64 protein-coding genes and 4 tRNA genes (2 of these 68 only partly in view) are annotated in these 53567 nt (G+C 63.9%); 35 read left to right on the top strand and 33 right to left on the bottom strand.

Features of this window, described 5'->3' with window-relative positions; translation table 11 throughout:
• The 3 genes in view from B5G43_RS03035 to B5G43_RS03025 are tightly spaced (at most 56 nt apart) and all read left to right on the top strand, a layout consistent with a single transcriptional unit that may run on beyond the window.
• Nucleotides 1-1002: the 3' portion of a DEAD/DEAH box helicase gene (locus tag B5G43_RS03035; RefSeq protein WP_087258966.1), read on the top strand. 384 nt of this gene lie to the left of the window's left edge; the window shows 1002 of its 1386 coding nt (coding positions 385-1386); its start codon lies off the left edge, out of view; its stop codon occupies nucleotides 1000-1002.
• A gap of 56 nt (nucleotides 1003-1058) precedes the next feature.
• Complete coding sequence (locus B5G43_RS03030; RefSeq protein WP_143382826.1) at nucleotides 1059-1589, top strand: hypothetical protein; 531 nt, start codon at nucleotides 1059-1061, stop codon at nucleotides 1587-1589.
• Between the two features lie 51 nt (nucleotides 1590-1640).
• Entirely contained in the window at nucleotides 1641-1862 is a 222-nt protein-coding gene (locus B5G43_RS03025) for a hypothetical protein (RefSeq protein ID WP_087258962.1), read from the top strand.
• A 353-nt stretch (nucleotides 1863-2215) separates the two neighbouring features.
• Here the strand turns inward: B5G43_RS03025 and B5G43_RS03020 are convergent, their stop codons facing one another.
• Nucleotides 2216-2626 carry a hypothetical protein gene (locus B5G43_RS03020; protein WP_087258960.1) on the bottom strand — a complete coding sequence of 137 codons (411 nt, stop codon included), beginning with the start codon at nucleotides 2624-2626 and terminating at the stop codon, nucleotides 2216-2218.
• A gap of 124 nt (nucleotides 2627-2750) precedes the next feature.
• Nucleotides 2751-3296, bottom strand: a complete 546-nt coding sequence (locus B5G43_RS17655) for a hypothetical protein (protein WP_143382825.1) — start codon at nucleotides 3294-3296, stop codon at nucleotides 2751-2753.
• Between the two features lie 331 nt (nucleotides 3297-3627).
• On the opposite strand from B5G43_RS17655, the gene B5G43_RS03010 reads away from it, so the two are divergent.
• From B5G43_RS03010 to B5G43_RS02880, 29 genes are all read left to right on the top strand, one after another.
• On the top strand, nucleotides 3628-3879 hold the full coding sequence (locus B5G43_RS03010; RefSeq protein ID WP_143382824.1) for a hypothetical protein: 252 nt from the start codon (nucleotides 3628-3630) through the stop codon (nucleotides 3877-3879).
• On the top strand, nucleotides 3872-4420 hold the full coding sequence (locus tag B5G43_RS03005; protein ID WP_087258956.1) for a hypothetical protein: 549 nt from the start codon (nucleotides 3872-3874) through the stop codon (nucleotides 4418-4420). Before B5G43_RS03010 ends, B5G43_RS03005 begins: the two co-directional genes overlap by 8 nt.
• Nucleotides 4421-4490: 70 nt before the next feature.
• Nucleotides 4491-6110: a phage terminase large subunit gene (gene terL, locus B5G43_RS03000; protein WP_158097341.1), complete on the top strand. Its 1620-nt coding sequence runs from the start codon at nucleotides 4491-4493 to the stop codon at nucleotides 6108-6110.
• A 70-nt stretch (nucleotides 6111-6180) separates the two neighbouring features.
• The gene (locus tag B5G43_RS17245; protein WP_158097340.1) at nucleotides 6181-6330 is read left to right on the top strand and encodes a hypothetical protein; all 150 of its coding nucleotides are present in this window, start codon (nucleotides 6181-6183) and stop codon (nucleotides 6328-6330) included.
• A gap of 6 nt (nucleotides 6331-6336) precedes the next feature.
• Nucleotides 6337-6413: transfer RNA gene (locus B5G43_RS02995), tRNA-Ser, on the top strand.
• An 11-nt stretch (nucleotides 6414-6424) separates the two neighbouring features.
• Nucleotides 6425-6512: transfer RNA gene (locus B5G43_RS02990), tRNA-Ser, on the top strand.
• A gap of 3 nt (nucleotides 6513-6515) precedes the next feature.
• Nucleotides 6516-6603, top strand: a tRNA-Ser gene (locus B5G43_RS02985).
• Nucleotides 6604-6711: 108 nt separating this feature from the next.
• A complete protein-coding gene (locus B5G43_RS02980; protein WP_087258952.1) occupies nucleotides 6712-8211 on the top strand; it encodes a phage portal protein in 1500 nt (499 codons plus the stop codon).
• 12 nt (nucleotides 8212-8223) lie between these two features.
• On the top strand, nucleotides 8224-8688 hold the full coding sequence (locus tag B5G43_RS02975) for a DUF2829 domain-containing protein (protein ID WP_087258950.1): 465 nt from the start codon (nucleotides 8224-8226) through the stop codon (nucleotides 8686-8688).
• Nucleotides 8689-8870: 182 nt separating this feature from the next.
• Complete coding sequence (locus tag B5G43_RS02970) at nucleotides 8871-9419, top strand: hypothetical protein (RefSeq protein WP_087258948.1); 549 nt, start codon at nucleotides 8871-8873, stop codon at nucleotides 9417-9419.
• A 5-nt stretch (nucleotides 9420-9424) separates the two neighbouring features.
• Complete coding sequence (locus tag B5G43_RS02965) at nucleotides 9425-10330, top strand: hypothetical protein (RefSeq protein WP_087258946.1); 906 nt, start codon at nucleotides 9425-9427, stop codon at nucleotides 10328-10330.
• A gap of 121 nt (nucleotides 10331-10451) precedes the next feature.
• Complete coding sequence (locus B5G43_RS17240; protein ID WP_158097339.1) at nucleotides 10452-10616, top strand: hypothetical protein; 165 nt, start codon at nucleotides 10452-10454, stop codon at nucleotides 10614-10616.
• A 20-nt stretch (nucleotides 10617-10636) separates the two neighbouring features.
• Nucleotides 10637-10951: a phage head-tail connector protein gene (locus tag B5G43_RS02960; protein ID WP_087258944.1), complete on the top strand. Its 315-nt coding sequence runs from the start codon at nucleotides 10637-10639 to the stop codon at nucleotides 10949-10951.
• Nucleotides 10951-11319 carry a hypothetical protein gene (locus B5G43_RS02955; protein ID WP_087258942.1) on the top strand — a complete coding sequence of 123 codons (369 nt, stop codon included), beginning with the start codon at nucleotides 10951-10953 and terminating at the stop codon, nucleotides 11317-11319. Before B5G43_RS02960 ends, B5G43_RS02955 begins: the two co-directional genes overlap by 1 nt.
• The gene (locus B5G43_RS02950) at nucleotides 11312-11815 is read left to right on the top strand and encodes a hypothetical protein (RefSeq protein WP_087258940.1); all 504 of its coding nucleotides are present in this window, start codon (nucleotides 11312-11314) and stop codon (nucleotides 11813-11815) included. Before B5G43_RS02955 ends, B5G43_RS02950 begins: the two co-directional genes overlap by 8 nt.
• On the top strand, nucleotides 11808-12209 hold the full coding sequence (locus tag B5G43_RS02945; protein WP_087258938.1) for a hypothetical protein: 402 nt from the start codon (nucleotides 11808-11810) through the stop codon (nucleotides 12207-12209). Before B5G43_RS02950 ends, B5G43_RS02945 begins: the two co-directional genes overlap by 8 nt.
• Before the next feature lie 57 nt (nucleotides 12210-12266).
• Nucleotides 12267-12740, top strand: coding sequence for a hypothetical protein (locus tag B5G43_RS02940; RefSeq protein WP_087258936.1), 474 nt, complete (start codon nucleotides 12267-12269; stop codon nucleotides 12738-12740).
• 11 nt (nucleotides 12741-12751) lie between these two features.
• Nucleotides 12752-13099 carry a DUF5055 domain-containing protein gene (locus B5G43_RS02935; RefSeq protein WP_087258934.1) on the top strand — a complete coding sequence of 116 codons (348 nt, stop codon included), beginning with the start codon at nucleotides 12752-12754 and terminating at the stop codon, nucleotides 13097-13099.
• Between the two features lie 62 nt (nucleotides 13100-13161).
• Nucleotides 13162-13488, top strand: a complete 327-nt coding sequence (locus tag B5G43_RS02930) for a hypothetical protein (protein WP_087258932.1) — start codon at nucleotides 13162-13164, stop codon at nucleotides 13486-13488.
• Nucleotides 13489-13506: 18 nt separating this feature from the next.
• Complete coding sequence (locus B5G43_RS02925; protein WP_087258930.1) at nucleotides 13507-17088, top strand: hypothetical protein; 3582 nt, start codon at nucleotides 13507-13509, stop codon at nucleotides 17086-17088.
• A complete protein-coding gene (locus tag B5G43_RS02920) occupies nucleotides 17088-17465 on the top strand; it encodes a DUF6711 family protein (protein ID WP_087258928.1) in 378 nt (125 codons plus the stop codon). The genes B5G43_RS02925 and B5G43_RS02920 overlap by 1 nt, the downstream gene beginning before the upstream one ends.
• Nucleotides 17466-17468: 3 nt before the next feature.
• Nucleotides 17469-19016: a hypothetical protein gene (locus B5G43_RS02915; RefSeq protein ID WP_087258926.1), complete on the top strand. Its 1548-nt coding sequence runs from the start codon at nucleotides 17469-17471 to the stop codon at nucleotides 19014-19016.
• Nucleotides 19013-19519: a hypothetical protein gene (locus B5G43_RS02910; RefSeq protein WP_087258924.1), complete on the top strand. Its 507-nt coding sequence runs from the start codon at nucleotides 19013-19015 to the stop codon at nucleotides 19517-19519. The genes B5G43_RS02915 and B5G43_RS02910 overlap by 4 nt, the downstream gene beginning before the upstream one ends.
• Nucleotides 19512-20933: a DUF6273 domain-containing protein gene (locus tag B5G43_RS02905; RefSeq protein ID WP_087380159.1), complete on the top strand. Its 1422-nt coding sequence runs from the start codon at nucleotides 19512-19514 to the stop codon at nucleotides 20931-20933. The genes B5G43_RS02910 and B5G43_RS02905 overlap by 8 nt, the downstream gene beginning before the upstream one ends.
• A gap of 14 nt (nucleotides 20934-20947) precedes the next feature.
• Entirely contained in the window at nucleotides 20948-21565 is a 618-nt protein-coding gene (locus tag B5G43_RS02900) for a DUF4376 domain-containing protein (protein ID WP_087258920.1), read from the top strand.
• On the top strand, nucleotides 21549-21995 hold the full coding sequence (locus B5G43_RS02895) for a hypothetical protein (RefSeq protein WP_087258919.1): 447 nt from the start codon (nucleotides 21549-21551) through the stop codon (nucleotides 21993-21995). The genes B5G43_RS02900 and B5G43_RS02895 overlap by 17 nt, the downstream gene beginning before the upstream one ends.
• A 1-nt stretch (nucleotide 21996) precedes the next feature.
• Entirely contained in the window at nucleotides 21997-23316 is a 1320-nt protein-coding gene (locus tag B5G43_RS02890) for an N-acetylmuramoyl-L-alanine amidase (protein ID WP_087258917.1), read from the top strand.
• Nucleotides 23317-23334: 18 nt separating this feature from the next.
• Nucleotides 23335-23580: a phage holin gene (locus B5G43_RS02885; RefSeq protein ID WP_087258915.1), complete on the top strand. Its 246-nt coding sequence runs from the start codon at nucleotides 23335-23337 to the stop codon at nucleotides 23578-23580.
• Nucleotides 23580-23897 carry a hypothetical protein gene (locus B5G43_RS02880; protein ID WP_087258913.1) on the top strand — a complete coding sequence of 106 codons (318 nt, stop codon included), beginning with the start codon at nucleotides 23580-23582 and terminating at the stop codon, nucleotides 23895-23897. The genes B5G43_RS02885 and B5G43_RS02880 overlap by 1 nt, the downstream gene beginning before the upstream one ends.
• 132 nt (nucleotides 23898-24029) lie before the next feature.
• Here the strand turns inward: B5G43_RS02880 and B5G43_RS02875 are convergent.
• Together B5G43_RS02875 and B5G43_RS02870 are read right to left on the bottom strand one after the other, a co-directional pair.
• Nucleotides 24030-24106: transfer RNA gene (locus tag B5G43_RS02875), tRNA-Arg, on the bottom strand.
• Nucleotides 24107-24179: 73 nt separating this feature from the next.
• Nucleotides 24180-24671 carry an NAD(P)H-dependent oxidoreductase gene (locus tag B5G43_RS02870; protein WP_087258911.1) on the bottom strand — a complete coding sequence of 164 codons (492 nt, stop codon included), beginning with the start codon at nucleotides 24669-24671 and terminating at the stop codon, nucleotides 24180-24182.
• Between the two features lie 141 nt (nucleotides 24672-24812).
• Here B5G43_RS02870 and B5G43_RS02865 point away from each other — a divergent pair, with 141 nt between their 5' ends.
• Nucleotides 24813-28004, top strand: coding sequence for a UvrD-helicase domain-containing protein (locus B5G43_RS02865; RefSeq protein WP_087258909.1), 3192 nt, complete (start codon nucleotides 24813-24815; stop codon nucleotides 28002-28004).
• 51 nt (nucleotides 28005-28055) lie between these two features.
• Here the strand turns inward: B5G43_RS02865 and B5G43_RS02860 are convergent, their stop codons facing one another.
• From B5G43_RS02860 to B5G43_RS02835, 6 genes are all read right to left on the bottom strand, one after another.
• Complete coding sequence (locus B5G43_RS02860; RefSeq protein WP_087258907.1) at nucleotides 28056-29705, bottom strand: ABC transporter ATP-binding protein; 1650 nt, start codon at nucleotides 29703-29705, stop codon at nucleotides 28056-28058.
• Nucleotides 29692-31410: an ABC transporter ATP-binding protein gene (locus tag B5G43_RS02855; RefSeq protein WP_087258905.1), complete on the bottom strand. Its 1719-nt coding sequence runs from the start codon at nucleotides 31408-31410 to the stop codon at nucleotides 29692-29694. The genes B5G43_RS02860 and B5G43_RS02855 overlap by 14 nt, the downstream gene beginning before the upstream one ends.
• Nucleotides 31407-31880 (bottom strand): MarR family transcriptional regulator, encoded by a 474-nt coding sequence (locus B5G43_RS02850; protein ID WP_087258903.1) that lies wholly within the window; start codon nucleotides 31878-31880, stop codon nucleotides 31407-31409. Before B5G43_RS02850 ends, B5G43_RS02855 begins: the two co-directional genes overlap by 4 nt.
• Nucleotides 31881-32026: 146 nt before the next feature.
• Entirely contained in the window at nucleotides 32027-34312 is a 2286-nt protein-coding gene (locus tag B5G43_RS02845; protein WP_087258901.1) for a molybdopterin cofactor-binding domain-containing protein, read from the bottom strand.
• 7 nt (nucleotides 34313-34319) lie between these two features.
• The gene (locus B5G43_RS02840; RefSeq protein ID WP_087258899.1) at nucleotides 34320-34793 is read right to left on the bottom strand and encodes a (2Fe-2S)-binding protein; all 474 of its coding nucleotides are present in this window, start codon (nucleotides 34791-34793) and stop codon (nucleotides 34320-34322) included.
• Nucleotides 34794-34810: 17 nt separating this feature from the next.
• A complete protein-coding gene (locus B5G43_RS02835) occupies nucleotides 34811-35668 on the bottom strand; it encodes an FAD binding domain-containing protein (RefSeq protein WP_087258897.1) in 858 nt (285 codons plus the stop codon).
• Between the two features lie 333 nt (nucleotides 35669-36001).
• Here B5G43_RS02835 and B5G43_RS02830 point away from each other — a divergent pair, with 333 nt between their 5' ends.
• On the top strand, nucleotides 36002-36349 hold the full coding sequence (locus B5G43_RS02830; RefSeq protein ID WP_087258895.1) for a LysR family transcriptional regulator: 348 nt from the start codon (nucleotides 36002-36004) through the stop codon (nucleotides 36347-36349).
• A 45-nt stretch (nucleotides 36350-36394) separates the two neighbouring features.
• Here the strand turns inward: B5G43_RS02830 and B5G43_RS02825 are convergent, their stop codons facing one another.
• From B5G43_RS02825 to B5G43_RS02725, 21 genes are all read right to left on the bottom strand, one after another.
• Nucleotides 36395-36856: a carbohydrate-binding protein gene (locus B5G43_RS02825; protein WP_143382823.1), complete on the bottom strand. Its 462-nt coding sequence runs from the start codon at nucleotides 36854-36856 to the stop codon at nucleotides 36395-36397.
• Nucleotides 36853-37428, bottom strand: a complete 576-nt coding sequence (locus tag B5G43_RS02820) for a DUF2313 domain-containing protein (RefSeq protein ID WP_087258891.1) — start codon at nucleotides 37426-37428, stop codon at nucleotides 36853-36855. Before B5G43_RS02820 ends, B5G43_RS02825 begins: the two co-directional genes overlap by 4 nt.
• Nucleotides 37425-38459, bottom strand: a complete 1035-nt coding sequence (locus B5G43_RS02815; protein WP_087258889.1) for a baseplate J/gp47 family protein — start codon at nucleotides 38457-38459, stop codon at nucleotides 37425-37427. The genes B5G43_RS02820 and B5G43_RS02815 overlap by 4 nt, the downstream gene beginning before the upstream one ends.
• 42 nt (nucleotides 38460-38501) lie before the next feature.
• A complete protein-coding gene (locus tag B5G43_RS02810) occupies nucleotides 38502-38846 on the bottom strand; it encodes a hypothetical protein (protein WP_087258887.1) in 345 nt (114 codons plus the stop codon).
• Nucleotide 38847: 1 nt separating this feature from the next.
• Nucleotides 38848-39207, bottom strand: coding sequence for a hypothetical protein (locus tag B5G43_RS02805; protein ID WP_087258884.1), 360 nt, complete (start codon nucleotides 39205-39207; stop codon nucleotides 38848-38850).
• A 17-nt stretch (nucleotides 39208-39224) separates the two neighbouring features.
• Nucleotides 39225-40166, bottom strand: coding sequence for a hypothetical protein (locus B5G43_RS02800; RefSeq protein ID WP_087258882.1), 942 nt, complete (start codon nucleotides 40164-40166; stop codon nucleotides 39225-39227).
• A complete protein-coding gene (locus B5G43_RS02795; protein WP_242960431.1) occupies nucleotides 40166-40756 on the bottom strand; it encodes a LysM peptidoglycan-binding domain-containing protein in 591 nt (196 codons plus the stop codon). The genes B5G43_RS02800 and B5G43_RS02795 overlap by 1 nt, the downstream gene beginning before the upstream one ends.
• Nucleotides 40757-40762: 6 nt before the next feature.
• Complete coding sequence (locus tag B5G43_RS02790; RefSeq protein WP_087258880.1) at nucleotides 40763-41332, bottom strand: hypothetical protein; 570 nt, start codon at nucleotides 41330-41332, stop codon at nucleotides 40763-40765.
• Nucleotides 41329-41964 (bottom strand): zinc ribbon domain-containing protein, encoded by a 636-nt coding sequence (locus B5G43_RS17650; protein WP_242960430.1) that lies wholly within the window; start codon nucleotides 41962-41964, stop codon nucleotides 41329-41331. Before B5G43_RS17650 ends, B5G43_RS02790 begins: the two co-directional genes overlap by 4 nt.
• On the bottom strand, nucleotides 41961-42350 hold the full coding sequence (locus tag B5G43_RS02780) for a hypothetical protein (protein ID WP_087258878.1): 390 nt from the start codon (nucleotides 42348-42350) through the stop codon (nucleotides 41961-41963). The genes B5G43_RS17650 and B5G43_RS02780 overlap by 4 nt, the downstream gene beginning before the upstream one ends.
• A gap of 12 nt (nucleotides 42351-42362) precedes the next feature.
• Nucleotides 42363-43394 (bottom strand): phage tail sheath subtilisin-like domain-containing protein, encoded by a 1032-nt coding sequence (locus B5G43_RS02775; protein WP_087258876.1) that lies wholly within the window; start codon nucleotides 43392-43394, stop codon nucleotides 42363-42365.
• Nucleotides 43395-43399: 5 nt separating this feature from the next.
• Complete coding sequence (locus B5G43_RS02770; RefSeq protein ID WP_087258874.1) at nucleotides 43400-43906, bottom strand: hypothetical protein; 507 nt, start codon at nucleotides 43904-43906, stop codon at nucleotides 43400-43402.
• Entirely contained in the window at nucleotides 43903-44238 is a 336-nt protein-coding gene (locus tag B5G43_RS02765; protein ID WP_087258872.1) for a hypothetical protein, read from the bottom strand. Before B5G43_RS02765 ends, B5G43_RS02770 begins: the two co-directional genes overlap by 4 nt.
• Nucleotides 44235-44576 carry a hypothetical protein gene (locus B5G43_RS02760; protein WP_242960429.1) on the bottom strand — a complete coding sequence of 114 codons (342 nt, stop codon included), beginning with the start codon at nucleotides 44574-44576 and terminating at the stop codon, nucleotides 44235-44237. The genes B5G43_RS02765 and B5G43_RS02760 overlap by 4 nt, the downstream gene beginning before the upstream one ends.
• 3 nt (nucleotides 44577-44579) lie before the next feature.
• A complete protein-coding gene (locus B5G43_RS02755) occupies nucleotides 44580-45617 on the bottom strand; it encodes a phage major capsid protein (RefSeq protein ID WP_087258869.1) in 1038 nt (345 codons plus the stop codon).
• 18 nt (nucleotides 45618-45635) lie between these two features.
• Nucleotides 45636-45971: a hypothetical protein gene (locus B5G43_RS02750; protein ID WP_087258867.1), complete on the bottom strand. Its 336-nt coding sequence runs from the start codon at nucleotides 45969-45971 to the stop codon at nucleotides 45636-45638.
• An 18-nt stretch (nucleotides 45972-45989) separates the two neighbouring features.
• Nucleotides 45990-46913 (bottom strand): hypothetical protein, encoded by a 924-nt coding sequence (locus B5G43_RS02745; RefSeq protein WP_087258865.1) that lies wholly within the window; start codon nucleotides 46911-46913, stop codon nucleotides 45990-45992.
• Nucleotides 46910-48067, bottom strand: a complete 1158-nt coding sequence (locus B5G43_RS02740; RefSeq protein ID WP_087258862.1) for a serine/threonine protein phosphatase — start codon at nucleotides 48065-48067, stop codon at nucleotides 46910-46912. The genes B5G43_RS02745 and B5G43_RS02740 overlap by 4 nt, the downstream gene beginning before the upstream one ends.
• A 17-nt stretch (nucleotides 48068-48084) precedes the next feature.
• Complete coding sequence (locus B5G43_RS02735) at nucleotides 48085-49338, bottom strand: PBSX family phage terminase large subunit (RefSeq protein ID WP_087258860.1); 1254 nt, start codon at nucleotides 49336-49338, stop codon at nucleotides 48085-48087.
• Nucleotides 49328-49648 (bottom strand): hypothetical protein, encoded by a 321-nt coding sequence (locus B5G43_RS02730; RefSeq protein WP_087258858.1) that lies wholly within the window; start codon nucleotides 49646-49648, stop codon nucleotides 49328-49330. Before B5G43_RS02730 ends, B5G43_RS02735 begins: the two co-directional genes overlap by 11 nt.
• A gap of 134 nt (nucleotides 49649-49782) precedes the next feature.
• Nucleotides 49783-50868, bottom strand: coding sequence for an AAA family ATPase (locus B5G43_RS02725; protein WP_158097338.1), 1086 nt, complete (start codon nucleotides 50866-50868; stop codon nucleotides 49783-49785).
• A 145-nt stretch (nucleotides 50869-51013) separates the two neighbouring features.
• Between B5G43_RS02725 and cysK the strand changes: the two genes are divergently transcribed.
• On the top strand, nucleotides 51014-51934 hold the full coding sequence (gene cysK / locus B5G43_RS02720) for a cysteine synthase A (RefSeq protein WP_087258856.1): 921 nt from the start codon (nucleotides 51014-51016) through the stop codon (nucleotides 51932-51934).
• A 69-nt stretch (nucleotides 51935-52003) separates the two neighbouring features.
• Here cysK and B5G43_RS02715 read toward each other — a convergent pair whose 3' ends face one another.
• Together B5G43_RS02715 and B5G43_RS02710 are read right to left on the bottom strand one after the other, a co-directional pair.
• Nucleotides 52004-53536 (bottom strand): O-antigen ligase family protein, encoded by a 1533-nt coding sequence (locus B5G43_RS02715; protein WP_087258854.1) that lies wholly within the window; start codon nucleotides 53534-53536, stop codon nucleotides 52004-52006.
• A gap of 9 nt (nucleotides 53537-53545) precedes the next feature.
• Nucleotides 53546-53567, bottom strand: the 3' portion of a protein-coding gene (locus B5G43_RS02710; RefSeq protein WP_087258852.1) for a glycosyltransferase. It continues 1082 nt past the right edge of the window; 22 of the gene's 1104 nt are visible here — the last part of the coding sequence; its start codon lies off the right edge, out of view — the gene reads right to left on this strand; its stop codon occupies nucleotides 53546-53548.

The following is a 53567-nucleotide window of genomic DNA, read 5'->3' as shown; positions in this document are numbered from 1 at the left end:
TCCTCCAGCTTCAAGAATCCGCAGAGCAAGCGGTTTAAGGCCCTGAAGAAGGTGCTGGGCCGGATTCAATGGCTTGTGGAGCTGACGGGTACCCCCGCCCCCAATGGGCTGGAGGACCTGTGGGCTCAGATTTATCTACTGGACGAGGGGGCCCGGCTTGGCCGAACGATCTCCAGTTTCCGGGACGCCTTTTTCGTGCAGGACAAGTCCTATCCGGGGCAGCAGTACCGGACCTATACGCCACAGCCCGGAGCCGACAAGCGGATCGAGGACGCCATTTCGGATATTTGCGTGTCAATGAAAGCCGAGGACTATCTGGAGCTGCCGGAGTACGTGGAGGACATCGTACCCGTGGAGCTGGACGCCCCTGCGAAGAGGGCCTACAAGAAGCTGGAACGGGAGATGCTTCTGGAGATCGACGGAGCGACTATTACGGCAGGGACCGCCGCCGTGCTGAACGGGAAATTGCTTCAGCTGTGCAGTGGCGCCGTGTATGACACGGATGGGAACCCGCAGGAGGTGCATGGGTGTAAGGTCGAGGCTTTTGTGGAGGTCGTGGAGCAACTGGGTGGGCAGCATGCCTTGGTGTTCTACTGGTATAAGCATGAGGTGGACCGACTATTGGACGCGCTGGCCACTAAGTTCCCCGGACTTCGCGTCCGGGTGTACTGCGGTGACGATGATGCAGAGGCGTGGAACCGCGGAGAGGTCGATGTGCTTCTGGCCCACCCGGCCAGCTGCGGCTATGGACTTAACCTCCAGAAGGGCGGCCATCACATGATCTGGTTCGGATTTCCAAATTGGGCCTTGGAAATATATCAGCAAGCGTGCAAGCGCCTGCACAGACAGGGGCAGCAGTTCCCGGTGGTGTCCCACCTGCTGGTGGTGCAGGGCGGCATGGATCAGGCCGTCGTGGCGGCCTTACAGGAAAAGGGCGACGCCCAGGAAGCGTTGATGCAGGCGCTGAAGGCGCGTATCGCCGAAGTGAAGAAAGGAGCATAGGAGTGGCGACTAGAAAGACTAAGAAGGCCGAGGCCGATACCGCGGCCGTAGAGCCCGTGAAGAAGGAACGGCCGCTTCGGGGCCGCGGCGGTACGGCCAATTTCCCCAGCGTGATCTCGGGGGCCAAGAGCGAGGACATCTCGCGGTGCCTGCGCAATTGCCTGACGTTCTACGGGCTCCCCATCGTGCGGGACGACGAGGAGTGCCGGGAGCGGCTGTACTGGTTCTTTGACACCTGCGAGAAAACGGGGCAATTGCCCACCGTCGAGAAGATGGTAATGGCCCTTGGGACCATTAAGCAGACGGTGTGGAACTGGGAACAGGGCATCGGATGTAGTCAAGTCCGCATGGACTTGATTAAAAAAGCTAAGGGATTTATTGCCAGTTTTGAGAGCGAAATGGTAACTGAAGGCAAGATAAACCCCGTGGTTTACATTTTCCGGGCCAAGAACTATTTCGGCATGAAGGACCAGCAGGACGTTGTGCTGAAGCCCGAAAGCCCGCTCGGTGACAAAGTGGACCAGGCGCGCCTGGAATCGACTATTGTCCAGGAGCTGCCGGATCCTGGCGACTATGGGGCCGACTAAGGCCCCAGCGACTATCGACTATCGACTATCGACTATGAGGAGGTACCGACTATGGACCAGAAGAAGGCTTGCCCGCTGTTGTTGGCGGCGGATGTTTCCGGGCGCGAGCTTTCGTCCTATCAGCTGGAGGCAGCCGTGCACAACCTGTTGGAGCCGGGGTGCTACGGGGACGCCGCCCGGCGTGCCGTGGCCTGCCCGGGCCCCTCTTGCGCCTGGTATGACGCGGCCCGGGAATGCTGCGCCCTGGTATCAATCGCGCGGCGCGCCGTGTGAGACCGTAGGCAGCGCGTAGGGCGCGTTTTGTGGCCCTGGGTATGTAGGGATATAGGCCGGCCATAAAAGCCGCTTACAGGCCCACCAGATGCCGCACAGGCGCAAGTGAAAAATTGCGCGGATATAGCGAGAGCCCCCAGAGGCCATAGGCGGCCTCTGGGGGCTCTTTTGTCGCGGGTATGTAGGGATATAGGCAGGGTGCATTTATGGCGGCACGCGGCGCCCTACGGCCTCACAGGCCAGGGCGCAAAGAGGCCCCCGGCGGAACGGGTCTACCGGGGGCCTCTGGTTTCAAGACCTACGCGCGCACTCCAGGATAATTAGGACCGGGAGCGTCAGGATGATGAGAGCTATCAAACGGGTGCATCTTCCTCTCGGGCCAGGTCCCGCGCGGCCGTGAGAATCCGCCGGGAGGCCTGACGCAGCGCGCGGGCCTGCGTGTCAAGCCATTCCTCTTCCCGGTTGGGGCGCCGCTCGCCGTTGCGAGTCTTTCGCAGTTCGGACGGGGTACAGAGGCGGGCGGCAATATCGCCGTTGTAAATGAGGGAGCATCCGCCCCACGAATACTCATACCAGTTAGGCGCCCCGTTGAGAAGGGCCCGTTCCAGGATATTAGGGGCGGCCAGGTCCTCCTCCCAGAAATACCCTCCGGCAATGGCCTCTTCCAGCTCCGCTAAAAGCTCACAGGCGTAGGCGGTTACGCCACGGTTCCAGGCGCTACGGTACGGGATTTCTACCCGATTGCGGATTTCTTGCACGGTCATTTGTGTACCTCCTTGTCATTGGAGGCGGCCCGTGATATACTGGGGCCGCCCTAGTTCGTTCGGTTCGTTCTGGGGTTCTACCCGGCCCCCGCCCTACGTTGCAGCGTTTGGCGGGGGCGTTGCGTTATCTGAAGCACTTATCCCCAACAAAGACGGCGGAAAAAGTGATCTCGGGGGCGTATTGGGTCCGGCCCCTAAGTACCATGACGTTGTTGTACCCTTTCAGCTTATCCGGGTCAACCGAATTGGCCTTAAAAACGCGCCCGCGTACTTGTACCCCGTCAATGGTGAACGTGGCCCGATAGTCGTCGTAATAGCCCGTCATAGCGTGGAGGAGGGCGTCCCACTTAATGCGGCGCTTGCGGCCTGCGGGCTTGCGGGTCTCCTGGGTCTCCTGGGTCTCCTGGGTCTCCCGGGTCTCCTGGGTCTCCCGGGTCTCCTGGGTCTCCTGGGTCTCCTGGGTCTCTTTGGGGCCGATGATGGACGCAAGGTCCATCATAGGATTGTTCGTGCTGTTTTCCTCACGCACGGTGCCGAACTCCGCCCCGGTATCCGGGTTCCTGAAGATCTGGGACCAATAGCAGTCGTCGGTTTTCTGGAATCCGGCGCTGCGAGCGGCAGATTCTAATTTCCACAGCTGCTGGTTGTCACGGTATTCTATGTTTTCCATGTGTTGCGCTCCTTTCTGCTCGGGCTGCCCCGGGCCTTCTTTTATGGTTCCAGTATACACTCACAATTGTAGGTTGTCAAGAGGAATTGTACACATTTGCAAGTTTTTCAATGCGCATTTGTGTATTTTGGACTCCACAAAATAAGTATTTTGTTGAGTTCGCGCCCGGATCCACCCCCGGGGGATAGGGGCTGCGGGCCCAGGCGCCAATAAACACCCCATGGCCCGAAAATTCTAAAAAGCTCTTGACAACCTACGAATGTAGGTGTACACTAAGGCCATACTGAAAACCTACAAAAAGGAGTTGGCCGCAATGATGATGAACCTGCCCTTGGGCCTCGCGATCAAAGAGATCATCCACCAGTGCCGCACCACCCAGATGGCGCTGGCGGAGAAGGCTGGGTACAAATACGTCAGTGCCGTTACGGCCCCCATCGCCCGGAATGACATGCATGTGTCGTCCCTGGTGCGGATGGCCGAGGCGCTTGGGTATGATCTGGTGCTCGTGAAGAGGGAGAACGCGGAGGGCCACCCGAGCATCCGTATCGCCTCCGCCGGGAAAGGAGATAAGCTGAATGAGTAAGAAGAAACTGACGGCCAGGGAGACCATGCTGTACATCCTCGCGGGTGTGCTGATTGGCCTCGGCGTGATCGGGGCGGTCGGCCTTATGGCGACCAGGGATAATGGCCCTGGGACAAGCGCCACCAGCTCCCCCGCTGCGGAGCCCACGGCGGAGGCCAGCTCCACCCCGGCCGCCGACGACGTCCAGGTACTGGTCGAGGACGATCTGGTCCGTATCAGCTACAAGGGCTCTGGCACCGTGGAAGGCGTGGCAGGGACGGCATACGTGTATTTCGAGGTCGAGAATCTGTCCGACCAGGCCTACACGGTGTACCCGATGAACTCGTCGGTCAATGACACGGTGGTCCTGTTGACCTCTGGCGTTCCGGCCTCCGTGGCGCCGGGCAAGACCTATACCTATCCCTGGTCGGTCTACTACCAGGGCGTGGGCATCCAGGAGTATGCAGACCTGAAAAGCCTGGAGACCGAGTTCCAGCTTATGGCAGAGGATGGCACCGTGCTGGAGACCGTCGGGCCGTTCGCTGTTGAGTTCACGCAGTAATCGAATACAGTGCCAAGTGCCGGAGTGCCAAGTGCCTTTTATCCACCAGGATAGGGGGCACTTTTTTTTTATGGACACAAGAGAGCTTGTAAAACTGGCGCTGAAGCGAGACCTGACGGACTGGGGCGCTGCTAGGGACGCCTTCGAGGCGGTTCGGCTGCTGGAGGAGACAGACTTCGACCTTGCGCACCACGTCAATAAGACCATCCGGTCGGTCTCGGCCAGACAAGCCGCGGCCACTGGAGACCCTGATTTTTTCGCGCTGAACAAAAAGGCGCTGCTGTTTGACGCGCCGTATGATTTTGACGCGCACTGCCGGTACATCGAGTGGAACCGGGACCCGGACAAGCGGTTTTATCTGCCCCGGCGCTCCCGGCTGCTCCCCGTCGCGCAGAAGCTCCAGAAATTGGCAGATGGAAAGCTGAAGCTGCTAGCGATCTCCCTGCCGCCCGGAGTGGGCAAAACCACGCTGGCCATTTTCTTTCTGACATGGCTGGCCGGGCGCGAGCCGGACAAGCCGATTCTGGGCGGCTCGCACTCCAACAGCTTTCTCCGGGGCGTGTATGACGAGTGCCTTCGGATCATGGACCCGCAGGGCGAATACCTGTGGAACGATGTGTTTCCCCATGTCTGCGTAACCAGCACCAACGCCCAGGACATGAAGATTGACCTCGGCTCTCCCAAGCGATTCACGACCCTGGAGTTCAGCTCCGTGGGCTCCGGCAACGCTGGTAAGGTGCGCGCGGAGCAGCTGCTGTATTGCGATGACCTGGTTGACGGCATCGAGGCGGCGCTTTCCATTGACCGGATGGACAAGCTGTGGAACCTGTACGCCACAGACCTGCGGCAGCGTAAGATCGGCGATTGCCGCGAGCTGCACATCGCCACCCGCTGGTCCGTCCATGACGTCATCGGCCGCCTGGAGGAGAAGTACGGCGACGACCCCGAGGCCGAGTTCATCCGATTCCCGGCGCTCAATGAAAACGACGAGAGCAATTTTGACTACGGGAACCATGCGGGCTTTACCACCCAGTTCTACCATGAGCAGCGGGACACCATGGACGATGCCTCCTGGCGGGCTCTCTACATGAACGAGCCCATCGAGCGGGAGGGCCAGCTGTACGCCGATAGCGAGCTGCGGAAGTATTTCGAGCTCCCGGACCGGGCGCCGGACGCAGTGCTCGCGGTGTGCGATACCAAGACCACCGGCTCGGACTACGCCTTCCTGCCGATTTTGTACCAGTACGGACAGGACTACTATCTGGAGGCCTGTATCTGCGACAACGGCAAGGAGGAGATCGTGGAGGACCGGATCATAAAGGCGCTTCTGGACCACAAGGTCCACATGGCCCGCTTCGAGTCCAATTCAGCCGGTGGGACCATCGCCCGGAACGTGCAGAAGGCGGTGAAGGCCGAGGGCGGACGGTGCCACATCACGACAAAGTACACGACGGAGAACAAGCAGACAAAGATCATCGTCAACAGCCCTTGGGTCAAAGAGCATGTGCTGTTCAACGAGGAAAAGGCCAAGAAGGACAAGGAGTACCGCCGGATGTACCAGTTCCTCACCAGCTACACCATGGCCGGCAAGAATAAGCACGACGACGTGCCAGACGGGATGGCATGTTTTGCCATTTATGCCCAGGAGCTCTCGGCCGGTACAGTTTCCGTGTGGCAGCGAAAGTTCTAATTGTGGGTTGAATGTTTCCACGGCGGTGATAAACTGGTATGTGAAATCAGCAAGACGGGGGGGTGCCGGAGTGAGAGTGGAAGTGTTTTGCCCCACCTGTGCAGCTGCCGGCATCCGCCGCAAGCTGATGGAGGTGGACAGCGGGGCCAAGGGTGTTGTGTACCCCTATTGCAAGGGGTGCAAAAAGAACGTCAAGATCGAGCTGCCGCTGAAAAAGTGAATACGCGCCCTGGGTAGCTCAGATGGCAAGAGCGCCATCCATGAAAGGTGGGAGCGCGCCGGTTCGAGTCCGGCCCCGGGGCGTGTATCAATATGCCAACGTACGCCAATGGTAGGCGCCCGGTCCAGAAAACCGAGAGGTACGGAAACGTCGTGGAGGTTCGAGTCCTTCCGTTGGCGCCATATGGAGTGTTGCCCGAGTGGGAAGGGGCCGGTTTGCTAACCCGAGGCTAGCGGAGACGCTGCGGTGGTTCGATCCCATCACACTCCGCCATAAGTTAATTTGTGCCAAGTGCCTGCCCGGCGCTACGGGCCTAAGAGTGCCAAGTGCTGATGATCCTACGGGATTGTCAGCACTTTTTTGCTTTTCAGGAGGTGCCAAATGGCGCAGACGACCACGACAACTGAACAGACCCAGGTGAACAGCGCCGGGGAGTACATTGGGCGTCGTAGGATCTACTGCACCACGGACGACATCAACGCCGAAAACGTCGTTGAGATCGTGAACATGCTGCTGCCCATGCACACCCTGAACAGCATGGAGGAGGAGTACCTGTATTGGTACCGGCGCGGCGTGCAGCCCATCCTGAACCGCACGAAGCTGGTCCGGCCGGAGATTAACAACCGCGTGGTTGAAAATCACGCAGCCGAAATCGTGGCCTTCAAGAATGGGTATTTCCTCACGCAGCCCGCTTTCTACGTAGCCCGCCGGGACGAGGAGAACGTGAACGACCGGGTGAAGGTCCTCAATGAGATGCTGTACCTTTCGGGTAAGCAGACAGCCGATAACGAGGTCACGGATTGGTTTCACACGGTCGGCGTGGGGGCCCTGTACGTGGAACCCTATCAGGACTCGGAGTGCCCGGTCCGGGTGTACGCCCTGGATCCGCGTTCGGCCTTTGTGGCGTATTCGCGCCGCCCGGGGAATGAACCGGTCATCGGCGTCAATATGGTTATTTCTGGAAAAACAGATACGACCACCGAGCTTACCTTCGATGTGTACACCAAGGACCGGTATTTTCGGCTCAAAGGCGGCATGACCGGTATGGTCATCACGGGCGACCCGATTGTGGGCACCGCGTATGAGCTGCTGGAAGAGGACGTGAATCGCCTCGGTGAAATTCCGATCATTGAATACCAGTATGAAAACAGCCGTATGGGCGCCTTCGAGGCCGTTATCCCCCTTCTGAACGACCTTAACACCATCGAGAGCAACCGGATGGACGGCTTGGAGCAGTTTATCCAGTCGCTTATGATCTTCTACAACTGTCAGCTCGGCGACGACGACGAAGGGAACCCCATCACGCCGCAGTATATCCGGCAGGCGGGAGCAATTTTCCTGAAGTCTATCGGCCAGGATAAGGCAGATCTGAAGATCCTGTCTGAACAGCTGGACCAGACGCAGACGCAGGTGCAGGTGGATTACATCTACCAGCAGATTCTCACGATCTGTGGCATGCCTTCTACCACAAAGGGCGGCACATCCACAAGCGATACCGGCGCGGCGGTACTTTATCGAGACGGATGGTACCAGGCTGACACGTATGCCCGGAACACCGAGGACCTTTTCAAGGTGGCGAACCGGCGGTTCGACCGCATTTTCACGAAGATCCTCCGCATGAAGGGCGTCGTTGACATCGGCCTGGCCGATTTTGAGCTTCAGTTCACCCGGAACGAGACCGCGAACCTGCTGGTAAAGACCCAGGCGGCTCTGAACCTGAAGAATCTGGGCTTCAGCCCGGAGCTGGCCTTCGGAAAATCCGGTGTGTCCAGCGACCCCGTGGCCGATGTGGCCCTATGCCGGGAGTACATCGACCGCGCGTGGGGCACCGCCCAGCAGCCGGAGCAGATCGACGAGACCAGGACCGACATCCTGGAGTAAGTGGAGGACGACATGGAAAAGTACATCGGCACCAAGATCATCGAGGCGGAGCCCGCCTTTTATTGCAAGGACGGGGGCGGCAATACCGCCGTTGCTCTTACCCGTGATGCCGCGGATACGTACCCGGATGTGCGGGAGGGTTACCGCGTCCGCTACCAGGACGGCTACGAGAGCTGGAGCCCCAAGGACGTTTTCGAGGCGGCCTACCGCCGCACCGACAGCATGAGCTTCGGCCTTGCCATCGAGGCGGCCAAAGCGGGCCACAAGATCCAGCGCGAGGGCTGGAATGGCAAGGGCCAGTACGTTGAGCTGGCCACCTGCATTAGCTACAAGAACGCCTCTGGTGAAGTGGTGAACGTCAACCATGACGCCATCGGCAACGCCGCGTTGGCGTTCGTCGGCACTTCCGGCGTTCAGCTCGGCTGGCTGGCCTCTCAGGCCGACATGCTGGCCGACGATTGGCGTATCGTCGAGTAAAATCGCATATTTTTGTGCCAAGTGCTTAATTGCCGAGTGCCACTGACCCGTAAAAGCGGGCCTGTGGCACTTTTTTTTCGTATTTTACGGCATTTCGCCGCTGAAATCCCGGAGGGAACCGGGTTACCAAACGCGCAGGGTGAAGGAACACCACCAAAAAATGCAGTTCGGAGGCAGCAAACATGAAAATCGACACTACCAAGATCGAGGGCTACGCGAACATGAGCCCCGAGGAGAAGCTGGCGGCCCTGGAAGGCTACGACATGCCTGAGCCGACCCAGGACTCCGGCGAAATCCAGCGGCTCAAAGACGCTGTGAGCCGGGCGAACAGTGAGGCCGCCGATTACAAGCGGCAGCTTCGGGCGAAGCAGACCGATGACGAGGCCAAGGCCGCCGAGGATGCCAAGGCCCGGGAGGCAATGCAGCAGGAGCTGGAAAGCCTTCGCCGTGACAAGGCTGTTGGTGCGTATCAGGCCAAGTTCTTGGAGCTCGGCTACGACGCTACCGCCGCGGCCGACGCCGCCAAGGCCCTCCAGGCCGGGGAGTTCGACAAGGTTTTTGCTGCCCAGGCCGCTTTCATCGACGCCACGAAGAAGGCCGCCGCGGCTGGTGCTCTGGATAAGCAGCCCGGCCTGTCTCACGGCGACCCCGTTGGCGCAGAAGCCAAGAAACAGGCGGAGATCGCCGCCCTTCGGCGGTACATGGGTCTCCCGCCCGAAAAGAAAGGATGATTTGAATGGCTATCGAGAATAGCTTCACCCTTGCGCAGGTGTACCTGCCCCTTATCGACGAGGTGTACAAGCGCGAGTCTCTGACCTCCCGTTTCGATTACACCAGCGACCGCGTGCGGTTTATCGGTGGCAACACCGTCCAGGTCTACAAGGCCACTATGGACGGCCTGGCTGACTATGGCCGCAATACCGGTTTTGTTCAGGGCTCCGTCAACGGCTCCTGGGAGACCATGACCCTCGGTGAGGACCGCGGTGTGTCCCTGACTGTCGATGTCCTGGACAACGACGAGACCATGGGCATGGCCTTCGGCACCCTGCTGTCTCAGTTCCTGCGCACCCAGGTCGTCCCCGAGCTGGACGCCTACCGCTTCTCTCAGATGGCGAGCTTTACCGGTATCGGCAAGGCAGACGCTACCGACATCACCGTCGGCACTACCGATGTCGCTGAGATGCTGGACACCGCAGAGCAGGTCATGGGCGACGCCGAGGTCCCCCTGGACGGCCGTATCTGCTTCATGTCTGAGACCTGCTACGCAGCGTTCAAGGAGAACATCGCCCGCTACCTGGGCAATGACAGCCGCGTGAGCCGCGACGTGACCAACTACAACGGCATGCCCATCGTGCGCGTGCCCAAGAACCGCTTCAACACCGCCATCACTCTGAACGATGGCTCCTCTGAGTTCGGCTACACCATCCCCGCCAGCACCAGCTATCCCATTAACTTCATGATCGTTCAGCCCGATTCCATCGTGCAGATCGTGAAGCATGTGGTGCCCCGGATTTTCAGCCCCCAGGTGAACCAGACCATGGACGCCTGGAAGCTGGACTACCGGATCTACCACGACATCTTCCAGTACGAGAACAAGCAGGCCGGCATCTACCTGAGCGCCGCTGCTACCGCCAACAGCTGATCCTGGGGAGGGTTTGAGTATGGCCAAGAGTTCCTGCGGCAATTCCAAGTCGGGCTCCAAGTCCGGCATGACCAAGAAGTCGGGCTCCACCAAGAAGCCCAAGATGTAAGGAGGCGCCAAAATGGCCAAGGTTAAAGTCCCGGGCGGCCACATGGTCGGCGTTATCCCGGAGGGCTTCGATCCCAACGCGCCGAAGCTCGATACCAAGAAGCCCCGCGGCCGGGGCAAAAAGCAGGCTGGGGACGCTCCCGCTGAGGAAACCGAAGCCCCGCAGGCCGATACCTAACGACGGAGGGAGGGTCAGGTATGACTGAGGATGAAAAGGTCCAGCTGGTTGAGCAGCTTATTACGGACGTGGCCGTAACTACGGCAATGATTGAGTCCTACCTGGCCCTCGCTGCCGACCGTATCTTGCGCAGGGTGTGGCCCTTCGGCGGGGCCCCCGCGGAATGGCCGACGCAGTACGACATGGTCCAGGTTCAACTTACTGTTAGGATGATCGCCCGAAGGGGTGGCGAGGGCGAAATCTCGCACTCTGAGAACGGCGTGAGCCGAACCTATAAAAGCGTAGACGACGAGGACATCTTGGGTCAGCTGACCCCATATGTGGGGGTGGTCTGATGCAGAATTTGGCCAGAAACATGTCCACCGTGTGGTATCAGGTCTACACGGGGCAGACCGAGATTCTGGATGCCGACGGCAACAAGACCGGGTCTTTCCAGGACACGTATGGCCCCCTCCAGTCGGCGCCTCTTATGGTATCCCCGAACAAAGGGGATGCTACGCTGGAGCTTTTCGGCACGCTGTTGGACTATGACCGCACTATGGCAACTGCGGACACGACTCTTCCTATCGACGAACAGACGATCCTGTGGCTCGATGGGGCTGATACATCTGGCCCCTACACCCACTACGTTAAGCAGAGGGCCCCCTGGAAAAATAGCCTGGTGTTTGCTGTGAAGCAGGTGGAGGTGACGCAGGGTGGCTAAACGTGTGCTGACCGTACAGCTCAATTCCAAGTCAATCAGTTCGGCGCTGAAGGAAGTACGGGCCTATAAAGCCTGGGTGGACCGGAAAACGAAGGAGCTGGCGCGAAAGCTGGCCCGTATTGGGGCAGCGGAGACCCGAGTTAGATTCGCCGGCGCCCAGTACGATGGCGTTAAAGACGCCTCGGTCTCTGTGGAGCGGATCCAGGACGGCTACAAAATTGTGGCGTCTGGAGGGTCTGTGTTCTTCCTCGAATTCGGCGCCGGCGTGTACTACAACGGCGCCGAACCGTACCCAGAGCCCAGACCAGCAGGAGTGGTTGGCATTGGCCAGTACGGCAAGGGCAAGGGTAAGCAGAAGGCGTGGGGCTTCTATGACGACCGGGGGGAGCTAGTAGTTACCCACGGCACCCCGGCGGCAATGCCGATGCTTCACGCAGGCCGCGAGATGCGGCAGCAGATCGAGCAGGTAGCCCGGGAGGTGTTTGCGCATGATTGATATTGAGGCCGTGGTTTTCAACCGGGTGGCAAACGCTTTCGATGCTGCCTATCCACACGGATCGCGATACGGGGAGCAGACTACCTCGCCGCCTCGGTTTCCGTGCCTGACTCTGGAGCAGGTGGACAACTACACCTACCAAAAGTCTCTGGACGCCGAGCACCAGGAGCACGACGCCTGGGTCGTCTTTGAGGTGAATGTCTACTCCAATCTCACCAGCGGAGCCAAGCAACAGTGCAAGGCCATCATGCAGCTGGTGGATCAGCAGCTCCAGGGGCTGAACTTCACCCGCATGTTCTGTAACCCGGCGAAAAACGCCGATAAACGGTACTTTCGCATGACCGCCCGTTATCAGGCCGTCGTGAGCGAGGACTACATCATTTACCGACAGTAAAACCATCGGTGCCAAGTGCCTCTGTGCCAAGTGCCACACTTGATAGGAGGTATCACTATGGCAATCGACCTGTCTACCGCCGGCGTCAGCGTGAACTGGGCCGTCGAGACCAGTGCCGGTAAGATGCCCACCACGGGCTTCACCAAGCTCACCGGTATCAAGGCCATCCCCGACATCAACCCTGAGCCTTCCAGCCTGGAAACCACCACTCTGGATGCTACCAAGTGGAAAACCTACATTCCCGGCCTGAAGGACCCCGGCGGCGCCCTGGCCTTCACCGCCAACAACACCGAGCAGTTTCAGACTGAGTGGGCCGCTCTGGTGGAGGCCGCCAGCACGGGCCGGGAGTCCGGCCTGGCCACCTGGTACGTCGTCATCATCCCTGGCCTGACCAAGGCCTTCCTGTTCAGCGGCGATCCCTCTCCTCTCGGCCTGTCTGCCATTGAGGTAGATGCCGTCCTGGAGGTTGACGCCTACATTACCCCCACCGCTATCAGCGGCTGGGGCGCCGCCCCCACCGTGGGCGAGTAAGGAGGAAAATCATGGCAAAGACCGAGAGACCCAACCCCATCAAGATCACTGACCCCGACACCCAGGAGGTCTACACCCTGGACTTCGACCGCGAGTCCGTCAAGTTCGCGGAACGCCGCGGCTTCAAGATCATGGAGTTCCAGAACACCCCCGACACTGGTGTTTCCGACCTCTTCTTCTACGCCTTCCGCAAGAACCACAAGAACGTGGCCCGGGACAAGACCGACAAGCTGCTGGACGACATGGAGGGCCTGCTGCCCGAGGAGGTCAATCGCCTTCAGGAGCTGTACTCTGCCTCCATCTCTTCTCTGAATGTGGAGGGCGGCAGAAAAAACTCCCGGATCAAGGTGGAGCTGTAATCCCCGAGGAGGGGTGCTCCGCCTTCTTCGACGAGGTTTTTCCGTACTACCTGTCCATCGGAATGACCTACGACCAGTTCTGGTATGGGGATGTCTGGCTTGCCGCGGATTACTACCGCGCGAACCAGCTCTCCATCCAGAGACGGTCTGAAGAGATGTGGCTTCAGGGCCTTTATAATTTTGCGGCCGTATCTATTGCGGTCGGAAATGCTATGCGGAAAAAGGGCGCGAAAGCCCGAAATTATCCGCAGAAACCGCTTCGGCTTATTCCGTACACGGAGGCCGAAAAGGCGGCCCTGGCCGAACAGGAACGGCAGAGAACCATCGCGTATTTTACCAAAATGCAAAAGAAATGGGAGCGTGCCAAGTGCCGGAGTGCCAAGTGCTGAAAGGAGGCCTTGGCGTAAATGGCAGAACTAGACAGCCTCGAAATTAGAATCCAGTCGGAGTCTCAGTCCGCGGCGTCGGGGCTCGATAAGCTGACAACCGCCCTTACCCGGATGAAGTCCGCAGCGAAGGGCGGCTCCGGTCTTACTACGTTGGCCAACGGCTTGACGAAGCTGAACACGGCTCTGTCTCAGCTCAATGTCAATAAGAAGGCCTTGGGCGATTTGAAGTCGGGTCTGAACGGCTTGACGAATATCAAGACCAACCTGACGACGACGGCCAATCAGATCACCAAGATCAACGATGCCATCTCTTCGCTCAATGTTGACGAAGCGAAGCTCCAGCACCTTGCCACTGCGCTGAACAGCTTGGGCAGCGTGCAGAAGGCCGCCGGCCTCAGCTCTACCATTACCACGCTCGGGAAAATCCCAAAGATCACCCAAGAGCTCAAAGCCATGGACATGGACGAGTTCGCGCGGCAGATCCAGCGGGCGGCGGATGCCCTGGCCCCGCTGGCTACCGCGATGGAGAAGGTCTCGCGCGGATTCGCGGCTTTCCCGTCCAGGATCCAGAAGCTCATAAAGGCAAATGAGAAGCTGAGTTCGTCCAGCAAGAAAGCGGCCAGCAGCCTATCCCAGCTGGCCAGTCCCATTACGGTTTTGGCCACCAAGCTGGCCTCGTACAGCTATATTCTGGGCCGCGTGGTGGACGTTCTGGCTACCTGCGTCACGTCTATCAACGAGTACGTGGAGAATGTAAATCTCTTCCAAGTCTCGATGGGCGAGTTCTACGACGAGGCCTTCGCCTACGCCCAGCTGGTCAGCGACAAACTTGGCGTGGACCCCTCGCAGTGGATGCGCACACAGGGCGTTTTCATGTCCATGGCGCGAGGCTTTGGTGTTACCGCCGATCAGGCATACGCGCTGTCTGAAGGCCTGACTGAGCTATCCTACGACCTGTCGTCTCTCTATAACGAGGACATCGAGAGCTCGGCTCTTCGGCTCCAGTCGGCCCTTGCCGGCGAAATTGAGCCCATCCGGCGGCTCGGTATCTCTATTTCCGAGGCCACCCTGAAAGAGTACGCGCTTTCTCTCGGCATTGACGAGAGCGTAGAGAGCATGACCGAGCAGGAGAAGGCGTTGCTCCGAACCATGAAACTCATGGAGGGCGCGTCCAATCTCGGCGCCATCGGTGACTTCGCACGCACTCTGGAGAGCCCTGCAAATGCGCTCCGTGTCCTGAAGCAGCAGATCGTGCAGCTCGGTCGGTCTATCGGCTCTGTGCTGCTCCCCATCATTGTGCAGATTCTCCCGTACGTGCAGGCGTTCGTGGAGCTGCTTACCGACGCCATTTCGGCGCTGGCTTCTTTGGTCGGCTTTGAGATGCCCACCTGGGACGCGAGCGACTGGGGGTCCGGTATTTCTGCGGGCGCCACCGAGGCCGAGGATGCTATTGATGGTACTACCGAAGCCGCCGAGAAGCTGAAGGACGCCACCCTTGGCCTGGACGAGCTGAATATCATCTCGCCCAACAGTGGTTCCTCCGGGGCCGGGGGCGCCGGCGGCGGCCTTGGATCTGACTGGGCCGCCGGCCTGGAAATCCCTGACATCTGGGACAAGTTCGATCTGTCTCAAATTACCTCTAAAGCTGACAAGATCAAGCAGGTCATCGAGGATAACATCGGCGAGATCCTGACGGTTATCGCGGGTGCCCAGCTCGTGATTGGCGCCATCCTGGCGCTTACCGGCGTGAATATCCCGGTCGGCCTCGCGCTTATGGCGTCCGGCGCCGCCACGCTCGGCGCAGTTATCGCCGTGAACTGGGGCGGCCTGACAAGCGAACTGGCCGGAGTTCTGGCTACTATGCTCGGCATGATTTCTGGATTCGCGTTGGTCATCGGCGCGGTGCTCGCCTTCTCCGGTGTCAATATTCCTCTCGGTATCGGGCTTATGGTAGCGGGCGCAGTAGGCCTCGCAGCTGCGGTAGCCGTTACGTGGAAGGGCATGGAGAACAAGATCGCCGGGGTGCTGTCGATCATTGCCGGTATTGTTGGCGGCGCGCTCATTGCCTTGGGCGCAGTGCTCGCCTTCTCCGGCGCGAACCTGCCTCTCGGTATTGGCCTCATGGCCGCCGGTGCGGTGTCTATCGCCGCGGTAGTGGCTGTTAACTGGAGTTCCATGGACCCCAACATCTCGGGCGCGGTATCCCGGATCACGGCTATTATGTCCGGAGCGGCGCTTGCTGTGGGCGCGGTGCTCGCCTTCTCCGGTGTCAATATTCCGTTGGGCATCGGACTCATGGCCGCCGGCGCTGCTACCCTGGCCGCCGTGACCGCCCTGAACTGGAATAACATGGACGCACAGCTGCGGTCCATCATCACCACTATCACCGGGCTGCTGGGCGGCGCTCTCCTCGTGATCGGCGCGATTTTCACATTCTCCGGCACAAATCTGCCGCTGGGCATTGGGTTGATGCTGGCCGGCGCGGTAAGTCTTGGAACAGCCGTTGCGCTGAACTGGGACGCGGTCCTGACCAAGGTCACCACGGCTCTGAAGGATGTCGGCATTGCCGTCGGCGCCTCCCTTCTGGCCATCGGCGCCATTCTTACTCTGTCCGGCGTTGCGCTCCCGCTTGGTATTGGCCTCCTGGCCGCCGGCGGTGTGTCTCTGGCTTCTGGTGTGGCGCTGAACTGGGATTCGATTGTCACCTCCGTAAAGACCACGCTCGGCAACATTGGAAAGGCCTTCGGCGATTTTGTCAGCGAGTGGCTGTCCATTGAGAAATGGCAGCAGCTCGGTCAGCAGGCCATCGACGGCCTTTTCAAGGGACTTTCCAATATCTGGAGCAATGTGCAGTCCTGGGGCGAAGGCTTGCTGAATGACGTGAAGGATGTTCTGGGCATCCACTCGCCCTCTGTGGAATTTGAGTCCCTGGGAGAATATTCCGTGGCGGGCTTGGCCAATGGCTTTGACCATCTGGACATCGTGACTGAGAAGTTCAAGGCGGAGCTGGCCACCATGCAGGAGCACGCCGATCTCTTCGCCGAAGCTACGCAGCTCCTTGTGGACGCGGGTCTGGACAAGTTCACGGCGGCTATGGACTTCATGCAGGCCAAGACCACGTCCACGCTGGCTGACATGACCGAGCGGTATCAGGACATGGCCCGCCAGAGCAATCTGGCCATCCAGTCCATCATCGACCAGCTGAACGCTATTCCGCGAAACATCACCACCGTCCACACGATTATCACGGAGTCTGTGAGCGGCGGGTCCTCTAAGAGCACCACGAAGGCGTACGCCTCCGGTGGATTCCCGGACCAGGGACAGCTCTTCATCGCGAACGAAGCGGGCCCGGAGCTGGTCGGAACCATCGGCGGCCAGACCGCGGTGGCAAATGCCCAGCAGATCGTGCAGGGCGTTGCATCTGGTGTGGCTGAGGCCAATGCCCAGCAGAACGCCCTCCTGCGCGAGCAGAACGAGCTCCTGCGCGCCATTTTGGCCAAGGAGGGCGCCACGTACCTGGACGGCAAGCGCCTGTACCGGGCCGTTGAGAACGCCTCTCGCAACACCGGCGTGATGATTATGTCTGGGGGTATGGTGTAATGACGCCACTCGTTTCCATCGGGGGCTATGCGGTGCCGGCCCCATCTACATACTCGGCCACCACGGCCACGCTGGTTGACTCCGGCCGAAATGTACAGGGTTATGTGATTGGCGCCGTTATCCGAAATGACATCGCCAAAATCGAGATGTCGTGGAACTTCATCTCCGCCGCGGACTGGGCCGCACTGCTGTCCCAGTTCAGCCCGGCCCGCGGCGGCTCTTTTTACAACGACGTTACCTTTTTCTGTCAGGACTCCAATTCCTGGGAGACCCGGCAGATGTATGTGTCGGACCGTACGGCCAGCCTGTATCTCCGAAATGAGGACGGTTCGGTCCGAGGGTACACCGGCGCTTCTCTATCTTTGGTGGAGGTGTAAGCGATGCAAGCGGTATCTCAGGCGTGGTTTGACGCCCAGCAGCAGACCCTAGTGCCTGAAAGCTACGTTGAGGTGTCGCTTACTGTGGGCGACCCTGACGCGCAGGCCGACGCGACCGCGAGCAGCAACGGAGAACAAACGTTCTCTGGCGCCGCCGCGGTTGTGGGGGACGCAGAGCAGTCGCCCACGCTCTTTGGGACGACTGAGCTCAATATCTGGGGGCTCAATTCAACGGCTGAGATACTGCCGGACGCGCCGCCGTATGGTGACAACGGGTACATCGGAAATGTTCTATCTGGGGCCGACGGCTCCTTCACGGGCGCTATCCCGACCATCACGCTGTCGTTTTCCCAGACCTTTTCGGCCATCATCCCGGGCATCACAATCGTGTGGTCTGAGACCTACGGCGAGTGGGCCTTAGATTTTCGTGTCACGGCGTATAACGGTGGCGCCCAGGTTTTCCAGACGACCATCTCCGACAATGCCAACGTCCAGTCCGTCGTCTCGGCCGACATTCAGAACTACGACAAAATCGTCGTCGAGGTGCTGAAGTGGTCCCTCCCGCAGCATTGGGCCCGAATTGAGCAAATCACTCTCGGCATAGTGCAGGTGTACAACAAAACAGACCTCATGTCGTACCAGCACACGATGACCGTGGATCCTCTGAGCGCAGAGCTCCCGACCACCGAGATTTCCTTCGAGGTGTCGAACCTGAACGGGCAGTATAACCCGGACAACCCGCAGGGCGTTGAGAAATACCTGATGGAGCGCCAGGAGATCACCACGCGATACGGGTATCTCCTGAACGGCGCCATTGAGTGGATCGCGGCCGGAACCTTCTTTGTGTCGGAGTGGAACTGCCCGCAGAACGGCATCACGGCCAGCTTTAAGGCCCGGGACGCCCAGGAGTACATGACCGACACGTATTCCGGTCCGTCCAGTGGTACGCTTATGGCCATCGCGACCGCCGCCTTCCAGCAGGCAGACATGCCCGCGCTGTCGGATGGCAGCGACCGATGGGTCATTGACAGCAGCTTGGGCAACATTGCGGCGGCCACAGGCGCAGACCTGTCTACCAACACCATCAAAGAGGTTCTTCAGCTCTGCGCGAACGCGGCCTGTTGCGTACTGTATCAGGATCGCGCTGGCGTGTTTCACATCGAGCCGCTGGCCGCCGGCACCACAGATTACGCGATCAATCAGTTCAACAGCTATCAGAACTCCGAAATCTCGCTGTCTAAGCAGCTCCGGGCTGTTGACATCAACAGCGGCCAGTACACCCTGAGCGTGGCCCAGGTAGGAGACACGCAGCAGATAAGCAATCCGCTCATTTCGGACTCACAGGCCCCCGTAGTGGCCCAGTGGGTAGCCAACCTGCTGACGAACCGCCGGACCCTGTCTGGCGAATTTCGGGCCGACCCGCGTCTGGATCCGCTGGACCGAGTCGTGAACACCAACAACTTCGCCACCAGCACGGTGCTGGTAACCAGTATCACCTACTCCTACGGCGGCGCCTTCCGTGGGTCGTATGAAGGGAGGGCCGGCGCATGAGCATCATCGACACGCTTGTAACGGACCGCTCCCTGGCTGATGTCCAGCTGTGGCAGACCCTGAAGGCTCTGGGCTGGGGCGCTATGACCCCAGACCAGCAGGCGCTGTGGAGCTCTGGCGCTATGAAGGGTGCCTACAATGCCTCTGACCTGAACCGGGTCATCGAGGCCGTGAACTATTTGACCGGAGTGTTTCAGAGCTATGGGTATGCCCCTGGCGTAAGCCAGCAGACTGCCGATTGGTCCGTGGGACAGACCCCGACGCAAAGCCAGATGCAGGTGTATCTGGGCAATGTCCAGGCGCTTATGGATGCACTGGCCGAGGTCCAGTTTTCGGCCGAGCTTCCGCAGAGCATGGCGCTCCTGTCATATGCGGGCGCGAATAACATCGAGCAGATTCTGGTGGAGCTTGATGCCTACCTGACCGCTATGGGCGGCGTATTCATCCGGGCCGGGATGCCCTGGGCCTATGCCGGAAATGAGGTGTATGTAGCCAATGATTAGTGTTGAAAACCGAGTGCCTAACCCGGGCCAGGAAGGCCGTGTGCTCATTACCCCGGAGAGTGGATCGCCCTTCTACGCCACGCTGGCTATGGCCGACGGCGCAACGCAGCCCGGAACTCCGTGGAACCGGAATACCGGTAATCTGCTGCAAGCCGACATTCGTAACTACCCCATCGCCAGCGGCCAGACCGTGACCGCCGGGCAGGTGGTGGATGTGACGAGCGACGTACCCCCGACCGTGGGCCAGTATGTCCCTGGTTCTATCCAGGTGCAGAACGTCCCCGTTGGCAGCTTCATCACCCGCACTGAGAACGGCGTACCTCAGTATTACCTTGTGGTTCACCAGGGGCTTCCGTCCGAAATGTACGACGCTTCGTGCAACGGAACCTGGGTCCTGCGGCTCAACATTTACGAAAATGGTGCGTGGGACGCGGGGAACTCCAATGTGCTCCCCGGCGCTGATATTTTCACTACTATGGCTGGTATGCTGACCTTGTTCGACGCAGAGACACAAGCGGCCATCAAAACCATCAAAATCCCTTACTGTGTTGGTGGCGGGCAGTCCACCGTGAAAAGCGGTGCTGATGGTTTGGAGTGCAAGATTTTCCCGCTAAGTGCTTACGAAGTCGGTCTTGCACCTCCTGCTGTTACTGAGTATGTACCAGAAGATGGGGCCACTCTTGATTTTTTTAAGCCCGTTTTAGCCAAAGACCCCCGAAGAATAAGCCCGAACGCAAACTGGTGGCTTAGGTCACCCTATATTAGAACTGGGCTTACTTGGGTCTGGTATGAACCACCGACGGGCGGCGGGAGTGGTGCTAGCCCGAATTCTTCTTACGGTATTCGCCCCACCTTTGTCCTTGACCCCACTCTTGAAGTGGACGGATACTACACTGGTTACACCGAGGCCATCACCACCTCCGGCACCCCGTCCCAAGCCATCGCCCTCCAGGGCGGCTCTGCGGGCGACACCATCCCCGTGATTTTCAGCGGAGTGGCACGGCTCTCCGGTGTGACACAAGGCCAGGAAATCACCAGCCCCGGTGTGCAGGGCTTCGGGGCTATGGATGGGTGGCTGAGTGTGTTTCCGTATTGGACACCGGGTGCCAAGATCGCAACCGGTAGCTATGTGGGCGCCGGCACTTATGGGTCCAACAATCCCAACACCCTAGTATTCCCATTCGAACCCAAAATGCTGATGGTGTTGCCCAACCCTGCAAGCGTCACTCCTTCGTACTCAGGATTTTGGTGTTTTGGCAACCCCGGCATTACAGGACAAATTAGCTCCAATTACTCTTCCGGCAGCATTTTGTCTGTATCTGGAACTACTGTTTCGTGGTACAACACTTCAAGCAGTGAAGTACAGTTGAACAACAACAACAAAACCTATTACTATGTCGCCATTGGCTACTAAGAAAGGAGGCCCCTATGAATATCATCCAACTCAATCCCAGCATCACCGGCTCCCGACCTCCTATCCAGTCGTGGCCCGGCTCAGCACCCCCCAGCGGCTATGCCGCCGTTGCGCCGGACTGTGACACCAGCGCCATGCAGACCCACAATGGCCACGTGGACCTCACCATTGAGAATGGGGTGGTCGCGGCTATCATCGGCAACGACGAGGCGTATCAGGCGTATCTCGCCAGCGTAGCGCCCGACATTGAGGTGGAGCTGGCCGAGGCCAAAGCAACCCGCATCCAGCAGAGCAAGGACGACCTGGAGTCGTACCTGGAGGCCCACCCCATCACCTGGACCGACGGCAAGCAGTACAGCATTACTCGGGAGAAGCAGCAGCAGCTCACCTCCAAGATCCTGAGCGCCACCCTGGCGGCCCAGACCTCCACGCCCTATGAGCTGACGTGGAACGCCACCGGCGCGGAGTGTACCCCATGGACCCTGGAGGAGCTGGCGGCCCTGGCCTTCGCCATCGACGCCCGGGTAACAGCGCTGGTGAGCTATCAGCAGTCCCAGGAGGTGGCGATGCAGGCCGCCACCACCATGGAGGAACTGGAGGGGGTGACCGTGGACTATGACACGGTACAGTAAGCCGGTGCTCTCGACGCTCCTGTGGTTCTTCGGTGGCACCCTGTACTTCCTGCTGGAGGTGGCCTACAAGACCGACACCGGCCACCCGCAGCACATCTCCTGGACCATGCTGGTGCTGGCCGTCGTGCTGACCATCCCCGTGGAGAGGTGCGGTGCAGAGCTGCCGTGGGGCTGCCCTCTGTGGCTCCAGGCGCTGTGCTGCGCCGCCCTGGTCACCGTTGTGGAGCTGGCGGCGGGGCTTGTGCTCAATGTCTGGCTTGGGCTGGGCGTTTGGGACTATACCGGCCTACCCCTCAACCTGTGGGGGCAGATCTGCGCCCCGTTCAGTGCGGTGTGGTTTTTACTGTGTCTGGCGTTTATCCCGGTGTTCGACTGGCTGCGCTGGGCCGTGGAGGGCGGCGAGCGCCCTCGTTATACCTGGAGGTGGTAAAGTGAGCAAACAAATCGCGTACATCCCCCTCTCCGGCATCGACAAGCTGGAGATCCGGGTCACCAACTGCAAGAAGTCCATGGCGCAGGTGAAGCAGGAATCCGGCGCGGACTATATCCTCAACGGAGGCATGTGGAACAGCGACGGCTCCCCGTGCCCCATCCTCAAGGCGCGCGGCGCGCTGCTGTCCAAGGTCCCGTGGGGGGCTTACGGCTACGGCTGGAACACCGGGGCCGACATCAGGCTGGAGAGCAACTGGGGGCTTTTTGAGAATTTCCTGAGCTGTACCTGTCTGATCGGCCCCTGGGGCCCCGTGGACCGCCCCAGCTACGACACGGCGCAGGGCGGCACCCGGGGGCGCTCCGCAATCGGCATCAAGGACAACGCCCTGTGTCTGTACTGCACCTCTGACGGCTCCGGCGACGCCAGGACGCCCGAGCAGCTGAGGGAGGAGCTGGTATCCCTCGGCTGGGACAGCGCCGTCATGCTGGACGGCGGCGGCTCCAGTCAGTGTGACTTCAAGGGCAGCAAGATCACCGCGTCCCGCAAGGTCCACAACTGGATCTGCGTCTATCTCAAACAGGCGGCCAACCCGCCGGAGGACAAGGAGGACAACATGAGCAAGTATACGGTCTGCCTGGACCCGGGCCACGGGCCGGGCACGGTCAACGGCTCCCCGGACGGGAGCTACAAGGAGCACGAGTTCGCGTGGGACATGTATGGCCGCATTTCCAAGCTGCTGGAGGCCCGGGGGGTGCATACCATCTGCACCCGCACTGAGGACGCCAAGCCGTCCCTCACCGAGCGCGCCGGGGTTTCCAACCGGGCCGGGGCCACCTGCTTCGTGTCGCTGCACTCCAACGCGGCGGGGAATGGCGGCTGGTACGACGCCGGCGGCCTGGAGATCTACACCTCCGCCGGGCCCATGACCGCCCCGCGCAACATCCTGGCCACGGATTTGGTCAACGCCTTCCATGCTGCCGGTGTTGTGCTCCGCTCTACGCCCATCGTCCACAGCATGGACCTCACCGTCCTGACCAAGACCGACGCCCCCGCCGTGCTGATCGAGTACGGTTTTCATACCAGCAAGACCGATGTGCCCCTGCTCCTGAGCGGGGACTACCGGGACAAGCTGGCCACCGCCACCGCCGACGGTGTGTGCCAGTGGCTGGGGGTGAGCTGGGCCGATGAGCCCCCCGCCGGAGAGACCGACCGGACCATCGTCCAGCGGCGGTTTGGCTTTGCCGACGAGACCATGGACTATTTGGAGGCCTACCAGTACGCCGACGCCCTCCTGGAGCGCCTAGCCACGGCCGACTGAGGAGGGGAGGTGAGACACATGGAGAACAAGATCACGGCGGGCACCATCGCCCGCACCATCTGTCTGGTCCTGGCTCTGGTCAACCAGTGCCTGGGTATGGCGGGCATCCAGCTCATCCCCATCGAGGACGAGACCATCAATACCCTGGTTACCACCCTCTGGACGGTGGGCGCGGCTGTATGGGCTTGGTGGAAGAATAACAGCTTCACGAAAGCCGCCCTTGCTGGCGATGCAGTCATGAAAAAGGCAAAGGGGGAGGACTGATGGACGATACGGTAGTAACCGCTCTGGCCACCGTCATGGTGGCCGTCATCGAATCCGCCGCAGCCTGGGACCGGCGTCAGACCAGACGGGAGCGCCAGCGTGTTGAACGCCGGGCCGCCCGCCGCGCCGAGGAAAGCCGCCTCTCCATGGACCTGATGTCTGCCAACTGCGCCCTCGCCCTCACCACCGCAAAAAAGCTGGCCGGGATGCACACCAACGGGGACGTGGAGGAGGCCATGACCGCGGCCCGGGAGGCCCAGGAGGCATATATAGATTTTATTCATCGGCAGGCGGCGGACCAGGTGGCGAAGGCCTGAAATTTATCCCACCACCATTCCCACCACCAAAAGTCCAAAATGTGGCAGAAAATGAACAGCCGCTCGGGGCTAACATGGAAAACAAAAACCGCCGAAACCCTTGCAATACAAGGACTTCGGCGGTTTTCTTTCTGGTACGCCCGAAGGGACTCGAACCCCCAACATTCAGAACCGGAATCTGACGCTCTATCCAATTGAACTACGGACGCATACTGCTTTTTCAAGCGCTAGATTATTATAGCAGTCTTTTTCCGATTTGTAAAGGGGCTCAGTCCAAATTTTTTAGTTCCCGGCGCACTTCTGGGCCTGCCGGGCCATGCGCTCGCCGTAGGCACGGAAGGTGGCGTCATAGTGCTCCAGGTCGTCGCTGATGGCCACGGGCCCCAGGTGGATGAAGGGCTTGCCCCAGGCACCGCCGCCGGAGTATACCATCATGCCCCGGACCATAAAGTGGGTCAGGATGTTCTGGATGGCCAGGTCGCCGCCGCCGTGGACATAGTCAGCGGTGGCAAACGCCCCGCCCAGCTTGCCCGCCAGGGCGTACTTGCCGCTCTCCTGGTCCAGCCAGTCCTTGACCGGCGCGGCCATGCAGGCCAGATAGGAGGGGGTGCCCAGCAGTACACAGCCGCTCGCCTTCACGAACTCCTCGTCAATGGCGTCCAGAGGGAAGGTGCGCACCTCCACGCCCTCCACCGACGCCGCTCCCGCCGCGATGACCTCCGCCATGCGCTGGGTGTGTCCGGTCTTAGAAAAATACAGAATGGACAGCTTCATCACAATACCTCCCGGTGTGTCAGATTGCTTTTATTATAGGAGGACGTCCTGAAAAAGGCAAGCCTTGCACCCCGGAGCATTTCGATCTATGATATAATAAACGATAATACCTGGAAAAACGCCGGAAAGAGGGGGAACGCCATGCGCATCGCCGATCTGCATATCCACTCCAAATATTCCCGGGCCACCAGCCCGGACTGTGTCCCCGACGCGCTGGACTTCTGGGCCCGGCGGAAGGGCATCCATCTGGTGGGCACCGGAGACTTCACTCACCCCGCCTGGCGGGCCGAGCTCACCGAGGCCCTGGAGGAGGCCGAGGACGGCCTCTACACCCTGAAGGCCGACCGGGTGCGGCCGGGGGCCCTGCCGGTGGAGGAGGCTCCCCGCTTCGTCCTCTCCGGAGAGATCAGCTCCATCTACAAGAAGAACGGCAAGGTGCGCAAGGTCCACAACCTCATCCTCCTGCCCTCGCTGGAGGCGGCCGAGCTCCTCTCCCGACGGCTGGAGGCCATCGGCAACATCCACTCCGACGGCCGGCCCATCCTGGGCCTGGACAGCCGGGACCTGCTGGAAATCACCCTGGAGGCCGCTCCCAACGCCATCTTCATCCCCGCCCACATCTGGACCCCCCACTTCTCCCTGTTCGGAGCCTTTTCGGGCTTCGACACCATTGAGGAGTGCTTTGAGGACCTGACCGACCACATCTACGCCCTGGAGACCGGCCTCTCCTCTGATCCCCCCATGAACTGGCGGCTCTCCGCCCTGGATCGCTTCCACCTGGTGTCCCACTCCGACGCCCACTCCCCCGCCAAGCTGGGCCGGGAGGCCGATCTGCTGGACATTCCCCTGTCCTACATCGCCCTGGAGAAGGCCCTGCGCACCGGCCGGGGGCTGAAGGGCACGGTGGAATTTTTCCCGGAAGAGGGCAAATACCACTACGACGGCCACCGGAACTGCCACCAGTGCCTCTCCCCCGCCGAGGCCGAGGCGGCGGGCGGCAAGTGCCCGGTGTGCGGCAAGCGCCTCACCACCGGCGTGCTCCACCGGGTGGAGCAGCTGGCCGACCGCCCGGAGGGGTACGTCCGCCCCCGGGCCCCCAAGTGGGAGCGGCTGATGCCCCTCCCCGAGCTCCTGTCCGCCACCCTGGGCGGCGGGCCGGATACCAAGCAGAACCAGCGTCGGTATGAAGAGCTGCTCCACACCCTGGGCCCGGAGTTCTGCATCCTGCGGGAGTGCCCGCTGGAGGACGTGGAGCGGGCTGCCGGGCCCTGCGTGGCTGAGGGCCTGCGCCGCCTGCGCAAGGGCAAGGTCCTCTGGGACCCGGGCTACGACGGCGTGTACGGAGCCTGCACCCTCCTCACCCCCCAGGAGCGGGAGGCCTTTCAGGGCCAGGTGAGCCTCTTCCAGTGCGACGCCCCCAAGCAGAAGCGCCGGGCCGAATCCCTTCCCCACCCTGCGGAGCCGGAGGAAAACACGCCCGCCATCTCCTCCGCCCCGGAGCTGGACCCGTACCAGCGCCAGGCCGTGGAGGCCACCGACCGGGCGGTGGCGGTGATCGCCGGGCCCGGCGCGGGCAAGACCAAGACCTTAGTCTCCCGCATCCTCCACCTGCTGGAACAGGGAGAGCGCCCGTCGGAGATCGCGGCGGTGACCTTCACCCACAAGGCCGCCGGGGAGCTGCGGGAGCGGCTGGAACAGGCGTTGGGGGACAAACGGGCCCTGCGGGGCATGACCATCGGCACCTTCCACGCCATCTGTCTGGAGCTGCTGCAAAAGGAGCCGGACTGCCCCCGGCTGCTGGGCGACTACGAGGCCCAGGAGCTGGCCGGGCAGGTGCTGCGGGCCCTGGGGCTGAAGGAGCCCGCCGGACGGCTTTTGTCGGCGGTCTCCGCCCGCAAGACCGGCTTTGGCGAGGTCCCGGAGGAGCTGGAGGGGGCCTGTGCCTTCTACGACCGTCGGCTCCAGGAGCGTGGGCTCATGGACTACGACGACCTCATCGTCCGCACGCTGGCGGCCTGGGAGGGCAAAAGCCGCACCGACGCCCGGAAATTCCGCCATGTGCTGGTGGATGAGTTCCAGGATTGCAGCCCCCTCCAGTACCGCCTGGTGCGGGCGTGGAACCGGCTGGGGCACTCCCTCTTTGTCATCGGCGACCCGGATCAGTCCATCTACGCCTTTCGGGGGGCCGACCCGGCCTGTTTTTCCCATCTGGCCGAGGATTTCCCCGGCGTGCGCACCATCACCCTCCAGCGCAACTACCGCTCCACCCCCCAGGTGCTGGGCTGCGCCCTGTCGGTGGTGGAGGGGGACGGCAGCGCCCCCCGGCTGCTGAAAGCCCAGCGCCCCAATGGTCCCCGGGTGCGCCTGGTGCGGGCCACTCAGGAGCGGGAGGAGGCCTCCTTTGTGGCCAAGGAGATCGCCCGGCTGGTGGGCGGCACCGACATGCTCTCCGCCCAGGCCCTGGGCGAGGACCGGAAGCTCCGGGCCTTTTCCGACATCGCGGTGTGCTGCCGCACCCGGCGGCAGCTTCTCCCCCTGGAGCAGGCCCTGCGCCGGTCCGGCATCCCCTGCGTGGTGGCCGGGCGGGACAGCTTTCTCCAGGACGACATGGTCCGGGGCGCCCTGTGCTTCTTCCGCCTGCTGCTGGAGCCGGAGGACACCCTGGCTCTGGAGGGCGCCCTCCGGCTGGTGTGGCACTGCCCGGCGGACCTGGCCCGGGCGGTGGGAGACACCTGGCGCAGCACCCCTGGCGACGCCGCCCAGCGGGTGAAGGAGATCGAACGGGCCTATGACCAGGTGGGCGTCCTCCGTCCGTGGGTGGACCTGACCGCCTTCTTCGCCCAGCAGGCCGGGTTCGAGCGGCCGTGGAAGCTGCTGGAGCGCTGGGGCACCGAGGTGGGCTGCACCGCCTCCCAGCCTCTGGAGGCCCTGCGGGACACGGCGGTCTTTTATCGCACCATGCCGGAGCTGCTCCAGGGCCTCACCCTGGGCGGCGAGGGGGACCTGTGGCGGCAGTCCGGCGTCCCCGCCTACGAGGCCGGGGCGGTCAGTTTGATGACCTTCCACGCCGCCAAGGGCCTGGAGTTTTCCACCGTATTCCTCTGCGGTGTGAAGGAGGGCGTGGTCCCGCTGGACAGCGCCCGCCACAGTGCCGACCCGGCGGAGGAGCGGCGGCTCCTCTATGTGGGCATGACCCGGGCCAAGGAGGAGCTCATCCTCATCGCGCCGGGAGAGCCCTCCCCCTTCCTGGACCACCTCCCCGCCGCCCTGACGGCGGAAGTGGAGCAGGCTGGACAGAGCCGCGGCCGGAGCGCCCAGCTCAGCCTCTTTTAAGGCAGAAAACGCCCCCGGATGGGAGTAGATCTCCCATCCGGGGGCGTTTTGTCAGGTCTCGGGGCAGCCATGGTCCAGCTGGACCAGACGGCCCTCCCCCGGCCGGTAGAGCCGGTGGGAGATGGAGAGCACCGTCCGCCCCTTCCCCGCGCAGCGCAGGGCGTGGAGCACCGTCTCCTCGGTGGCGGCGTCCAGGTGGGCGGTGATCTCGTCCAGCAGCAGCAGCCGGGGCTGGGCCGCCACCGCCCGGGCGATGGACAGCAGCTGGAGCTGCCCCTGGGAGAAGAGGCCGGGGCGGAAGGGGGTGTCCGCGCCCTGCTCCAGGGCGTCCACCGTGTCCCGGAGACCCACCAGCTCCAGGGCCTGACGGGCGGCCTGGGGCGAGATCCGCTCGTCCCCCAGGGTCACCTGGTCCAGCACCGTCCCCGGCACCGGGCGGAAGCTCTGCTCCACATAGCCCCACAGGGCCCGCTTCTCCCCCTCGGGCACCGCCCGGGCGTCCCGGCCATTGAGGAGCGCCCGGCCCCGCCGGGGGGCGTAGAGACCCAGGAGGAGCTTCATCACCGTGCTCTTGCCCGCGCCGGTGCGCCCGGCCAGGGTGACGGTCTCCCCCGTTTGCACGGCGAGGGAGGCCCCCTTCAGCACCGGCCGGTCCGGCTCGTAGCCGAAGTCCACCCCCCGCAGCTCGGCCGCAGGGGCGCCGGGTACCTCCTGCACGGCCGGGAGCTCGGTCCGCTCCCCCTCGCCCAAAAAATCCCGGATGCGCCGGATACCCGCCGCCGCGGCCTGGATGTTCTGGATCTCCATGCCGATGCTCTCCAACGGTTCAAAGACCTTGCCCACATACGCGATGACCGCCACGGCGGTGCCCACTGACATGCCGAACAGGCTCTGGAACGCCCCGCCCCGGGCGGAGAGGACCATCATCACCGCCACCAGCCAGGTGCTCACCGTCACCACGATGGGGGAGTACACGGCGTCGCAGAAGTTGGTCTCCTCCACCGCCCGGCAGCTCTCCTCCAGAAAGACGCCGTATCGGTTTTCCATGTATGTCTCCTTGCCCAGAGCCCGGATGGTGCGGATGTTCTGAAGGGTGTCGGGGATGTGCTGGTTGGCCCGGGCCACCGCCTGACGGTGGCGGAGCTGGGCCTGCAAGGTCCGCCGCTGCACCCGCCGGGTGAGGGCAAAGAGGAGCGGCGCGCACACCACCAGCAGCACCCCCAGCCCCACACTGCGGGTAAAGACCACCGCCAGGATGCCCACCAGGCTGCACGCGTCGGCGATGAGCCCCACCACGCCCCCGGTGAAGAGCACCTCCACCGTGTCCACATCCCCCACCAGTCGGGCGGTGAGAAAGCCAGGCTCGTTCCGGTCGAAGTAGGAGGCCTCCAGGCGGCTGAGCTTGGCGCACATGGCGCTGCGCAGGCGGTGGGTCACCTGCTGGCCGAAGGCGATGATGAGGCTCTCCTTGGCCGCCTCACACGCCCCCGCCAGCACCAACAGGGCCACATAGAGCGCCACACGCCCCCGCCCCGCCGGGGAGCCGGCGGCCAAGTCGTTCACCAGGCCCTCCAGCACCAGGGGCGGCAGCAGCCCCAGTACCACAGCCCCTGCGATGGCGCAAATCAATCCCCCGCTCAGCAGGGGCCGGGCCCGCAGCGTATCCGCCGCGGCCCGGAGCACCGGGTCATTCCGCCTCATGGCGCGCCTCCTCTCCGGTCTGGGCCCGGTAGAGCCGGGCATATGCGGGGCAGTCCTCCATCAGATGGGCGTGGGTGGAGGTGCGCACCGCGCCCTCCTCCATCCACAGCACCTGGTCCAGCTGGGGAAAGCACCGCAGGCGGTGGGAGAGGAGCAGCACCACACAGTCCCCGGCTAAGGCCCGCAGGTTGGCCAGGATGGCCTCCTCGGTCTGCTGGTCCACCGCGGCAAAGGGGTCATCCAGCACCAGGATGGGCCGCTGGTGGCACAGGGTCCGGGCCAGGGCCAGGCGGGCCTGCTGTCCGCCGGAGAGCCCCGCCCCGTCGCTGCCCACCGGAGTGTCCACACCCTGGGGGAATGCCGCCACCTCCCGATCCATGCACACCGCCCGCAGCCACTCCATGGGGTCCCCCGGGTCTCCCAGGAGGATATTCTCCCCCACGGTGGCGCACAGCAGCTCCGGCCGGTGACCCAGGTACACCGCTGTCCCCGGCGGAAGCCGGGACAGTTCCGCTCCGCCCAGGCGGATGTGCCCCTCATAGGGCTCGTCCCCCAGGAAGAGCCGCCCCAGGGTGGACTTGCCGCAGGCCACCGGCCCGGTGACGCCCACGATCTCTCCCGGTCGGGCGGTAAAGGTCACCTGGGCAAACACTGGCTCTCCGCCGGGATAGCGGAAGGTCAGGTTTTCCACCTCCAGCACCCCCGGTCCGGGGACCTCCTCCGTCTGCTCCTCCACTGGCCGGAGGAAGGGGTGGATGCGCGCCCAGGACACCTGGGCTTTCTGCACGGAGTTGAAGAGCTTGGCCGCCTTGGCGGCCTTGGCGGCCAGGCGGGTGAAGCAGGACAGGAAGGTGGTGAAGGCCGCGATGTCCCAGCTCTGCCAGCCGGTACCCAGCACGTTTTTCCCGCCGAACCACAGCAGAAAGACCACCCCCAGCATGGAGATGCTCTGGTAGAGGGGCTGCATGGCGTTCTCCCACACGCCGGAGCGCACCGCCCGGCGCTCATAGTCGGTAAGGGCCTCCTCATAGGCCCGGTCACGCGCCCCCTCCAGGCCGTACACCCGGTAGAGCATGGCGTTGGAGGTCCGGTCCAGGGTGGCCTGGCTCAGCCGCCCGGCGCTCTCCTTGCTCTCCGCCGCCGCCCGGGCCACCTGCCGGCGCAAACGGCCCGCCGCCAGACCGGCGACGGGCGGAAAGAGGCAGCACAGCAGGGTGAGCCGGGGGTCCAGGGCCAGCAGCAGGGCCAGATAGGAGAGCATCACCACGCCGGTGTCAAAGACCTCAGTGGTGAACTTGCGGATGCCCTCGGTACACACGTCCACATCGGACAAAGCCTTGGTCATCAGGGCCCCCACGCTCTCCTCCTCCAGCTTCCGGGGAGAGCGGCGGACCAGGTCCCGGTAGAGGGCGGCCTTCATGTCCCGGTTGATGTGGTTGGCAAAGCGCCGGACATACCAGCGCTTGAGGAAGCGTACCCCCTGCACCGCCCCCAGCACCACCACGTACCACAGGGCCAGGGGGAGCATGGCCCCCCGCTCTTTCTGGCCGGTCAGGATATCGCAGAGCGTCTGGGCCAGCCGCCCCTCGAACCAGGGGCCCGCCGCCAGCCCCACGTTGTAGAGGATGCCGGTGACCGTCACCGCCGCCAGGGTCCACGCCTCCCGGCGCAGGTAGGTGCTCAGGCGGCCCGGGTCCCCGCTCACGGCTCCCCCTCCCCGCCCAGCCGGGCGGTCACGTGGGGAAATCCGCTGCGGCTCTCCGCCTTGGAGCGGAGGTACAGGGTGTGCAGCACCCGCAGGAAGGCCGCCCGGTCCTCCTCCGGCAGCTCCGCCTCCAGCAGCCACTGGTAGAAGGCGCTCTCCACCGCCGCCTTGGAGTGCTTGAGGGCGTCGGCCTTGGGTGTGGCGTAGAGCCGCTGGCTGCGGCCGTCCTCCGGGTCGGGCGTCCGGGTGAGGTAGCCCTTCTCCTCCAGGCGGGCGGTGCGCCGGGCCACCGCACCCTTGTCCATGTTCAGCTGGCGGCTGATCTCCTTCTGGGAGATCCCCGGCTGGTGGCGCACCAGATGGATGAGGTCAAACTCCCCCGTGCCGATGCCGCTCTCCCGCATGGTGCGCACGGTCAGCTTGGCCGCCTCCCGGGCGATCTTGGTGATCTGGCGCTTTGTCTCGTCCATATTCCCCGCCTCGTTTCGAAAGATGTAGGTTCAACTAAATTGGATGATACTACATCTATCTTTCCCTGTCAACCGGGCAAAAAAAGGCGGGCGCGCCGTGTGGTCTGTCACGGCACGCCCAAGGGGGTTATGGATATGGAATAAAATCAGATTTTTCCGGCGGCCTTCAGGCCGGCCAGCACCCGCGCAGGGGTGAGGGGGAACTCGTGGAAGCGGACACCGGTGGCGTCCTCCACGGCGTTGCCGATGGCGGCCAGGGTGGGGTTCACGCCGCACTCGCCGATGCCGATGATGCCGAACACGCCGGAGGGGTCGGGGTTCTCCACCAGGATGGACTCGATCTCCGGGCGGTCGTCGGCGGTGGGCAACATGTAGGAGTGGAAGCCCTTGTTGTAGAAGCCCTTGCCCTCCACATAGGTCATCTCTTCCCGCACGGCGTAGCCCACGCCCTGGAGCACACCGCCCTCGATCTGGCCGCGGCACAGGGGCGGGTTGACCGCCTTGCCCACATCGTGGGCGGCGGCGACTTTCAGGACCTTGACCATGCCGGTCTCCACGTCCACCTCCACCTCGGCGGCCTGGGCATAGAAGGGCAGACAGTTGGGGGGCACCTGGCAGGAGGAGGCCATGAACTGCTTGCCCTCCAGGTGGGCCTGGGAGGCGAAGTCGGCCAGATTGCCCAGAGGCTTGCCCTCACAGGAGAGGACGCCGTCCTCCAGCTCCAGCTTGGCGGGGTCCAGATCCAGCTTGCCGCCCACCCAGTCGAAGATGTCCTTACGCAGCTTCTTGGCCGCGTCGGCCATGACGTAGCTGACGGTGTAGAGGGTACGGGTGGCGTGGCTGCCGATGTCGAAGGGGGCGGCGTCGGTGTCGCCGAACTTCATGACGGCATTCTTATAGGGCACACCGATGAGGTCGGCAGCCACCTGGAGGCAGGCGGTGGTGGAGCCGGGGCCGATCTCGGGGATGGAGGAGTTCACGAAGAGGGTGCCGTCACGCTCGATGCGGATGAGGATGGTGTCATAGTCCACGCAGAAGGGGGCAGCGTTGCTGACATGGGTACCGGCGGAGATGCCCACGCCCCGGCGGATGCGGCCGGTCTGCTCCTCGGCCTTGCCGTGCTTCTCCTCCCAGCCGATGGAGGCGGCGGCGCGGTCCAGACACTCGTTGGTGCCGCAGGAGCCGGGCGGGAAGGGGAACCAGTTCTTGGTGTCCTCCCGGGTGGAGTTCTTCTTGCGCAGCTCGATGGAGTCCATGCCCAGCTTCTGGGCCATGAGCTCGATGGCGGGCTCCACCACGGCGTTGCCCTGGGGAGTGCCGAAACCGCGCATGGCGCCGGCGGTCATCTGGTTGGTGTAGACCGGCCAGCCGGTGTAGCGGAAGTTGGGGATGGCGTAGGCGCCGGCGGTGCCGCAGGCGCCGCACACGCCCACCAGGTCGGTGCCGAAAGTGGCGTAAGCGCCGGTGTTCAGCCAGGCCTGGGTGTCGATGGCCACGAAGGTGCCGTCAGCCTTGGCGCCCAGCTTGCACTTCAGATAGCCGCCGTGGCGGGAGTCGGAGCAGGTGAAGTCCTCTTCCCGGGTGTAGATGAGCTTTACGGGACGGTGGCACTTCATGGAGAGGGCCGCCGCCAGGATCTCCGCCTTGCCGGACAGGCCGATGCGCACGCCGAAGCCGCCGCCCACATAGGGGGGATTCTTCACCGTGACCTTGCTCACCGGGATGTCCAGGGCCTCGGCCAGGATCATTTTGGTGGGATAAGGGGCCTGGGTGGTGCAGATGACCTCCAGATGGCCGTCGGGGTTGTAGGTGGCCACGGCGCCGTGGGGCTCCATCTGGGCCTGCTTGACCCGGGGCAGGGTGACGTCGTACTCCACCACCGCGTCGCACTGGTCAAAGGCGGCGGTGGGATCGCCGCCGAACTCCAGAATCACGGGACCGCCGCAGATGTTGTGGAACTCGGGATTGGCGTACTTGGGCTGTACATCGGGGGACTCGGGCTTGATGGCCTCCAGAGGCTCGTAGACGGCGGGCAACTCCTGCCACTCCACCTTGATGCGCTTCGCCGCCTCCTCGGCGATGGCCTCGGTGTCAGCAGCCACAGCGGCCACCTCGTCACCGATGTACTTGGGCTCGTCGGTAAAAATGGTCTGATCCAGCACCGGCTTGTGGGGCAGCGGGGTGATGAACATGGGGGCCGCGCCGTTCCAGACCTTCTGGGTGGTGTTGGCGAAGGTACACACCGCACGCACGCCGGGCATGGCCTCGGCCTCGGAGGTGTCGATGCTCAGCACCTTGGCGTGGGCGTAGGGGCTGCGCAGCACCTTGCCATAGACCATGCGGGGCAGATGTACGTCAAAGGTGAACTGACCACGGCCGGTCACCTTGTCAAATCCGTCGTTGCGGGGAATGTTTTGTCCGACGTATTTCATGGGCCGCTCACTCTCCTTTCCGCATCCGGTCCGCCGCCGCTTCCACGGCCCGCTCGATGTTCACATAGCCGGTGCAGCGGCAGATATTGCCGCCCAGGGCCTCCCGGATCTCCTCCTTCTCAGGCTCCGGGTTCTCGTCCAGCAGGGCCTTGGCCGACATGATCATGCCGGGGGTACAGAATCCGCACTGCACCGCGCCCTGATTCACAAATTCCTCCTGAAGGGGGTGGAGCTTCTCGCCCCGGGCCACGCCCTCGATGGTCTGAATGACCGCGCCCTCGGCCCGCAGGACCGGGATGATGCAGGAGGTCACCGCCTTGCCATCCATGATGATGGTGCAAGCACCGCACTCACCCTTGCCGCAGCCGATCTTGGTGCCGGTGAGATACATCTTCTCCCGCAAAAACTGGGCCAGGGACTGGTCGGGGTCTACCTCGGCGACGACGTACTCGCCGTTGATGGTCGTATGCAGCTCTGCCATGTTCCATTCCACCTTTCTCAATTCAGCTGCGCCCGGCACGCTTCCAGAGCCCGGCGGACAATCACCGGCAGGGTCTCCAGACGGTACTCCCGGCTGCCGCGCAGGGGGTTGCTGCGGGGGTTGGCGTTCTCCAGGGCCAGCTCACCGGCCCGGGCCAGGACCTCGTCGGTCAGCTCCTGACCGGCCAGGTACTCCTCCGCCGCAGTGGCCCGGACGGGACCCACGCCCACAGGGGCCATGGTGATCCGGGCCCAGGTCACCTTGCCGCCCTCCACATGGACCATGGCGGCGCAGTTGAGCATGGGCAGGGACAGGGACTTGCGCAGCTCCAGCCGGACAAAGGCGGCCGCCTCGCCGGGCTTGGGCAGGGGGATGGAGATCTTGGTCACCAGCTCCCGGCTGTGGTCGATGGTGCTGCGGGCAAAGCCGGCGTACATCTCCCCCATGGAGAGCTGCCGCTCGCCGTCGGCGGACAGCACGGTAAAAGTGGGGTCCAGGGGAGCCAGGGACATGGCGCCGTCACCGGCGGGCTGGGCGCTGACCACGTTGCCCACCAGGGTGGCGGAGTTGCGGATCTGAAGGGAGCCCACGGTGCCGCAGCCCTGAGCCAGGGACGGGAAGTACTTCTTCACCAGCGGCGAGCGGGCGATGGTGGTCAGGGTAGTGGCCGCGCCGATGACCAGCTTGCCGTCCTCCTCGGTGATGCCCACCAGGTCAGCCGCGCGGGTCACGTCGATCCAGACGGTGCTCTTCACCTTACCGGCCTTGTAGTCCACCATCAGGTCGGTGGCGCCGGCCACGATGACACCGCTGCCGTCCGCCTCCAGCAGCGCGGCGAGCGCCTCCCGGGCCGAGGATGCGTTGATATATTGCATGCAGATCCCTCTTTTCGATCAAAAATAGAACGAAGCGTTTTCTATATTGAACTGTGCATTTATTTAATCACACTTATATAATTCTGTCAAACACCCCTCCAAGGCCGCTTCGGCACTTTGTCAGCCTTTCGTTTTGTCTCCAATTCTACTCCATCTGTCTCTGTTTGGCGGATATTCCAGCTTGGAAAGACAGTAGAGTCTTTGGATGATTTTCGGGGATGCAGATTTTTTCTTCTCGCCCCTCTCTATTTTATACGTTGTATTTTTCAAAGTATAACGATATAATAGCCTTGAGATTTGGTATTTTGTCAAAAGAAGGTTGGTCGTTGCCTTATGAAAGAATCCTGTCGGGTTTATTTTTTAAACGATAAAGGGAACCGTTTCTTCGGACCGGGGCCGGCGGAGCTGCTGGACCGGGTGGCCGCCTGTGGCTCCCTGGTGCGGGCCGCGGGGGAGATGCACCTCTCCTACTCCAAGGCCCTGCGCATGGTCCGCACCGCAGAACAGGAATTCGGCTTTGCCCTCCTCCACAGTGCCTCCGGCGGGGTCAGCGGCGGCAGCAGCGCCCTCACCCCCCAGGCGTACGAGGTCCTGCGCCGCTTCCGCGCCTGTGAGCAGGCGGCCAAAGACGCCTCCCGGGACGCCTTCTCCCAGCACTTCCCGGATTGTCCGGCGGAATAACGCAAAACGCCCCCGGCTCTGCGTCGCAGAGCCGGGGGCTTATTATCAGGCCACTTCCTCCCAGAAGTCGCCAGGAGTATCCGGGGAATAGGTATTGCCGTCGATGAGGGAAATGTAGGTCTTGCCCTGGTAGAGCACCTTGTCTCCCTTGTTGTAGGCATCGTGGGCGCCGGTGGGTTGCTTCCACTCCGGGGTGGCGTCGGGGTCCTCTTCCGTCACCCCCAGCGGGGTATAGAGGGCGGGGGTGCTGTCCAGCGGCCAGTCGGCCTGGCTGGTGTGCCCCTGTACCACCTTGTAGAGGTTGCCCATCTCGTCCGCGATGCGCTCCCCCGCCTGGTACTCCACCCCCACCGCCCAGCGCGGGAACAGAGCTCCCACCTGAATGGCCTGCTCATCCGTCAGAGTCTGGGCGCTCATGCGCGCCAGCTGCTCCACCGCCTGCCACATCCGGTCGTTCTCGTCCAGTTCATAGACGATGAAACCTCTTCTCTTCACTTCTGCTCTCATAGCTCCTCCTTCACCAGCTTTTCGATCTCACCCCAGGTCAGCCCCAGGGCCTCCAAATCGCCCCAGGTGGCAAAGCGCCGCTCCAGCTCCTCCCAGGTCACATACCAATAGACGTACTGGATGCCCACATGGGCGGGCAGGATGTCCTCGATGATCTTGCACAGCTCCTCAAAGCCGTCGGGGATGCCGGGCACATTGGGGAAGGACACCTCCACATAGCCCGGTGTGCCGGTCTCGCTGGCCAGGGCATACACCCCGCAGCCCCGCAGGGTGTCGTTGATGGCCGCCAGGGTAAAGCTGTCCCCGCCGATGCGCAGCAGGGCGGCCAGGGCGGCCCGCCGGTCCTCCAGACTGGCTGCCACTGGGCGGCGAGTTAAAAGAGCCTCCACCGCCTCCAGTCCCTCGCCTTCGGCGGTGAGGAGGATCATCTCTCGCTGGGTGTGCTCCAGATCCCCGTCCACCCCGTCCAGGGCGGCGCCAATGCTGTCCAGCTCGCCGCCGTTGAGGGTGCCCTCCAGGCGGTAGACCCCCATGGGCTCCAAAAGCGCCTTCAGGTATTCGCCGTAGCTCACGCGCCCACCTCCAAGTCGGTCACCGTCACCTCACCCAGCCGGGGCAGCTCATCGGCGGCGAGGACCATATCCTCCGCCGGAGCCGTCAACACACAGTTGGCCACCGCACCGGCGGCAAAGATCCGGCTGCTCAGCTCAGCCCGCAGCATGCTCTGCCCCAGCCGGGTGCCGTCGAACCAGCTCTCCACCGCGGTCCGGGCGGCAGCTTTGGCCTCCTCGGCGGTGTACCCCTCCGCCGGAGAGACCGCTACATTCACCTCCACCTCCCGGGCCTCGGGCGCGCGGACCTGCACGTCCACCGCGATCTCCCGCCGGGCCTCAAAGTGGGCCCGCAGCTCCTCCAACAGTTCCTCGCCGGGCAGGCCCTGAGCGGTGGACACCACCACGTCCACCGTCCCCACGCCCCGGGCCCGGGAGAGGACCGAAGCGGCTGCCACCTCCTCGAAGGACATGACCTCCTGTTGGTAGTAAGCGGCGTTGGCGCCGTTGGGGAGCCGCCGGTAGGTCTCCAGCACCCGGGCCCGGAGACTTTCATCGTCCTCCTCATCGCTGCCGCCGGTAAAAGCCTGGGGGTTGTGACAGATGCTCACTCCCACCGGGGCCACCGACATGGAGCGGATGGTCCCGGCGGCCACATTGCCCGCCTCCCCCGGCTCCACCGCCTGTGCAGGGATGAGAACCTGGGTCTCCCCGATCTGGATGGTACCCCCCTCCAGGGTCTCGAACCGCACCAGCCCCGCCGTCAGGCACACGGTGCCCGCTGGGATGGTGAGGGAGGTCTGGGCCGTCCCGCTCACTTCAAAGGCGATCACTCCCTGGGCCCGGGCCGCCGAGCGCCGCTCTACACCCCGCAGGGCGGCATGGAGGTCCAGATACTCCCCCTCTGCGGTCTGGGGAAAACACTGCCGGGCCACCCACTCCCCCTGGATGTACAGGGCATGGACCTGGGCAGCCACGGCATACAGCCGCACCGCCAGGTCGCTGGTGCCGCTGGGCGCACTGCCCGTCTCGGTCTGGAAGGTCTCCAGCATCTCTTCATACAGTTCTTGGATCGTTTTGATGGTACTCCCTCCTTACAGCACGGTCTCCACCGTGAAGGACTCCCCCCGCCACTCCAGCTCCAGGCGCAGGGTGCTGGTCCCTCCGCTCTCCGTGAGAGTGACCGTGTTCAGCACCAGACCCGCCTCATCGGCCAGGGCTTCGGCGGCATACTGGGCGGCCAGGGCGGAGCGCTCGCCGGGCTTGGCCCGGGGGAGGAGATAGAGGCGACTGCCCAGCTCCGGCAGGAGCGGAAAGCTCCCCCGCCGCACGGTGAGCTTCCACAGCACCCGCTCCAGCAGCTCCCGAGCGCCCTCCACCCGCTCCACACCGCCCTGTCCGTCGGGGACATAGTCCCCGTCCCGCAGCTTCAGCTCCATGCTATTCCTCCTCTCCACCGGCCAGCAGTGCGCCGTTGAAGCGCAGCTCTGTTCCAGCCAAATCGATGGAGCCGTCGGCGTGGAGGACCACCGACGCCCCGCCGCCGCTCCTGATGGTGATTTCTCCCGGCTCGCCGCTGCTTTTCGCTCCCGCCACGCAGTAGCCCTCGCCGGTCTTGAGCACCAGCACCTCCTGTCCGGGCGCCGGGACCCAGGTATACCCCGCCGGGCCAAACACCACCGCGTCCCGCCGCTCGCTGCCGGTCCAAACGCCCGCCGGGTCACCTGGGAGAGTCACCACCCCCACCTGGACGGGCTCCTCCCCCTCCCGCTCCGGCCTTCTCCGGTCGGAAAGCCACATAAAGTCTCTCCCCTCTCTCAGTCCACCGGGCTCAGCTCCAGCTCAGTGTAAGTTCCCTTCTCGTCGCTGCCGCAGGTGCTCTCCCACACCCGCCAGCGCCCGTTCAGCCCGGGGCGGACCAGCTCCAGCTCCACCACATCCCCCGGAAAGGCCAGGAAAGCCCGGGGCGAACGCAGAATGAGCCGCCGCTGCTCCTCGGCGGAGCGCTGAAGCTGGTAGTCCGCCCGGTAGCGCATGGCCTCGTAACCGCTTTTCCGGGGCATGGTGAGCACTTGGCGGCGCATACCGCCCCGGTTCCGGAATTCCGTGTTGGAAACCGTCTGCTCCCCCTGGTCGTTTGGATTGCGCACCAGCACCTGGGACAACACCCCGTATCGCTTGTCCCGCAGCACGGCGGAGGTCACCGGGCAGTCGCTCCCCAGCTTTTTTTGCACACCGCTCTGCCAGCCGGTGAGGATCAACCGCCCCTGCCGGTCGAATCGAGGCTCCCGTCCACCGTAGTAGCGCACAAAGTTTTCCACCACCGTCCACTCGCTGCTCCCGGTCTCCACCGAGAACCCGGCCACATGGGGCAGGTCCTCACCCCCCACGGCGGTAATGCCGTAGGGGGTCACATGGTCCCGCAGGAGGTCGGCCAGGGTGGCCACCTGGTAGTCGGCTCCCTTGGCCTCGTTGTCCAGCAGCCGGGCGGCCATCCCCCGGCCACTGATGGTCAGGCGGCTGCCGTTTTCATCCCAGGTACACTCGCACTCGTCCACCAGGCCGGTGAACACCCGCTCCCCCTTCTCCGACGCGCCGAAATACACCAGGTCGGCCAAGCCGTCCTCCCGCTCCTCGCCCCACAGGCACTCCACCTGGAAGGAGTCGCAGGGGCTCCCCGCCGTATAGGTGAAGCGCCAAGCCGTCCGGGGCGGCAGGTCCCATTTTTTACCCTGATAATCGGTCACCCAGCACTCCATCACGCCACCCGCACTTTCTGCCCCACATAGATGAGGTTGGGGTTCTTGATCTGGGGATTGAGGACAATGAGGGCGTTGAGGCTCAGGCCGTAGGTGTTGGCGATGCCCCAGAGGGTGTCCCCCCGCTGCACGGTGTGCCACCGCTCTGTGGTGGTGCTACCCGCCGTGGTGCCGCCGCCGCTCACCGTCCTAGAGGAACTCCCCACCGCCGGGGCCAGGCTCTGTACATAGTCGTCATAGCTCTCCCAGAAGGCGAAGGTATAGCGCACATAGTCGGCCCGGGGCTCCTGCGCCAGGGAGAGCTCCACGAAGTAGGCGTTGGCGCACTGCCACACCGGGTGGACCAGCAGCCCCGGCCCCTCCTGATAAAACACGCTGGCCAGGGCCTGAAAGGTCCGGTAGGCGTCCTCGCCCACGAACTCCCCCTCCCCCCGCAGGATGCGCCGGGTGGGCCCCAGGTCCTGGAGCTGGTAGCGCCCATAGGGCACCTTGTTCACCGCTATGACCCGCTCATACTCGATGGCATAGGTCCTGGGATTGTGGGGCCAGATGAAGTCCTTGTAGCGCATGGGGCTCAGTTTCACAAACATCCCTCCTCAGTAGAGCGGGAAGGGGCTGTCGTACCGCCGGGCGTCCCGCTGGACCGCCCGGTCCAGCTCCGCCAGGGTGATCGCTCCTCCCCCCGCCGTGCTCCCCGGCTTGCTGAGGGGCATGGGCTGGGCGCGCTGGACCGCTGTCTCCGGCCAGGCAGCCGCCGCCTCACGCCGAACCAAGTCCGCATACAGCGCCGTGCCGCTCCAACGCTCCGTCCCGGCCACAGCTTCCCCGGCATCCCGGCCGCTGTGTGACGCCGCCGGCTCCGCTGCTGCGGATGCCGCACGCCGGATCGTCTCCACTCCGGAAACCACCGCGGGCCCCATGCCCGTCTCCAGCAGCCACTCCGCCGCCCCGGCCCGTTCCTCCAGCGCCGTCTCTCCATCCGGGGCGGCAGACCGCTCCCTCTCTATCTCAAACGGCTGGACGGCAGAGGTATCTTCCTTCCGCTCCGGCGCTTCTCCGCCGTCCCTCCGGTAACTTCCACCCGCCGCCGGCTCTTCCGGCAATGTGGGCGTTTCCCGCTCCGGCTCCTGCTGTTCCTCCAGCAGGGCCTCCAGATAATCTCTCATACCCGCTCCCCCCGGCACAGGGCCTCATAGCGCTCCCGGTCGAAGGAGGCGTTCTGCCCCTCCTCGCCGCTGTGGGCGGGGGCTCCGCACACGGGGCAACGGCCCTCCAGGGCCTGGGCGCGGCAGGTGGGACACAGGCGGGCGACCTCCTCTTCCCGGTCCAGCAGCAGGTGGAGGGCGCACCAGAGGTAATCCCGCTCCTTCATCTCCCTCGCCCGCTCCTCCGTGGGGAGGGCCCTGAAGGTCTTCAGCACCTTCCACCGCAGCCGCTCGTCGCTGTCCTGTTTGAATTCCTCCAACCACGCCTCGCCCTCGCTTTGGGTGGCGGGGACGGGGTTTTCCGCCCGGTCGAAGGCGGCCCAGCGCTTGGCCAGGGCCCCGATCTCCCGGGCGGTGAGGGCGTTCAGCACCGCGCCGCCGCTCTCATAAAGCGGCCCCTTTTCATCCACCAGGGCCCGGGCCAGCAGGGCGGCGTTGCCGCACAGGGCCTGTTCCGCCCCGTCCTTGGCCAGGAGCCGCCCCTCTCTTCGGGCCTCTAAAATCTCCCGGGCGGAGAGGAGGCGTAAAAACCTCCCCTCCCCCAGGTCCAGCTTCTCCGCCCCGGCCCTCAGGGCGTCCAGTTTCCCGCTCACGCCGCTGTCTCGATACGCTTGGAGGCCACAATGGTGATCTTCTCCACCACCATAGCGCCCAGCGCGCCGGTCTCGCTGATGGAACTCCACTGGCAGCCGGAGTAGATGATCTTCCGGTCAGGCTTACAGATGACCAGGCTGAAATCACTCAGGCTGTGGAAATCGATGCCGTCCCGGATGGCCTCGTCGGTGGCGTAAAGCCGGGTCAGCTCGATGACGTGGGTCCGCTGGCCGGGGATGGTGGCCACCGGCTCATCCTCGCCGAAGGCCTCCACGGTCTGGCTGGTACGGGTGCTCTTGGCGGCGTAGCTCTGCACCACCGCCACCTTGGTGCCGTCCACCTCCAGATAGATGTCACTGCTGGTGGGAAAACCCGTCACTTCCATGGCATTTCCTCCTTATACGGTGATGTGGGCGCTGAGCCAGATCTGGTTGAGGCCGTGGGCCACGGTGAAGGAGAACTCCACCACGCACACGGTGGGATTTTCCGCATCCGCCTGGGCGGTGACCTCGCCGTAGCCGGTGATGATCTCCCGGCTGAGCTTGTTCTCCAGCTCCAGCACCACCTGGGAGCGGATGGCCCCCCGGCTCTGCTCGGTGTTCTTGGCGCGGCGGAAGCGGCTGCGCAGGGCATTGCGCACCGTGGGAATCACGTCATCCACGATGCGGATGGTGGTCAGCTCCCGCCAGGTGGTATCCCCGGCCTCGCCGGTCTTGGTGCGTGTGGTGATGCCCCGTACGACAGAAACCACGCCACCCACCTCTTCCACGGGGGTGACGCCGCCCTTCACCAGCACATCGATCTCGCTGTCGCCGTACTTCTGGCTCAAACCGCTCAGGCCGCTGAGGGTAGCGCCCCCCAGAGGTACGGCGGGGTCGCTCTCCTTCGCGATGGCTCCGGCCACCGCGGCGGCCAGCAGGCCGCTCTGCTCGCCCACCGCGGTGGGGCCCACCAGCACCATGCGCTCGGCGTTGAGGGCCTGGGCCCGCTCGGCCAGCGCCTGGGCATTCTCGCCGGAGGCCCCCTCCACCACGGCGATTCGCTCCCGCCGGGCCTGGGAGGCCTCGTTGACGCTCTCCCGCAGGGCCTGGTGGACGCTGGCCTCAGTGCTGTCGCAGGTGACGATGGAGATGCCCTCCTCCGCCGCCAGCAGGGCGAAGGCCGCCTCGTAGCCCTCCTGATTCCGCACCGGTACGGCGTACACCGCCCCGGCGCCGTTGCGGAACAGGAGGCGGACCAGCGCGGTGAGGGGATCGCTCTCCCCAAAGACCTGGGCGGCCTCCTCATAGCGGCTCCACTTGTAGAGGGTGTTTTCCTCGCCCCCGGTGGAAATTGCCGCCAGGCCCACGGTGGCGCTGCCGCCGCTGCCGCTGACCACCGCCGACGCGTCGTAGGAGGAGTAAACCCCCGGACGCTCATGGACTGTCATTTCACTCAAAGCTGCATAACTCCCTTCACCTCAAAGTCCAAGAAGGAGCCGCCCTCGTCGGCCACCGCATAGAGGAAGGCCTGATAGACCGCCTCCACGGGGCAGCGGTAGCGCCCCTCCGTCTCCAGAAATTCCGTCTCGCCGCAGGAAAACTCCTCCAGCTTCAGCCCGGACGGTCCGCCGCCCTGAAGGGCTCCGGCCAGGGTGTCGAAGGCGGCGCGGATGGCGCGCTCTCCCACCTCCGCACCCGCCGGGGCGTACAAATCCAGCCCAAAGGTGAGCCGCACCCGCTTGCCGTAGAACTCCACCCAGCGCCCCCGCTTGGTGTCGTACCGCTCCCCCAGGTAGTCGCAGAAGCCCACCCCAACGGCCTGCCCCTTGCGCAGGGACACCGCGCACACCGCGCCGTCCGTCTCGCTCCTGGGCCGGTCCGACCAGGCAGTAACGGCGTTCACGCCCTGACCGCTGAGATACTCGGCCAGATAGTCCCGCACATGCTCCAGTCCGCTCACGGCTCCTTCTCCCCCTTCACCCGCAGAATGGCCCACCAGTGGGAGAGTTCGTCCCCCACCGGGATCGCCTGGGCGGTCTGGACCCGGAAGGTGAGCCCCAGGCCCTCTACCCGGTCACCCGCCCGGAGGGGGACCTCCGCCGCCCCCAGATAGAGGTAGCGGTCCCCCCGCCGGGTGCCCAGCGGGGTGGGATGGATCTGGAGATCCGTCTCACCCCGCTCCAGAATGGGCTGTACAAAGGCCCGGGTGTCCGTCTGCCCGCCGTCGCGGTCTGTGACCGTCACGCTCTGGCCGTAGCGGCGCAGCATGGTACCCAGAAGGGCCCGGCTCATCCCCTCACCCCCCGGAATACGAACCCGCCGTCGTTGAGCCAGGGGGCCATCACCCGCTCGGCCTGCCGGCGGAAGTCAGCGCTCTTACCGCTGCTGCTGCTCTGGATCGTGAGGTCTCCGGCGGAGAATCGTTCCACCTCGCCCCCCTCCTCCAGCCCGGCCAGGGCCAGAAAGGCCCCGGCCAGCGGCAGGGCCTCGCCGCAATCAGCCTCGGTGACGCCGGGGCGGAGGCGGCGGCGCAGTTCGGTAAGAGCAGCCTCACAGAGGATCTCCAGCTTGGGCCAGTCGCTCTCCGGCACATCCCCCAGCACCTTGGCCAGGCTCAGGCAGTCCTCCACGGCTCATTCCCCCAGGCGCAGCACCTTGCCCGCGGGGACAAAGAGCTTGGCAAAGCCGGAGATGGAGGTGATGGCGGCCCGCTCCAGCTGGCGGTCGATGAGCTTGTCGTACTCCACCAGCACGTCGGAGCCCTGCACCATCTCCAGGGCATACCGGCGGTCCAGGCCGATGAGGGTGCCCGCCTCCAGGGCGGAGGTCCGCAGCAGCTTGGCGCCCAGGGGGGTGTCCAGGGTGCCGGTACCCTGGAAGTTGAGGCCGGTCAGGGGATTCTGCAGCTCGGTCATCTTGAGCATCTGGCGCATCACGTCGCCGGACACCAGGAGGGTGTTCATCTCATAGGGGTCGAACTGGGCCCAGAAGTCCACCAGGTCGTCGTAGGTAAGGGTACCGGCGCTGCCGCCGATGGGCTCGCTGCCCACGGTGAACTCCTCGGCGGGATTCTCGTTGCCGTCGCCGTGGATGAGCACGTCGATGGCGTCCTCCAGGTGCATCCGGTTGATGTGGGCGCCGATCTGCCGCAGGGTCACCGAGAAGAGGTCCAGCTTCTGATAGCGGATGGCCTCATAGGGGGCCACCAGCAGACGGCCCCGCTTGTGCAGGCGCACCAGGTTGTTCTGGCTGCGCACCTGGGTCTCAGGGATGGCCGCGCCCTCGGCCACATGGCGCAGCTCCTTCTGCTCCTCCTCGGGGACCGAGGCGATGGAGCGGTAGTCCATGCCGTCGAAGCGGGTGGTGGCGGCGGTGATGTAGGGCAGGAGGTTGGCCTCATCCATGCCCTGGCGCACCGACCGGGAGACGTACTCGGGGAAGAGGACGGCGGACTGGGCGGTGGCGAAGAACTTCTCCACCACGTCGCTGCCCGCGCCCTTCACCTTGATGTCGAAGCGCTTGAGCTGCCGCTGGAAGGCGTCCAGGCCCTCCAGGCTGGTGCCCTTGTAGCACTCGGAGGGGTCCTCCCGCTCCAGCACCTGGGTGAAGGAGCGGCCGGTCTCGTGGTACATGCCCTTTTCCAGGCGCAGATTGTCAAAGGAATAGCTCATCTGATCCTCTCCTCTCGTTTAGAGCAGCACGGTGGCGCTCTCACTGTCAGTCTCGACCACCAGGAAGGGGCTGCCGCCCTCGTCCTGCTTCACGCCGCCGCTGCCGTCGGCGGAGAGCTTCACGGTGCCCACGCTGAGGCCGGTAGCCTTGCAGCGGACAAAGCCCGCCACCTGCACAGCGGCGCAGCCGTTCTTCACCGCCACCGCCACGGCGTTCAGGGGGTCACTGGCGGCGCAGGGGGCCACCTCGCCATTGGCGGCGATCTTCACGGGCATACCCACCTCCACGCCGTCCTGGGCGGTAAAGGTGGCGGTCACCTGACCGATGCCGTCAAAGGAAACTTCTTTTTTCATGTCCATCCTCCCGTCTTGTTAAATGCGGAACATATCGTCGCCGTGCTCCGGCGCTTCCGCGCCGCCGTAGCGCAGCTGGGTGCCAGGGGGATAGAGCCCCTCCAGGCGCTCCTCATAGGCGCTCTTGAGGGCCTCCAGCTCCCGCTCCTCCAGGCGCTCCGTGATGCGCTCCAGGGTGGGGGCGTCCAGAGCGGGCTCGGCCAGTCCGCCCAGCCGCACCACCGTTTTCCGCAGGCCCTCCAGGTAGCGGCGGCCCACCCGGGCCTCCCGCTCCAGCTCCTCCAGCTCTGCCCGGCACCCGGGCTCCTGCCGGGCCAGGGCGTGGAGGCTGCGATAGCCCTTGATGACCCCCGCCTCCTTCTGGGCGGGGACCGCCACGAAGGACCACTCATAGGCGTCGGTGGCGTCCAGGAGCTCCGCCCAGCAGAGCTTGCCGTTGTAGGTCCGGCCCTTCTCATGGGCGCAGCGGCTGCGGTCGTGGATGTCCTCGCCGCAGATGGAGCAAACGGAGCGCACCACGCTGCACCCCACCGATACCTCCCGCTTGATGCCGCCCTCGATCTCGGCGATGAGGTCCCGGTTGCTGTCGGTACGCACCATGTATACCCAGCCCTTGAGGTAGCAATAGGGGTCTCCTGCGGCGGTGGTGTTCTGCTCCTCCCGCACCAGCTCGGTGCGGTAGATGCGCCCGATCTGCTCCCGGGCGCTCCAGCGGTGGTCGAAAACGCCGCTCTTGCCCACGAAGAGGGGAGCCAGCTCCCGCAGGGTGGCCTCGGGGAAGCGCTCGCAGTCCCGGTCCACCTCGTTGTCGCAGAGCTTGACGCAGAAGGTAAAGACCTCCTCGGCGGTCAGCTCCTTCCGGCTCTGGGCGTGAATGAGGGCCAGATCCTCCGCGTTGACGGTCCCTGCAGCGCCCACGCCGGCTTCTTTGATGATGTTCAACTCGCATCCTCCTGTTCCGCTTCACCTTCCCGGCGCAGAGCCTCAGCCTGCTCGTGGTAGAGCTCGGCCTTGGCCTCTTCCACCAGGTCCTGCAAATTGATATCGGCCCACTCCACCGTGACGTGGTGGTCGTAGCCGTGGAGCCGCAGCCACATCTCACACACCCGCTCCACCACTGGCTCCAGGGAGCGCCGGATGGCGGTGATCTCGGTGGTGAGGAGGTCGGCCTGCTGGGTGCTCATCCGCTCGGTGGAGGACCAGGATAGGCCCAGCAAAAAGGGCGGGATACCGGTGCGGGCCACCAGCTGCTCCAGGATCTGCCGCACCGGCACCTCGCTGTCCAAGATCTGGTTGTCCGCGCCGATGACCTTGATCTCCACGTCGCCTACTGCTACAAAGTCCCGCACCGAGCCGTCCTTGGTGGCTTCCATGGCGGAGGCCCACTCCCGGGCCAGCTGCTCGCTGCGCTCCTGAGCATAGAGCCCGTCGCTGTCGGGCTTGCACACCACGGCGAAGCGAACGTTGCCCATCCGCTCCCAGTTCATCCCCACCGCCTGATAGATGTTGAGCAAAATCCCGGTGAGGAAGGGCATGGACCGCAGCAGGGACACGCCGTAGGGGTGCTCCGCCTCCGGCTGGAAGGGAGTGAAGAGCAACAGGTCCTGCCTGGGAAGGCGGGTCGCCTGTCCCCCCGCCTCTCTCCGGCACAGGGCAAAGTCCATGGGGGAATCCCCCTCCTGTACCTCGATGTGCTCCACATTGCCGCACAGCAGGGCGGTAAACTCCTGCCTCTTCCGGTCCAGCACCATCTCCCCCACCGCCTGCCCGCAGGTGAGCAGGGAGTCCACATAGCTGTCCAGGAAGGACTGGATGCCCCGCTGGCCCCGTCCCGTGTCCACCGTGCGCAGGAACTCAGCCAGTTCTTCCCCGGCCCGCTTGTCTCTGGGCACCGCGGACACGCCTCCGGTCAGGCGCACCAGCTTCAGAATGGCGGCATCCACGATGGGGACGGCCTCCCGGATGGTCCGATACAGGCGGATCTCTCCGCCGTGGAGGGGCGTGTAGCGCTCCAGCAGCCCGAAGGGGTGCCGACCCCCGTCCCGGAGCTGGACCGCCGCCCCGGTTTTTGCCGGTCTTTTGCGTAACCAGCCCAAATGATCTTCCTCCTCTCTCAAAAGGCCCGCCGGGCCACTGTCGCGGCGGCCAGAGGGCTCTCCCGCTTCCCCGCGGCCACGTTGACGGCGAAGTAGCGGATGTCGTCCATGGCGTGGTCGTGCTCCTTGCGCACCTTGTCGCCGGGGGCCCGGGTGTCCCAGCAGTAGAGGGAGAACTCCCGGATGGCGTCCCGGCAGGGCGGGCAGATGACGATTTTCCCCTCTTTCAGCAGCCGGGCAGTGATGCGGATGCCCTCCAGCACCTGGTTGTCGGCCCGCACCACCCGCCAGCCGCTGCGGCGCAGCACCTCAATGAAGCTGGCAGCAGAGGGGTCCACTACCACCTTTTGGATCTTCCGCCCGCCGGCCAGTTTGGCCAGGTCGTCGGCGTACTCCCGGTCGGTCTTTTGCCGCCCCTCCCGGCGGGAATCGTAGTAAAATTCGTTCACCCGGTACCAGATGTCCCCCTTCCGCCCCCACAGCCCGAAGGACGCGGGGTTAACGGTACCGTAGTCGCAGGAGATGACCCACTCCTCCAGTCCATCCGGCGCCTGGCGCACATAGCTCTCGTCGAAGAAGTCGTAGATGACTCCCTCGGCGGCCACCCACTCCCCCAGCACAAAGCGGCGGTAAAAGGTGCCGCTGTAATACCGGGCGTAGCGGGCGATGACGGCGGGGGACAGGGCGGGGTTGTCCTCCATGGTGAAGTGGAGGTATAAAACGTTCCGCTCCTCCCGCTTCTGGACCCACTCCTTGTAGAACCAGTGCTCCGGCCCCTCGGGGTTACAGTTGAACCATAGGCGGCTCCCCTCCACGCTGCACCGGGCGCAGGCCTGCTCCACGAAAGAACGTGGCATCAGCGCCACCTCGTCCAGCAGCACCCCCGCCAGGGTGATACCCTGGATGAGGGCGGCGCTCCCCTCGTCCCGTCCGCCGAAGAGGTAGAAGGTGTTCCGCCGTTCCCCGAAGGAGACAATCAACTGCCCCTTGCTCACCCGCTCGGTGCAGTGGAACCCCAGCTCTTTCAGGAGGGGCAGCAGCTCCCCCAGGAGGTTGCGCCGCAGGGCCCCGGCGGTCTTGCCGCACAGGCCGAAGTTTCGCCCCGTAAAATTCCCCATGGCCCAGCAGAAGAAGGAGAGCCCGCAGCACAAGGTCTTTCCGCTGCGCACCGCGCCGTCGCAGATGATGGCCTCCCGGTCGTGCCAGGGCGAACCGCGGCACCACCAGGTAAGCACGGTCCCCTGCTTGTCCGAAAAGACTTTAGGGATCATGGACCTCCTCCCGTTCCGCCCGCTGCTCCAGCGCCTGATAGAGGAGCTCCGCCCCGGCGTGTTCCCCGCCCTCCGGCGCGGAGAGCCGGTCCAGCAGCTCCAGGATCTTCAGTCGGTCCCAGAGCTTCACCTCCGCCACGCCGGAGGAGCTGCGCTTGAATTCGGAGAGCAGCGTCAGGTCCAGCCCGTCCACAGCGTCGGTCTCGTTCTTGTCCAGAAAGGCCAGCTTCACCGCGTCGTTGGGCTTGCTGCGCAGCATCCGCCGCAGCTGCCGCAGGACCGCCCTCCGGTCCCGCCGCGCTTGTTCCATCTCGCACCACCTCGTTTCACCCCTGGGCCCCAACGGGGAAAAGTTGCACATTTCCGTGCAACTTTGGGTAAAACTTTTTAAAAAAAAGAAAAACCGGAAGGGCCGCCCCCGCAGCTCTTCCGGTTTCTTCCATTCTAAAGGGCCTCCAGCAGCTCCCCGGCGATGGCCTGGGCGGTCTCCTCCACCCGCTGGAAATCCACATGGGGGTTGTAGAGGGCCTCCAGGGCGTCGTGCTTCTCCTTGGCCCGGGCCAGAGCGGCCACCGCCTCCTCCAGCAGGGCCCCCTCCACCTTCCGCTCGAAGCGCAGCCGCCCCCGGCAGCGGCGGAGGGTGTCGCTGTCGGCCATGTTGTCCAGCCGCAGCCGCCGGTAGGGCCGCTTGCCGTTCCACGGGAGGTCACTGCAGCTGGTGACAAAGGCCAGGGACAGCCCGGGGATGAGCAGGTGGAGCATCCGCCCGGGCTCCAAGGGGTCGGGGCAGGGGATGACATCGTACCCCGCCGCCATGGCCCCGGCGGCCAGCCGCTCCAGCAGGGTGTGGGCCAGACCGTAGTGGTCCCACAGCTCATAGACCCGGGAACACAGGGCGTCCACGGTACCGAACTCGCACAGCACCCCCTGGCAGGTCACGGCGTTGAGGAAGCGCTGCCGGGCGCTCCCGGGCTCCTGGCCGGTTTTCCGGCACTCCCGGGCCAGGATGCCCCGGGCCCGCCGGTCCAGCTTCTCCTCCACCTCGGGGGTGAGGAGGAGCTCGCGTGCCCCGGAGCGCAGCTCCGCCACGGCGGCCAGACACCGCCGCGCCCGCTTGTGGCAGGCGCCATAGCCCTCCATAACCCCCTCCAGCTCCCGCCGGATGGGCCGCAGGGCGGCGCTGTCGTAGCAGGCCCCCAGGTTGATGTACCGGTCCACCGCGCCGGGGCACACCGGCTCCACCACATGGGGGGCGGTGGCGTCCACGATGGCGGAGCGGAGCTCCGGGAAATAAACCGCATCCAGGGACCCCGGGTCCCCGGAGCAGGCGATGTACTCCACCCGGGCCCCGGCCTCCTCCAGCCGCTGGGCCACCCGGCGCATGAGGGTGGACTTGCCGCATCCGGGTCCGCCCTTTAGGAGGAAATAGCGCTCGGCCCGGTCCCGGTCCATGAGCTGATCGTACAGCGAATAAAAGCCCGCCGGGGAGTTGGCTCCCAGAAAGAAGCGGACCTTTGGTTGTTCGGACATGAAAGACCCTCCCATCCGAAGATTGTTACAATTCACCATATGCCCTGGCGGGAGCGCGGGTGCGGGCCCTCTTATTTTCCTATTGAAATCCTAGGATATACATGTTATACTAAACCCGATATCCCAACACAAGGAGGTCCTTTCCATGCAAATCGCCCACACCCTGACCGATCTCATCGGCCATACGCCGCTCCTGGCGCTGGAGCGCGCCCTGCCCGGGACTCATGTTCTGGGCAAGCTGGAGTGCATGAACCCGCTGTCCTCCGCCAAGGACCGCGCGGCCTGGTACATGGTGCTGGACGCCGAGGAGCGTGGGGCCTTGAAGCCCGGCGGGGTCATCGTGGAACCCACCAGCGGCAACACCGGCGTGGGGCTGAGCTATGTGGCGGCCCTGCGGGGTTATAAGGTGATCCTCACCATGCCGGAGACCATGAGCCTGGAGCGTCGGAACCTGCTCTCCGCCCTGGGGGCGGAGCTGGTCCTCACCGAGGGGGCCAAGGGCATGTCCGGCGCCATCGCCAAGGCCCAGGAGCTTCTGAACACCCTGCCCGGGGCCTGGATGCCCGACCAGTTCAACAACCCCGCCAACGCCAAAGCCCACTATGAGACCACGGGTCCCGAGATCTGGGCGGACACTGACGGCAAGGTGGACGTGCTGGTGGCGGGCGTGGGCTCCGGCGGCACCATCACCGGCGCGGGTCGCTATCTGAAGGAGCAGAACCCCAACGTCTATGTGGTGGCAGTGGAGCCGGCCGAGTCGGCCGTCCTCTCCGGGAAGGCGGCAGGCCCCCACGGCATCCAGGGCATCGGCGCGGGCTTCGTGCCCGGCGTGCTGGACCGCTCGGTGGTGGACGAGGTGCTCCCGGTCCCCACGGAGCAGGCCAAGGCCATGGTGCGCACCCTGGCCCGGAAGGAGGGCCTCCTCTCCGGCATCTCCTCCGGCGCGGCGGCCTGGGCGGCCGGGGAGCTGGCCAAGCGCCCCGAATTTGCGGGCAAGACCATCGTGACCGTCCTCCCCGACACGGGCGAGCGCTACCTCTCCACCGGCGTATTCCAGGCGGAGTAAGTCCATTTCCGCAAAAAGGACCCCTGTTTTCCACATGGAAAACAGGGGTCCTTTGCCGTTTCCGTAAGGTTACTGCCGCTCCGGCTCCCGGACCAGCTTGACGCAGGCCAGGATCAGGCCGAAGAGGAACCAATAGGTGAACATATTGCGGGGATAGAACCAGGTGTACTCGGCCAGGGAAATGACATGGATGCCGCAGAAGGCGCCCACGGCAGCGGCTAGTAGATGCCGCACCTGCCGGTTGGTGCCCTGGTAGAAGGCCTTCACGCCCCGCTTAAGGCCGTAGAGGATAACGCCCAGGTAGGTTACCAGGCCCACGATGCCGGTCTCACACCACATCTGTAAATAGTTGTTGTGGGTGTGGATGGGGAAGGAGCCGTCGGGCATGGCGGGGTAGCCGGTGAACATCTCGTGGAGCACGTCGCTGCCCAGGCCCACGCCCCGGTGCCAGTAGTCCTTCAGCAGCGTAAAGGTGGCGTCGAAAATATAGAACCGGTAGGCAGTGGAGCTGTCCTTCATATTGCCGATGGTGAGGATGCGGTTGTAGATGGTCTCGGGCAGGAAGGGGATGGCGCAGATCCCCAGTACCAACATGGCGGGCACCAGACGCCAGTTCTCCAGGGCCAGGAACACCAGGATAGCCACCGCCAGGCCGATCCAGCTGGCCCGGCCGTAGGTAAAGCCGATGGCGGCCACGCCCAGCGCCAGGGACACCAGGGACCAGAAGCGTCCCCTCCACGTCTTACAGATCAGCAGAAGGGCCAGATTCAGAGGCAGGAGCATGGCCAGGATCTCGGCGAAGTTGTTGGGGTTATCAAAGAAGGAGTAGACCCGGCCCGGCATGCCGTAGTTGAGGGTCAGGTCCTGCTGGGAGGCCACGATCTCCACGCCCACATAGCTCTGGTAGCAGCCGTAGAGGGAGGCCACAGCCAGACCGGCCACGGCCAGGGCCACCACCCGGCGCAGATCGTCCACGCTCTTGATGGCGCTCACCGCCAGCAGCACCAGCAGCACGGCGGTCACATGGAAGGCGAAGAAGCGCAGGGACAGGCGGGTAGAGATGCTCGCCGCCAGCGCGCAGCCGATGCAGATGAGGTAGAAGATCATATAGGGGCCCACGCGCTCCCCTTCCACCCGCATCTTGGTGTGGTTGGCGCTGCCGAGGATGAAGAGGCCACACACCCCCACCGCACCGACGAGGCCGTAGAGGTTGTTCCAGTAGTCGTGGGGCACCAGCATCATCACGGCCATCAGAAGCCCCAGGAAGAGCCAGGAGGCCCCGCCCATGGTGGTGACGAAGCGGAACACGAGGCTGCCGTCCCACACGCCCTTCCCCAGGCGGTAGATCCACCGGGCAATGGCGCAGGGCAGGTTCAGCAGCGCGGTAAAGATGGTACAGATGAGGCTCTTGGGCCAGGCGCGCACCAGCACGCCGTCCCGCCACAGGAACTGGCACAGCGGGCTCACCTCCGCCCAGCCGCAGATCGCGCGGCCGATGCGCCCGAAGAAGCGCCCCACGGCGCTCTCGCTCCAGGCCTGGGTCAGCACGACCCAGATGCGGAGGAGGGAGCCCAGAAATAGACTGTTTTCTGCAACTGACATGGGTATCTCCTATCTGTTGATGGCTTTTTGA

The sequence above is a fragment of the Flavonifractor sp. An92 genome (genome assembly GCF_002159175.1).
Classification (GTDB): Bacteria; Bacillota; Clostridia; order Oscillospirales; family Oscillospiraceae; genus Pseudoflavonifractor_A.
This window is presented reverse-complemented; position numbering and strand designations above follow the sequence as displayed.

Excerpts from the sequence above, each read along its gene's own strand:
- B5G43_RS02900 (WP_087258920.1), top strand. The coding sequence starts at position 20,948 with ATGAATATCATCCAACTCAATCCCAGCATCACCGGCTCCCGACCTCCT.
- B5G43_RS02765 (WP_087258872.1), bottom strand. The coding sequence starts at position 44,238 with ATGAGCCGGGCCCTTCTGGGTACCATGCTGCGCCGCTACGGCCAGAGC.
- B5G43_RS02960 (WP_087258944.1), top strand. The coding sequence starts at position 10,637 with ATGACTGAGGATGAAAAGGTCCAGCTGGTTGAGCAGCTTATTACGGAC.
- B5G43_RS02780 (WP_087258878.1), bottom strand. The coding sequence starts at position 42,350 with ATGGAAGTGACGGGTTTTCCCACCAGCAGTGACATCTATCTGGAGGTG.
- B5G43_RS02980 (WP_087258952.1), top strand. The coding sequence starts at position 6,712 with ATGGCGCAGACGACCACGACAACTGAACAGACCCAGGTGAACAGCGCC.
- B5G43_RS02910 (WP_087258924.1), top strand. The coding sequence starts at position 19,013 with ATGAGCATCATCGACACGCTTGTAACGGACCGCTCCCTGGCTGATGTC.
- B5G43_RS02940 (WP_087258936.1), top strand. The coding sequence starts at position 12,267 with ATGGCAATCGACCTGTCTACCGCCGGCGTCAGCGTGAACTGGGCCGTC.
- B5G43_RS02945 (WP_087258938.1), top strand. The coding sequence starts at position 11,808 with ATGATTGATATTGAGGCCGTGGTTTTCAACCGGGTGGCAAACGCTTTC.
- B5G43_RS02905 (WP_087380159.1), top strand. The coding sequence starts at position 19,512 with ATGATTAGTGTTGAAAACCGAGTGCCTAACCCGGGCCAGGAAGGCCGT.
- B5G43_RS02725 (WP_158097338.1), bottom strand. The coding sequence starts at position 50,868 with ATGTCCGAACAACCAAAGGTCCGCTTCTTTCTGGGAGCCAACTCCCCG.
- B5G43_RS03005 (WP_087258956.1), top strand. The coding sequence starts at position 3,872 with ATGAGTAAGAAGAAACTGACGGCCAGGGAGACCATGCTGTACATCCTC.
- B5G43_RS02970 (WP_087258948.1), top strand. The coding sequence starts at position 8,871 with ATGAAAATCGACACTACCAAGATCGAGGGCTACGCGAACATGAGCCCC.
- B5G43_RS02810 (WP_087258887.1), bottom strand. The coding sequence starts at position 38,846 with ATGGAGCTGAAGCTGCGGGACGGGGACTATGTCCCCGACGGACAGGGC.
- B5G43_RS02870 (WP_087258911.1), bottom strand. The coding sequence starts at position 24,671 with ATGAAGCTGTCCATTCTGTATTTTTCTAAGACCGGACACACCCAGCGC.
- B5G43_RS02835 (WP_087258897.1), bottom strand. The coding sequence starts at position 35,668 with ATGCAATATATCAACGCATCCTCGGCCCGGGAGGCGCTCGCCGCGCTG.
- B5G43_RS02915 (WP_087258926.1), top strand. The coding sequence starts at position 17,469 with ATGCAAGCGGTATCTCAGGCGTGGTTTGACGCCCAGCAGCAGACCCTA.
- B5G43_RS02880 (WP_087258913.1), top strand. The coding sequence starts at position 23,580 with ATGGACGATACGGTAGTAACCGCTCTGGCCACCGTCATGGTGGCCGTC.
- B5G43_RS03020 (WP_087258960.1), bottom strand. The coding sequence starts at position 2,626 with ATGACCGTGCAAGAAATCCGCAATCGGGTAGAAATCCCGTACCGTAGC.
- B5G43_RS02850 (WP_087258903.1), bottom strand. The coding sequence starts at position 31,880 with ATGGACGAGACAAAGCGCCAGATCACCAAGATCGCCCGGGAGGCGGCC.
- B5G43_RS02935 (WP_087258934.1), top strand. The coding sequence starts at position 12,752 with ATGGCAAAGACCGAGAGACCCAACCCCATCAAGATCACTGACCCCGAC.
- B5G43_RS02755 (WP_087258869.1), bottom strand. The coding sequence starts at position 45,617 with ATGAGCTATTCCTTTGACAATCTGCGCCTGGAAAAGGGCATGTACCAC.
- B5G43_RS02805 (WP_087258884.1), bottom strand. The coding sequence starts at position 39,207 with ATGTGGCTTTCCGACCGGAGAAGGCCGGAGCGGGAGGGGGAGGAGCCC.
- B5G43_RS02735 (WP_087258860.1), bottom strand. The coding sequence starts at position 49,338 with ATGATCCCTAAAGTCTTTTCGGACAAGCAGGGGACCGTGCTTACCTGG.
- B5G43_RS02865 (WP_087258909.1), top strand. The coding sequence starts at position 24,813 with ATGCGCATCGCCGATCTGCATATCCACTCCAAATATTCCCGGGCCACC.
- B5G43_RS02825 (WP_143382823.1), bottom strand. The coding sequence starts at position 36,856 with ATGAGAGCAGAAGTGAAGAGAAGAGGTTTCATCGTCTATGAACTGGAC.
- B5G43_RS02965 (WP_087258946.1), top strand. The coding sequence starts at position 9,425 with ATGGCTATCGAGAATAGCTTCACCCTTGCGCAGGTGTACCTGCCCCTT.
- B5G43_RS02775 (WP_087258876.1), bottom strand. The coding sequence starts at position 43,394 with ATGACAGTCCATGAGCGTCCGGGGGTTTACTCCTCCTACGACGCGTCG.
- B5G43_RS02730 (WP_087258858.1), bottom strand. The coding sequence starts at position 49,648 with ATGGAACAAGCGCGGCGGGACCGGAGGGCGGTCCTGCGGCAGCTGCGG.
- B5G43_RS02795 (WP_242960431.1), bottom strand. The coding sequence starts at position 40,756 with ATGTTTGTGAAACTGAGCCCCATGCGCTACAAGGACTTCATCTGGCCC.
- B5G43_RS02860 (WP_087258907.1), bottom strand. The coding sequence starts at position 29,705 with ATGAGGCGGAATGACCCGGTGCTCCGGGCCGCGGCGGATACGCTGCGG.
- B5G43_RS02895 (WP_087258919.1), top strand. The coding sequence starts at position 21,549 with ATGACACGGTACAGTAAGCCGGTGCTCTCGACGCTCCTGTGGTTCTTC.
- B5G43_RS03025 (WP_087258962.1), top strand. The coding sequence starts at position 1,641 with ATGGACCAGAAGAAGGCTTGCCCGCTGTTGTTGGCGGCGGATGTTTCC.
- B5G43_RS02925 (WP_087258930.1), top strand. The coding sequence starts at position 13,507 with ATGGCAGAACTAGACAGCCTCGAAATTAGAATCCAGTCGGAGTCTCAG.
- B5G43_RS17240 (WP_158097339.1), top strand. The coding sequence starts at position 10,452 with ATGGCCAAGGTTAAAGTCCCGGGCGGCCACATGGTCGGCGTTATCCCG.
- B5G43_RS02920 (WP_087258928.1), top strand. The coding sequence starts at position 17,088 with ATGACGCCACTCGTTTCCATCGGGGGCTATGCGGTGCCGGCCCCATCT.
- B5G43_RS02955 (WP_087258942.1), top strand. The coding sequence starts at position 10,951 with ATGCAGAATTTGGCCAGAAACATGTCCACCGTGTGGTATCAGGTCTAC.
- B5G43_RS02930 (WP_087258932.1), top strand. The coding sequence starts at position 13,162 with ATGACCTACGACCAGTTCTGGTATGGGGATGTCTGGCTTGCCGCGGAT.
- B5G43_RS02790 (WP_087258880.1), bottom strand. The coding sequence starts at position 41,332 with ATGAGAGATTATCTGGAGGCCCTGCTGGAGGAACAGCAGGAGCCGGAG.
- B5G43_RS02800 (WP_087258882.1), bottom strand. The coding sequence starts at position 40,166 with ATGGAGTGCTGGGTGACCGATTATCAGGGTAAAAAATGGGACCTGCCG.
- terL (WP_158097341.1), top strand. The coding sequence starts at position 4,491 with ATGGACACAAGAGAGCTTGTAAAACTGGCGCTGAAGCGAGACCTGACG.
- B5G43_RS02845 (WP_087258901.1), bottom strand. The coding sequence starts at position 34,312 with ATGAAATACGTCGGACAAAACATTCCCCGCAACGACGGATTTGACAAG.
- B5G43_RS02885 (WP_087258915.1), top strand. The coding sequence starts at position 23,335 with ATGGAGAACAAGATCACGGCGGGCACCATCGCCCGCACCATCTGTCTG.
- B5G43_RS02815 (WP_087258889.1), bottom strand. The coding sequence starts at position 38,459 with ATGCTGGAGACCTTCCAGACCGAGACGGGCAGTGCGCCCAGCGGCACC.
- B5G43_RS17655 (WP_143382825.1), bottom strand. The coding sequence starts at position 3,296 with ATGGAAAACATAGAATACCGTGACAACCAGCAGCTGTGGAAATTAGAA.
- B5G43_RS02715 (WP_087258854.1), bottom strand. The coding sequence starts at position 53,536 with ATGTCAGTTGCAGAAAACAGTCTATTTCTGGGCTCCCTCCTCCGCATC.
- B5G43_RS02975 (WP_087258950.1), top strand. The coding sequence starts at position 8,224 with ATGGAAAAGTACATCGGCACCAAGATCATCGAGGCGGAGCCCGCCTTT.
- cysK (WP_087258856.1), top strand. The coding sequence starts at position 51,014 with ATGCAAATCGCCCACACCCTGACCGATCTCATCGGCCATACGCCGCTC.
- B5G43_RS02750 (WP_087258867.1), bottom strand. The coding sequence starts at position 45,971 with ATGAAAAAAGAAGTTTCCTTTGACGGCATCGGTCAGGTGACCGCCACC.
- B5G43_RS02830 (WP_087258895.1), top strand. The coding sequence starts at position 36,002 with ATGAAAGAATCCTGTCGGGTTTATTTTTTAAACGATAAAGGGAACCGT.
- B5G43_RS02840 (WP_087258899.1), bottom strand. The coding sequence starts at position 34,793 with ATGGCAGAGCTGCATACGACCATCAACGGCGAGTACGTCGTCGCCGAG.